Here is a 57,671-nt window from a genome sequence, read left to right as displayed (position 1 = left end):
TTGCAAGTCATAATAACAACGCCTGACAAGCATACAATTCACGAAAAAGCTGAAAAGATAGTACGCTTGCCGAATTTATTGCATTGCAGATGGTCAATGATTCGGTTCGCATAGAAATGACAAAAAAACAAGGAAACTGGATTTGACGACGGAACGCGAAATTGATCAACTGCTTGTCGAGCGCGTGCAGCGTGGCGACAAGAAGGCGTTCGAGCTATTAGTTGCCAAATATCAACGGAAACTGATGCGGCTCGTATCGCGTCTGGTCCGAGATCAGGCGGAAGCGGAGGATGTCGTGCAAGAGGCATTCATCAAGGCCTACCGCGCGCTACCGCAGTTTCGTGGCGATTCCGCGTTCTATACCTGGTTGTATCGGATCGGCATCAATACGGCGAAGAACTACCTCGTGACCATGGGGCGCCGGGCGCCGACGTCGACGGAAGCCGATGCGGAAGAGGCTGAAACTTTTGACGACGGAGAGCACCTAAGAGACATAAATACTCCTGAGTCTATGCTGGCGACCAAGCAAATTGCCCAGACGGTCAATATTGCCATGGAAGCCTTACCGGAAGAATTGCGGACCGCGATTACCCTGCGCGAGATAGAGGGATTGAGCTACGATGAAATCGCCGATGCCATGGGATGTCCGATAGGCACGGTGCGCAGCCGGATTTTTCGGGCCCGTGAAGCGATCGCGGAGAAGTTGCGGCCTTTGTTGGGTACTGCGCTCGACAAACGCTGGTAGGCTGTATGCAAAGTACAAGAGTTATGCGTTATATGACGTCATAGACGTCGATAAAAGACATAAAAACAAGAGCGGGTGATGGAACTGAAATTTTGTGGCCGGGTGACTACTTATGGATACCAAAGAAATTAGCAGAGAACAGATTTCGGCATTGGCCGACGGCGAGTTGGTTGATGAGCACGTCAACATGGCTCTGGTCGTGTTGCGTCAGCCTGAAGAGCAGGCGACATGGGATCTGTATCATCAGATTGGTGATGTCTTGCGCTCTGATGAAATGGCTTTTTCGCTCAGCGACGGTTTCGCCGCCAAAATGCGGGCACGTCTCGACGTAGAGCCTGCGATCATCGCCCCACAGTTGAAAACTGCTGCTGAGCAGATTATTGTGCCTGCCGTCGTCAATGGCAATGGTGCTTTGTTCCGCAAGCGCTTCGTCCGACGTTTTGTCATGCCTGGCGCGGCGGTTGCGGCAGCGGTCGTAGCGGTCGTGTTTGTGACGGCGCCGCAGCAATCGGTGACCATGGCCAATAACGGTTTGGCAGCACCGACGGTGATTGCACCCTCCGCCGTTGCTGCCGTGGCGGCCAAATCGGCTGCGTCGCAGGGACCGGTACAAGTCAGCAGTCTGGCGCAGCAGGGCGAGGTGGCCCGCGATCCGCGCATTGACGATTATCTGCTGGCGCACCAGCGTTTCTCGCCTTCCATGTACAGCTCGGTCCAATATGCCCGTTCGGCGGCCTTCGCAATTGACTCAGATAAATAATATGCGGCAGACACAGGGTTTGCTCCGGGCCGTTCTTTTTCTGTCGGCATTCATTGCATTCTCCACCCGGGCGGAGAATGCATTGCCGGCAAAAGTAAATAACAATCAGGACGCACAGGTTTTACTCAAAAAAATCCAGTCCGCAGCGCAGCGGCTCAATTATTCCGGTACTTTCGTTTATCAGCAGTCCAATCAGATGCGTACTTCGCGCATCACGCATATATTGTCCGGCAAGAACGAAATTGAAAAGTTGGAAGTCCTCGACGGCAAACCGCGCGAATATATTCGCAATAATGACGATGTTGCCTGTTATGTCCCCGAAGCGAAAACAGTCCTGATCGAAAAACGCGTTACACGTGATGTTTTTCCGGCCATTCTCGCTGCCAATCCCACCGATCTGGTTGATTATTACAGCGTCAAAATGGGTGAGGCCGGGCGTGTAGCCGGGCATGACTGTCAGGCAGTGATTCTGGAACCCAAGGACAAGCTGCGCTACGGCTACAAACTATGGGCTGACAAGGCAACCGGTTTGCTGCTGCGCGCTCAGACTTTTGATGCCAAGAATGAGGTGGTGGAGCAGATATCCTTCACTCAGATCGAGATTGGCAATATCGATCATAACCGCGTCAAGCCGAGTTTTACCAATACCAATGGCTGGCACATCGAGAATTCGGTGATGAGTCAGGTCAATCTTTCCGGTTGGTCGGTGACGCCACCGCCGGGATTCAAGAAGATTCAGGAAGTAAAACGCCTGATCTCCGATACTCAGAATACCGGTACTTCTGCAACCCAACACGGCGTGACTACTCAGCGTGAAGTGTCGCAGATTGTGTTTTCCGACGGACTGGCTGCGATTTCGGTCTTCATTGAGCCGGGCTCCCAAAGCCGTACCGAGGGGGCCATGCAGCAGGGGGCCATGAATATTGTTGGCCGTCGCCAGGGGGATTACTGGCTCACCGTGGTCGGCGAAGTGCCTGGTTCGGCGATTCGGCAAGTGTCGGATTCCATAGAATTTAAATCCAAATAATACAAAAAATGCACATGATGATCCCCGCAAAGAAGGTCTTGTCGTTGTCGTTACTGAGTGCTTCGCTCCTCGTCTTGTCACCTGTGCTGACCGGTTTGAATGCGGCGGTCGCGGCACCTGTTGTTGCCGGGTTGCCAGATTTTGCCGATATTGTCGAGCGTACGGGGCCGGGGGTGGTCAACATCCGCACGACAGAGCGCGTAAAAACCGGTCAGTCGCAGGCCGGTACCGATGACGAAGAGATGCAGGAGTTTTTCCGCCGCTTTTTCGGTGTGCCGATGCCGCGCCAGGAGCAGCCCAATACGCCGAATACGCCGCGCAACAATCGCAAGGGGGGCGGCTCTCAGCAGCAGGAAGAAGTGCCACGTGGCGTAGGCTCTGGTTTCATCATTTCGGCGGACGGTTACATCATGACGAACGCGCATGTCGTCGAAGGCGCCAGCGACGTGTATGTGACACTGACCGATAAGCGCGAATTCAAGGCCAAAATCATCGGATCCGACACGCGCACCGATGTGGCGTTGCTGAAGATTGACGGCGCCAATCTGCCACGCCTGGTCATTGGTGATTCGGACAAGATTCGTGCCGGCGAATGGGTACTGGCGATCGGTTCGCCGTTCGGCCTGGAAAATACTGTCACTGCCGGGATCATTTCGGCGAAGGCGCGCGACACCGGCGATTATTTGCCGCTGATCCAGACCGACGTTGCCGTCAATCCGGGCAACTCCGGCGGACCACTGATTAATCTGAAGGGTGAAGTGATTGGCATCAACTCGCAGATTTACAGCCGTTCGGGGGGATTCATGGGAATTTCCTTTGCGGTGCCCATTGATGAAGCGTTACGCGTGTCAGATCAATTGAAAGCCAGTGGTCGCGTGACGCGCGGGCGCATCGGCGTGCAAATCGGCGAAGTGACTAAAGATGTGGCCGAGTCGCTTGGCTTGTCCAAGGCGCAGGGAGCATTGGTGCAGCGCGTCGAACCGGGCGGTCCGGCAGAGAAGGGCGGATTGGAGGCCGGCGACATTATCCTCAAATTCAATGGTGCGGCCATCGAGAAACCAAGCGATTTACCGCGCATGGTCGGCAGCACCAAACCGGGTTCGCGCGCGACGGTCAATATCTGGCGCAAGGGCAGCGCTCGCGATGTCCCTTTGACTATCGTCGAGATCGAGCCTGACAAGCCTGCCAAGATAGAGGAAAAGAAGCCGAAGCCAGAAGCGACACCCAATTCGCTGGGTTTGGTCGTCAGCGATTTGACCGATGCCCAGAAGAAGGAGTTGAAAGTCGACAGTGGCGTGCTGGTCGAGTCGGCTGTAGGCGTCGCAGCAACTGCCGGTTTGCGCGCAGGTGATGTGGTCCAGCGTCTCAATGATGTCGACATCAAGGATGCCAAGCAATTCAATGGACTGGTCGCCAAGCTGGACCCGAAGAAGCGCGCGGCGGTCTTGGTGCGCCGTGGCGATTCTTCTCAGTTCGTGCCTTTGCGACCGAGTTCCAGCGGCAACTAGATTCAGCGTATTTTGTTTCAGGCAAGAGGCTGCATGCCCGTACGGGGTGCAGCCTTTTCATTGTGGCAAGCCTGGGGGGGCAGATGTCCGCCGTTCATTTCATCATTTATTCCCGCTCTTATTGCCATTTATGCGAGGACATGCTTCACGCATTAGAGAGGTTCCGGTCGCAGCATGATTTCACCGTCGAAATGATCGACGTCGACGCCGACGAAGTTCTTGTGCAACGCTATGACGAGCTGGTCCCGGTGTTGCTCGGACAAAGGCCTGGGCAGCCACCGGTGCAGCTTTGTCACTATTTCCTCGACGGCCCAGGTGTCGAAAAGTATTTGCTTGGCAATGATTAATTTGCGCCGGAATATGGAGGTCAAAAGGGAAACAGCCGAGTGGCCGTCGCAGTCAAGCAGCACCGTCCTGTCGACTGCAACGTAATCTGTATTGATGACAAGCTATCAATGGCTTATTCGGGTTTTAGCCTCTGAAATCCGGTAGAATGGCGAGTTGAACAAAAGCTGTTGTAAAGGCGCTCAATTGGGAGTCGCTCCCTCTTTGGAGCGCCTTTTTTCATCGTTTTTCGCAATTTAATGAACAATATCCGTAATTTTTCGATCATTGCCCATATTGACCACGGCAAATCCACGCTCGCTGATCGCATCATCCAGCTTTGCGGCGGCCTCTCCAATCGCGAGATGGAAGCCCAGGTGCTTGATTCCATGGACATCGAGCGCGAGCGCGGCATCACGATCAAGGCGCAAACCGCGGCATTGCAGTACAAAGCGCTCGACGGCAACATCTACAACCTCAATCTGATCGACACCCCCGGCCACGTCGACTTCAGCTATGAAGTCAGCCGCTCGCTGTCGGCGTGCGAAGGCGCGTTGCTAGTGGTGGATGCATCGCAGGGCGTGGAAGCGCAGACGGTCGCCAATTGCTACACCGCGCTGGAGCTTGGCGTGGAAGTGGTGCCGGTCCTTAACAAGATCGACTTGCCGTCGGCCGACCCTGACAATGCCAAGAGCGAGATCGAGGAAGTCATCGGCATTGACGCCAGCGACGCCGTACAATGCTCGGCCAAAACCGGCCTGGGCGTGCAGGATGTGCTCGAAGCGCTGATCGCCAAGGTGCCGGCGCCGAAGGGCGATCCGGATGCGCCGCTGCAGGCGCTGATTATTGACTCGTGGTTCGACAACTATGTCGGCGTGGTTATGCTGGTACGCATCGTCAACGGCACTTTGCGTCCGAAGGACAAGATTTTCCTGATGGCGACCGAATCTACCCACCTGACCGAAAGTATCGGCGTCTTCACGCCAAAGTCGCAGGCGCGCGAAGTGCTGACGGCAGGGCAAGTTGGCTTCATCATCGCCGGCATCAAGGAATTGAAGGCCGCCAAGGTTGGCGACACTGTTACGCTGGCTTCGAACAAGGCGGCCGAGCCGCTGCCGGGCTTCAAGGAAGTACAGCCGCAGGTGTTCGCTGGATTGTTCCCGGTCGAAGCGAACCAGTACGACGCCTTGCGTGATTCGCTGGAGAAACTCAAACTCAACGACGCCGCGCTCCAATACGAACCGGAAGTCTCGCAAGCGCTCGGCTTTGGTTTTCGTTGTGGTTTCCTCGGTTTGCTGCATATGGAAATCGTGCAGGAACGCCTCGAGCGCGAATTCGACATGGACCTGATCACCACGGCGCCGACCGTCGTGTATGAAGTCGTCCTGCGCGACGGCTCCATCCTCATGGTCGACAATCCGTCGAAAATGCCGGAGCCGTCCAAGATCGAAGAAGTGCGCGAGCCCATCGTGACAGTCAACTTGTACATGCCGCAAGAGTATGTCGGCTCGGTCATCACGCTGTGTACGCAAAAGCGCGGCGTGCAGATCAACATGAGCTATCACGGCAAGCAGGTGCAACTGACCTATGAAATGCCGATGGCCGAAATTGTGCTCGACTTTTTTGATCGCCTGAAATCGACCTCGCGCGGCTATGCCTCGATGGACTATGAGTTCAAGGAATACCGCGCCGCCGACGTAGTCAAGGTCGACATGCTGATCAACAGTGAAAAGGTGGATGCGCTGGCCATCATCGTGCACCGCGCCAACAGCCAGTTCCGCGGCCGCGCTGTCGCGGCCAAGATGCGTGAGCTGATTCCGCGCCAGATGTTCGACGTGGCGATCCAGGCCGCCATTGGCGCCACCATCATCTCCCGTGAGAATGTCAAGGCCCTGCGCAAGAACGTGCTGGCCAAGTGCTACGGCGGCGACATCAGCCGCAAGCGCAAGCTGCTCGAAAAACAAAAGGCCGGCAAGAAACGCATGAAGCAAGTCGGCTCGGTGGAGATTCCGCAGGAAGCATTCCTGGCAATTTTACAAGTGGAAGAAAAATGAACCTGCAGTCTCTCTTAGGCAATTTTGCGCTGATTCTGTTTGTCCTGATGGTGGTGACGGGCATCATCTGGTTTATGGATGTGTATTTCTGGTCCAAGCAGCGTCGTGCCAAGGCTGATGCCGCATTGGCCGAATTCGATGCGCGTGCCGCCAAGCTGAGCGGCGAAGGCATCAAGGGCGACACCAGCGGTCGCGCGGCACTGGAAGCGACCTTGCTCAAGCAGCCGACGTGGATTGAATATTCTGGCAGCTTCTTCCCGGTTATCGCGCTGGTGTTTTTCCTGCGTTCTTTCCTGTATGAACCGTTCAAGATTCCATCGAGTTCGATGGTGCCGACGTTGCTGGTCGGCGATCTGATCCTGGTGAACAAATACACCTATGGCATTCGTTTGCCGATCGTGAACAAGAAGATCGTCAACGTCAACGATCCGCAACGCGGCGATGTCATGGTGTTCAAATACCCCAAGGATACGTCGGTCGATTACATTAAACGCGTTGTTGGTGTGCCAGGTGATAAAATACTCTATAAAAACAAGCACCTAACAGTAAATGGTAAAGAAGTTTCTTATAAGCCATTGCCAGATTATCTGGATGATGAGAATCTGACGTACTATAAGCAGTGGCAGGAAGACCTGACCGGTGTTGACCACAAGATATTGACGGATGAGCGCGCTCCCAACTTTGTGCCGAACCCGGACGCGTTTCCTCAGCATGAACTGTGCAGCTACAACGCGGAAGGTTTTGCCTGTACCGTACCGGCGGGCCAGTACTTCATGATGGGAGACAACCGCGACAACAGCCTGGACAGCCGCTACTGGGGATTTGTGCCGGATGAGAATATTGTCGGTAAGGCATTTTTTGTCTGGATGAATCTGGGTAATTTGAAGCGTATCGGCAGCTTCCATTAAGTTTATTGCGGGCATCATTTTTGAGGCGGGAGAGAAGGCACTTTTTCTCGGTTTTTTCTCTATTCCAGGAAAATCCCACTGCCGGCCGGTCGTTGTATATTCGGTAACGATATGACGGAAGGTTGCAGGTAACGGGCCGGATGGCCTGAGAGGTAAGACAAGGCGGAGGATGCTGGCAATGCATGCCGGTGTTCATGAGTTGTCGTCAGGTCTGGATCTCTAAGCGACGGATGAATAAATGGATCCATTAGTATTGCAAAATCGGCTGGGGCACGTATTCAAGGACGCTACATTATTGCAGCAGGCCTTGACGCATCGTAGCCATAGCAGCTTGCATAACGAACGCCTGGAATTTCTCGGCGACTCTATCCTTAACTGTGTCGTCGCCTCTCTCCTGTTCGACCGCTACAACAAGATTGACGAAGGTGATTTGTCGCGCCTGCGTGCCAACCTCGTCAAGCAGCAATCCTTGTACGAAATCGCCCAGCGCCTCGATCTGTCGCAGTTTTTGCGGCTTGGGGAAGGCGAATTGAAATCTGGTGGTTTTCGCCGTCCATCGATTCTTGCCGATACGCTGGAGGCCTTGTTCGGCGCGATTTTCCTAGATGCCGGTTTCGATGCTGCGCGTGATGTGATTCGTTCGTTGTACATTCCGATCCTCGATACCGTCGATCCCAAGACGCTGGGCAAAGATGCCAAGACGTTGTTGCAGGAATACCTGCAAGGCAAGAAGATCCCGCTGCCGCAGTACAACGTCGTCGCCACGCATGGCGCCGCGCATAACCAGGAATTCGAAATCGAATGCCTGGTGCCGAAGCTGGAGATTCAGGTTTTCGGCACCGGCGGCAGCCGCCGCGCCGGCGAACAAGCCGCCGCGAAACTGGCGCTGGAGGCAGTGCAGGCGGCGCTGGTCAAAACGCCTGCATCAACGCGCAAACCGCGCGCGCGTACCACGCAACTCAAACTGGCCGGTATCGCAACGATCCAACCCGATGCGCCGAGCGAGGCATTGCCGCTGGTTGCGGATGCACCTGCTGTAAAAGCCGAGAAACCGGCCAGCCTCAAGGCGGGCAGGGCGGATGCTCCGAAGAGCGACGCAAAAACTGAATCAAAAGCCGACTCCAAAGCCGACGTCAAGGCCGAGCCGAAAGCGGACGCAAAAGTCGACGCGAAAGCTGAACATAAAGTCGACAATAAAGATAAAGCAGACCCCAAACCGACCGACGGCAAAAGCGAAAGCAAAGCTTCATTGGCAGCCGCCGACCGGAACGACATCCGCAGCGAGGCGCAAGTCTCGCCAGCCGTTACACAAAGCAAAACCGCATGACAGAAATCACAGCCCCTTCCGACGCATCGAACGATTATCGATGCGGATACATCGCCATTGTCGGTCGCCCGAACGTAGGCAAGTCGACATTGATGAATGTGCTGGTGGGCGCCAAAGTCAGTATCACCTCGCGCAAGGCGCAAACTACGCGCCATCGCATCACCGGCATCCAGACAATAGACAACACACAATACGTCTACATTGACACGCCGGGTTTCCAGACGCGCCACAGCAATGCCCTGAACAAGACGCTCAACCGTACCGTCACCAGCACGCTGACGGCGGCCGACGTGATCCTGTATGTGATCGAAGCGGGTACTTTCGGCCCTGCCGACAAACAGGTCATGGACCTGTTGCCGGCCAACGTGCCATGCATCCTGGTGATGAACAAGTCCGACCGCAACAAGGACAAGTCCGTGCTGATGCCGTTCGCGCAGGAAGTCGCATCCCAGCATAATTTTGCCGCCGTGGTGCCGGTCTCCGCCAAGCAGCGTTTCCAGCTCGACCATTTGCAGGACGAGATCCGCAAGCTGCTGCCGCTGAATCCGCCGATGTTCGATGAAGACGACATCACCGACCGCAGCGAGAAATTCCTGGCATCGGAAATCGTCCGCGAAAAAGTCTTTCGCTTTGTCGGCGAAGAACTGCCGTACACCAGCACCGTCCTGATTGAGAAGTTCGAACAGGAAGGCGATCTGCGCCGCGTCTTCGCCGCCATCCTGGTCGAGCGCGACGGCCACAAGGCCATGGTGATCGGCAACAAGGGCGCGCGCTTGAAAGAGATTTCGACGCAGGCGCGCCTGGACATGGAGCGCCTGTTCGGCGGTCCGGTTTATCTGGAAATCTGGGTCAAGGTCAAATCCGGCTGGGCTGATAACGAAGCCGGGTTGCGCGCCTACGGCTACGAATAGCGAAAATATATACCTATGGCCGCGATCATCGCCGATTCCGCTGTTGGTCAACCACTCGATGCCGAGGCGCTGAGCGCTGCGGCGACTCAGTCGGCGCTGGCCAATGCAAAGAATGCTGCCGCTCCCAAGCGGACAACGAAGCCCGGCGCCACGTCTCGCCGCGCCAAGGTTCCGGAAAAAGACACGCGTATCCAGGCCCAGCCTGGCTTTGTGCTGCACAGCTATCCTTATAAGGAAACCAGCCTGATCGTCGACGTGTTTTCGCGCGATCACGGTCGCGTTGCACTGGTCGCCAAAGGCGCCAAGCGTCCGCATTCAAAGCTGCGCGGCGTATTGCAGACTTTTCAGCCGCTGTCGGTCAGTTGGATCGGGAAGTCCGAAGTACGCACCCTGACCGCTGCCGAATGGGTCGGCGGCATGCTGCCGCTTGAGAAGTCGGCGCTGCTATGCGGTTTTTATCTCAATGAATTGCTGGTCAAACTGCTGGCGCGCGACGATCCGCATCCGGCCTTGTTCGACCACTATGTCTCGACGCTGAATCAGTTGGCGCACGGTGAATCCGCACCCATTGTGCTGCGCAAGTTCGAGCGCGCCTTGCTCAAGGAAACCGGCGTCGCCGGCGACTGGACCGTATGCATCGCCAACGGCAAAGCCGTCGAGCCGGATGAAACGTATGTCGTCGATCCGGAGCATGGTGTCCGTTTTCCGCGTCTTTCCGACGCCTGGCCCAAGGTGTCCGGCAAGACCTTGCTCGATATGGAAAAAGAAGATTACAGCGACGCCAACACGCAGACGCAGAGCAAGTTCCTGATGCGCTCGCTACTGTCGCACCATCTCGGCGGCGCGCAACTGAACACACGCCAGATTCTGATCGATCTGACGCAACTCTGAGTTCAGGAGTTCAAGGTGCTCAAAGACTTTTCCTTGTCTGGCGTAGCGGCGGGCTTCGTTGCCGTCCTGATCGGTTTTACCAGTTCCGCAGCCATCATTTTTCAGGCCGCCGCAGCAGCAGGCGCCACGCCAGGCCAAATTAGCTCCTGGATATTCTCGCTTGGCCTGGGCATGGGTGTGACCTGCATCGGTTTGTCCCTGTACTACCGTACGCCCGTCGTGACCGCCTGGTCGACGCCGGGCGCCGCCTTGCTGATCACCGGTCTCGCTGGCTTGAGTATGTCGCAGGCAATCGGCGTGTTCATGTTTTCCGCCGCGCTGGTGACGATCTGCGGCGTTACCGGATTGTTTGCGCGAATAATGAACCGCATTCCGATTTCGATTGCCGCCGCCATGCTCGCAGGCATTCTGGTGCGTTTCGGCATGGATGTGTTTGTCGCCATGAAGCTCGAGTTCGGTCTGGTGCTGCTGATGTTCGCTGTCTACCTGATCGGCAAGCGATTGTTACCGCGTTACGCCATCATTCTTGTTCTGGTCCTCGGAACCGCCTTCGCCGCTACGCAGGGTTTGTTGAAGTTCGACACTTTCCACGTTGCTTTGGCGGCGCCGGAATTCGTGATGCCCGAGTTCACGCTGACCAGCCTGCTGGGCATCGGCATTCCCTTATTCGTCGTCACGATGGCGTCGCAGAATGCACCGGGCGTGGCGATCATGCGCGCTTCCGGCTATCACACGCCGATCTCACCGCTGATGACCTGGACCGGCGTGACCACGTTGATACTGGCGCCGTTCGGTTGCTTTTCGATTTGCCTGGCTGCCATCACTGCTGCGATCTGCATGGGCAAGGAGGCCCATGAAGACCCGTCCAAACGTTACATGGCCAGCGTTGCAGCCGGCGTGTTCTATCTGATCGCCGGCGTGTTCGGCGCCACGGTGGTGGCTTTGTTTACGGCTTTCCCTAAAGCGTTGATCATGGCGATCGCCGGCCTGGCGTTGTTCGGCACCATCGCCAACGGCCTGACGGTTGCCATGTCGAACGAGAAGCAGCGCGAGGCAGCATTGATTACTTTCCTGGTGACGGCGTCAGGCGTGTCCTTGTTCGGTATCGGCACCGCCTTCTGGGGGCTGGTGGCGGGCGGTCTGACAATGCTGGTGTTCCACTGGCGGTGGAAGCCGGCGGCTGCGATAGCTGACATAAACGACTCCAAGGACGCGCCGGCACCGTCCACCCAATCAACCCATAGCGCATCGCGATAATTCCATGAGCTTCCTGAACCCAATCGGCCCCGCCATAGAGCTTGGCATCAATATCGATCACATCGCCACCCTGCGCAACGCGCGCGGCACCACCTATCCGGATCCGATCCAGGCTGCCTTGCAGGCGGAGGAGGCCGGTGCCGACGCCATCACGCTGCATTTGCGCGAGGACCGCCGGCATATCCGCGACGCCGACGTCGAAGCGATCCGTCCGCTGCTGCGTACGCGTATGAATCTGGAAGCTGCGGTGACCAGCGAGATGATCGATTTCTCTTGCCGCATCAAGCCGGATGATTCCTGCCTGGTGCCGGAAAAACGCACTGAGATCACCACCGAAGGCGGCCTCGATGTCGTCGCGCATTTTGCGCAGGTACAGGCGGCAGTGAGGCAATTGCAGGCAGAAGGCATCCGCGTCAGCCTGTTCATCGATCCCGATGACGAACAAATCAAAGCTGCCGCCGAAACCGGCGCGCCGGTGATCGAACTGCACACTGGCCGTTACGCCGAAGCGCACGACCAGGCCGAACAGGAAAAGGAACTGGAACGCGTCAAGGCCAGCGTACTCGAAGGCATGCGCCACGGCTTGAAAGTCAATGCCGGTCACGGCTTGCATTACACCAACGTCCAGGCCATTGCGGCAATTCCGGACATCGCGGAACTCAACATCGGCCATGCCGTTGTGGCGCAGGCTGTTTTCGTGGGCTGGCGCAAGGCCGTCAGCGACATGAAAGCGATCATGCTCAAGGCGCGCCTTGGCGCCGCCGGAAAAGCTTGATAATGATCTACGGCATCGGTACCGACATCCTGCAGATTTCACGCGTCAAAGCTGCTCTGGAGCGGCACGGCGACCGCTTTGCTGCAAAGATCCTCGGCCCGGAAGAGATGGCCAAATATCTTAGCCGCAAGGCCAAGGTTGAAGCGCGCGGCATTCGTTTCCTGGCGACGCGCTTTGCCGCCAAGGAAGCATTTTCCAAGGCGATCGGCATGGGCATGCACATGCCGATGACGTGGCGTGCCATGCAGACTTTGAACGCACCCAGCGGCAAGCCGATCGTGGTGTGCAGCGGTAAACTGAAAACCTGGATGGAAGCAAACGGACTGACCGCGCAAGTTTCGATTACCGATGAAGCGGAGTATGCGGTCGCATTTGTCATTGCGGAGAAAACATGAAGGCAGCAGGTCAGGTACGGCAATCACTGGGTCCCGTCATGCTCGACGTGGTCGGCACGACGTTGACGCCGGAAGATATCCGTCGCATCCGGCATCCGCTGACCGGCGGCGTGATCCTGTTCGCACGCAATTATGAAAACCGCAAGCAATTGGCGGCCTTGACGCAGGCGATCCATTCCGCGCGCCCAGGCGTGCTGATTGCCGTCGATCATGAGGGCGGGCGCGTGCAGCGTTTCAAGACTGACGGTTTCACGCATTTGCCGGCCATGCGCACGCTGGGCGAGTTGTGGGATCGCGACGTGTTGCAGGCAACCAAGCTGGCAACCGCGGTCGGCTATGTCCTGGCGTCGGAACTGCGCGCCTGTGGCGTCGATCTGTCATTCACGCCGGTGCTGGATCTGGATTTCGGCGGTTCGGCCGTGATCGGGAGCCGCTCCTTTCATCGTGATCCTCGCGTTGTCACATTGCTGGCGAAAAGCCTCAACCATGGACTGGCGCTGGCCGGCATGGCCAATTGCGGCAAGCATTTCCCCGGCCACGGTTACGTCACGGCGGATTCCCATGTCGATTTGCCCGTCGATGAACGTCCGCTGAAAGACATTCTCGGCGACGACGCCGCACCCTACGACTGGCTCGGCATGAGCTTGACCGCCGTAATGCCGGCGCATGTGATCTATCCTAAGGTGGACAAGCATCCAGCCGGTTTCTCGAAGAAATGGCTGGGTATTCTGCGCAAGGGCATTGGTTTTCAGGGCGTGATCTTCAGCGACGACCTCAGCATGCACGGCGCCAGCGTCGCCGGCGGCGCGCTTGATGGCGCACAAGCGGCGTTGCGGGCCGGTTGCGACATGGTGCTGATCTGCAATTCTCCGGACAAGGCCGACCAGTTGCTGAACGGCCTGAAGACTATCGTTTCGCCGGCATCGGCGGCACGTATCGCCGCCTTGGTGCCGCAAACCGAGGCCCCGGACTGGGACGCCTTGCAACGGGACGAGCGTTTCCTGGCGGCGAAAAAGCTGTTGCAGGTGCTGGTTTAATTTTTCATCGCATTCATCAGCATGTCCGATACCTTGCCATTCGATCCGCGCGAGATCGTCCTTGAGACGGTCGCCAAGCTGCCGCACTTGCCGGGCGTGTATCGCTATTTCGATGCCGAGGACAATGTGCTCTATGTCGGCAAGGCGCGCGACCTGAAGAAACGCGTGTCGAGCTATTTCCAGAAGACACTGACCAGCCCGCGCATCGCCATGATGGTCGAACGGATCGCGCGGCTGGAGACCACGGTCACGCGCAGCGAAGCCGAGGCGCTGCTGCTGGAAAACAATCTGATCAAGACGTTGCGGCCGCGCTTCAACATCCTGTTCCGCGACGACAAGTCCTATCCGTACCTGAAGATCACCGGTCACACCTATCCGCGCATGGCCTATTACCGCGGCGCGGTGGACAAGAAGAACCAGTACTTCGGTCCGTTCCCCAATGCCTGGGCGGTCAAGGAGTCGATCCAGATCCTGCAGAAAGTGTTCCTGCTGCGTACTTGCGAAGACACGGTTTTTTCCAACCGCACGCGGCCTTGTCTGCTGCACCAGATTCATCGTTGCAGCGGTCCATGCGTGAAACTGATCAGTACTGAAGACTACGCGCTCGACGTCGAGAATGCCTCGAAATTCCTGCGCGGCAGGCAGAGTGAAGTGCTCGATGCGCTGGAAAAGAAAATGCATGCCTACGCCGGCGAACTCAAGTTCGAGCAGGCCGCTGCCGTACGCAATCAGATCACCTCGCTGTCGAGCGTGCTGCACCAGCAGACCATGGAGACCGGCGGCGACGCCGACATCGACATCATCGCGGTGATCGTGCAGGGCGGCCGCGCCTGCGTGAATCTGGCGATGGTGCGCGGCGGACGCCATCTCGGCGACCGTGCATATTTTCCGACGCATGTCGATGGCGCCATCGCCGAAGGCGAGGAGTCGCTCGAATCAGTGGTGCTGAAAGCCTTCCTGGCACAGCACTATATCGACAAGTTCATTCCCGGCAACCTGATCGTCAACACCGAATTCGACGATCCCGCCCTGATGCTGGCGCTGATGGAGCAATGCGGCCATCGCATTACGTTGAGTTTCCAGCCGCAAGGCCAGCGCCGCCAGTGGTTGGAGATGGCGCACAAGGGCGGCGAGATCGCATTGGCGCGGCTGTTGTCGGAGCAGGGTTCGCAGCAGGCGCGCACGCGCGCGCTGGTCGATGCGCTTGGCACCGAGGTGGAAGACATCGAAACTCTGCGCGTGGAATGCTTCGACATCAGTCACACGCAAGGCGAGGCGACCCAGGCTTCGTGCGTGGTGTTTCACCATCACGCCATGCAGAACGGCGAATACCGCCGCTACAACATTAACGACATTACACCCGGCGACGACTACGCTGCAATGCGCCAGGTGCTGATGCGCCGTTACGAGAAAGTCGCCAACGGCGAAGGTGCGATGCCCGATATCGTACTCATTGACGGCGGCAAGGGCCAGGTGGAAATGGCGCGCCAGGTGTTCACCGAACTTGGCCTCGACATCAGCCTGATCGTCGGCGTCGCCAAAGGGGAGGGGCGCAGGGTCGGCCTTGAGACGCTGGTCTTCGTCGACGGTCGCGCGCCGCAGGAGCTGGGCAAGGAATCCGCCGCGCTGATGCTGATTGCGCAGATCCGCGACGAAGCGCATCGCTTCGCCATCACCGGCATGCGCGCCAAACGCGCCAAAGCGCGGCAGACGTCGCGCCTGGAAGAAATCGAGGGCATCGGCGCCAAACGCCGGCAAAAGCTGTTGGCGCGCTTTGGTGGATTGCGCGGCGTGGCCGATGCAAGCATCGATGAACTGGCTTCAGTTGAGGGTATTTCGCATACGCTGGCTGAAGAGATTTATCGCCAATTGCATTGACGCATTGATTTCTTCCTTATTGCCTGCATGTGCAGGTGAGCAATCCATTTCTTGCTGTAACAGGTTTTATCAAGCGGCTCTGATACTATCTCGGTAAATTTCAATCCGAGTAGCAGTCGAAGACAATATAAATAAACGTATGCCATTCAATTTCCCCATTTTGCTCACTTGGTTGCGTGTCGCCCTGATTCCGCTGGTGGTCGGCGTGTTTTACGTTCCGGAGCTGGGTTTTTCGCGCTTCGAGCAAGGAATCGCTTCGACGGCGGTGTTTATCGTCGCCGCCGCCACCGACTGGTTCGACGGTTTCCTCGCGCGGCGCTGGAACCAGACCTCGGCGTTCGGCGCCTTCCTCGATCCGGTCGCCGACAAACTTATGGTGACAGGCGCGCTGCTGGTGCTGGTGCACCTGGGCCGCGTACATCCGATCATAGCATTCATCATCATCGGTCGCGAAATCGCGATTTCCGCGCTGCGCGAATGGATGGCGCAGATCGGCGCGTCCAAATCGGTGGCGGTCAGCTCGCTAGGGAAAATCAAGACCACGGCACAGATGATCGCCATTCCAATGTTATTGTTTTACGCGGATCTGTTCGGGGTCATCGACACGCGCGCGTGGGGGCACTGGCTCTTGCTGATTGCTGCGGTGCTGACGGTGTGGTCGATGCTGTACTATCTGCGCAAGGCATGGCCACTCATAAAAAAAGTGCAAGAAAATAAAAGCAACGCTTGACTTCCTCTATGGAGACCCTATAATAGCGTTCTGTTGTTGATGCGGGAGTAGCTCAGTTGGTAGAGCGATACCTTGCCAAGGTATAGGTCGAGAGTTCGAGACTCTTCTCCCGCTCCAGAATACTAAAGGAAGCCTTAACAGCTTCCTTTTTTCATTGTGAGAGTTGGCGTCAGCCGAAAAAACTTCAAAGTTTTCTTTTGAAGCCGGTTGATAAAACGGTCGCAATTGACAGCAGTTACAAGTGTCCCCTGGCGGGGTAGCAAAGTGGTTATGCAGCGGCCTGCAAAGCCGTCTACGCCGGTTCGATCCCGACCCCCGCCTCCAAACACACTCCATGCGGGAGTAGCTCAGTTGGTAGAGCGATACCTTGCCAAGGTATAGGTCGAGAGTTCGAGACTCTTCTCCCGCTCCATATATGAAAAGGAAGCTCAGAAATGAGCTTCCTTTTTTCTTTTCGTCTCTGGATTTTTTCTTTTTACAGCATCGTCGTCGCTGCACCGCCGCTGTGCAACCAGCGTCGGATTTATGTCGCATTTTGTTGGATTCAATTGTTTTTTCAGCAATTACACTCTACATTGATATATCGGTCGGCCGGCATTGTTCATCATCAGGGGGGCGTGGCAATGGATGCATTTCAAAAAGAGATCGACGAGAGAACGAATCTCACCAGTTCCAACAAGTTCGAATTGCTGTTGTTTCGCCTGGGCGCGGATCCGCATGGCGTACGCTCCGAACTGTTCGGCATCAACGTCTTCAAGATTCGCGAAATCGTGCCGATGCAGGAGATCACCAAGGCTGCAGGCACGAGATCTCCTTTACTGGGCATGGTCAATATCCGCGGACAGATTATTTCTGTGATCGACCTGCCGGCGGTGGTCGGCTGCACGCCGAAAACCGGCCTGAATATCCTGCTCGTCACAGAATATGCCCGCAGCACACAAGCCTTCGCCGTGGAATCCGTCGATGAGATCGTGCGGCTGGAATGGAGTCAGGTGCTCTCGGCCGAATCCAAGGCCGGCGGTAACTTCGTCACCAGCATTGCGCGTCTCGACGATGATTTGAGCAGCAGCCGTCTGGCGCAGGTGCTGGACGTCGAGCAGATCCTTCATGAAATCATGCCGAGCGAACGCGACATGGAGGTGACCGGGATGGAGCACATTAAACTTAAGCCGGGCTCGGTCATCATTGCGGCGGACGATTCCAAGGTGGCGCGCTCGCTCGTCGAGAGCGGATTAAAAGCACTGGGCTTGCCTTTCCTGATGCACAAGACCGGCAAGGAAGCCTGGGAAAAAATTCAGGAAATCCATAAGGAAACCAAAGCGCAGGGCGTACCTATCACCGATCGCATCGCCATGGTACTGACTGATCTGGAGATGCCTGAAATGGATGGTTTCACATTGACGCGCAACATTAAGCGCGATGACGGGATGAAGATCATTCCGGTCGTGATCCATTCTTCCCTGTCCGGTTCCGCGAACGAAGACCACGTCAAGAATATCGGCGCTGACGGCTATGTCGCCAAGTTCGTGATTGAAGACCTGACGACAGCCATCAGCAAAGCCTTGGGGCGATAGTCGTCACCAGGCGATACCGCGTGGGAAGCGTCGTATATCGTTCCACTTGAATGATGTGCAGCATTTTTTCGGCGGCTGGCGACGATGATTCAGGAAATATCCGAACTCCATTGGCGTGACGGCTGATCCAGGGCGTTCGGGTTATCGTATTTTTCTTAAGGGCAAGACCATCCAGTACTGTATGGCACCGGAAGAAGAAATGGGGCGACGCCGGTATCGCCATCATTCGGATCGCATCCGTGACCAGCGACGGATTGCCGGCGCCAATGCACTTCGTAACTTGCGCGTTATCGTTTTTACCGGCACAGACTTTCGCGGAAACGGAATGTAAAGATTGCTCGGGATTTCCCACATTCGTTCGCAGGACGCCGCTATCTCTTATACTGACGTCCTTTCTACATTGCTCTTATTTCAGGTCACAGGACTGTGATCCCGCTATGCGCCTTCCACAATTATCTTCCACACAAGACGAAGCCCTGGCGTCGGCCTTGCAAGCCATGATCGACAACAAGACCAAGCCGCAGGGCAGCTTGGGAGTGCTGGAGTTTGTCGCGCATCGCATCGGGCTGATCCAGAAGTCGCGTGCGCCGCGCATCGACCGCGCCGCCGTCGTCGTTTTTGCCGCCGACCACGGCATCGTCGCCGAAAACATTTCCGCTTACCCGCAAAGCGTGACCTGGCAGATGGTGGAAAATTTCCTGCAGCAGGGCGCCGCCATCAACGTTTTCGCGCGCCAGAACGATTGCGCACTGCATATCGTCGATGCCGGTGTGAATCATGATTTCGGCGGACGTGCAGGCTTGATCGACCGGAAGCTCGGCCCCGGCACGCGCAATTTTGCGGAAGAACCAGCTATGAGCGTTGCGCAATGCGAGCAGGCGCTGCAATATGGCATGGATCTGGTGGAAGCGACGCATATCGACGTCATCGGTTTCGGCGAGATGGGCATCGGCAACACTACGGCGGCAGCGGCCATCATGCACAAGATCACCGGCATTGCTGTCGGCGAATGCGTCGGCGCCGGTACCGGTCTGGCGGCAGAGGGCATACGCCACAAGCAGCGCGTGATCGAACAAGCCGTTCAACGCCATGCGGGCGTCGACACGCCGTTGGACATTCTACGCACCTTCGGCGGTTTTGAAATCGCCATGATTGCCGGCGCCATGCTGAAGGCCGCCGAGCGCCGCATGGTGCTGCTGATCGACGGCTTTATCGTCACGTCGGCGCTGCTGGCGGCAGCGAAACTGCAACCGGCCATTCTCGACTATTGCCTGTTCTCGCATTGTTCCGACGAGCATGGCCATCGCCGCATGCTGCAATACCTGGACGCACGTCCGCTAATGCAGCTTGACCTGCGCCTGGGCGAAGGCACCGGCAGTGCGCTGGCGTTGCCTTTGTTGCATGCAGCCGTCAATTTTCTGGCGCAGATGGCGACGTTTTCATCCGCGCAAGTCAGCGAGAAGAGCGCCTGACATGTCCGTCGTGCCTATGTGCCGTTCTGGCCTGCGTTATCAATTGCGGTTGTTTTTCACGGCGCTGCAATTTTTTACGCGTTTGCCGGCACCGCGTTGGGTAGGTTTCGATCCGGCCTGGCTACAGCATGCGGCGCGTTATTTTCCGGCGATCGGGATCGTGGTGTCACTGGTATGCGCCGCCGTGTACTGGTTGGCGGCGCTGTGCTTTCCGCAGATCGTGGCGATATTGCTGTCGACGGCGGCGGGAATATATCTGACAGGCGCTTTCCATGAAGACGGTTTCGCCGATGTCTGCGACGGCTTCGGCGGTGGCATGCAGCCCTCGCAGGTGCTGGAGATCATGCGTGACTCACGCGTCGGCGTTTACGGTGTGATCGGCATCGTAGTATTGCTGTCCGTTAAAGTCGTCAGTCTGGCGTCGCTGCCGGCGGCGCAGATGATCCCGGCTTTGCTGGTGGCACATCCCTTGTCGCGTTGCCTTGCTGCTGTATTGATCTGGCGCATGGACTACGTGCGCGAAGAAGGCAAGGCCAAGCCGCTGGCGCGCCAGATGAGCGCATTGGAGTTTGTGATCGCCGCGGTCACGGCACTTTTGCCGATGATTGTCTGCCTGGCGATGGAGTGGCTGGCGCCGCAAGCGCTGCTGCTCGCCTTGCTGCTGGGTGCAGCAGCCACATTTTTTCTTGCGCGCAAATTCCGGCGTCGTATCGGCGGCTATACCGGGGACTGTCTCGGCGCCGTCCAACAATTCAGCGAAGTGGCGATTTACCTGGGCCTGTTAGCAGCGGTATCGCCGGTTTCGCATTCATAAATAGAAAGGTCGACCATGTTGCTGCATCTTATCCGCCATCCCCAACCCATCATTGATAAAGGCCTTTGTTATGGTAGTAGCGATCTGGCTGTCGCTGAGGAGGAGTGCCGTAAAGTCCTTGACCAACTGGGATCGCGTTTGCCGCCGCATGTGCCGGTGTATTCCAGCCCATTGCAGCGCTGCGTATTTCTTGCGGAACCGTTGGCGGCTTCGCTCAATGCCGGGCCGGTGCACTACGATCCGCGTCTGATGGAAATGCATTTCGGCACGTGGGAGCAGCGCCCTTGGGGGGATTTGCCGCGCGCCGAAATCGACGCATGGGCGAGCGATGTCGTTGGCTATCGTCCGGGCAACGGAGAAAATGTTCTGAATGTCGCGCAGCGGGTGGATGCGTTCAGCGCCGACCTTCTGCAACGAGGGCAAAGCCAGGCCATCGTGGTTTGCCATGCAGGCACCATCCGCCTGTTGCAGGCGCGCGCGCTGGGTCTTGCTGTGACGAAGATGGCCGAGCATGCTGCCGTCAACGCGCACGCCATCGCTTTTGGGGAATTGTTGACGCTGCAGTTGTGAACCGAACATCTCGTCTGCGACGTCTTGGGCGGCATGGATTGTGCAACTCGTCGATCGTTCGCTAAGCCAATTGAGCGATTGTCGTCATGGAATTGCACCAACTCTTTGTTTTAAAGCAAGATTTTGCAGGAAATGTCAGTTGATTTTGTACATTTTTCTGCGACACTTGAAAACGATCGAATTAAATATTCGAATTGAAAATAGTAAAATATAGAAAAAAAGATAACTTTTATAAACTGATCATGTCCCCCATGCCTGCAACTCCCTTTAAAAAAGTGCTGATCGTCGACGACAGCAAAGTTTCGCGCATGGTTATCAAGGCGCATATCCTGGCGGCGCATGCCGACTGGATCATTCAGGAAGCGTCCAACGGCGATGAGGCAATCGGCGCCGTCGAAAAGGATCGGCCCGACTACTGCACCATGGATATCAATATGCCCGGAATGCTCGGCACCGATGCTGCGGAGATTATCTTGGGGAAATATCCTGATATTCGCGTTGTGATTTTTTCCGCAAATATCCAAGAGGCAGCGCAATCGCGCGCGCAGCAGTTGGGCGCCTTGTTCGTCGCCAAGCCGGTGACGGAAAAATCCATCTCCCAGGCGATCAGCCATTTCACGGGGGCGGCGTGAAGGTTCTCTCCGAGATTGAGATCGATGCACTAACGGAAGTTTTCAATGTCGGCGCCGGGAGGGCGGCCCTCAGCCTGAGCGAGATCGTCGGCGAAGAAGTCATGTTGTCGGTACCGTCGATTGAAGTGCTCAGGACCGATGAAGTCAACAGCCGCGTGCTGGCGCTCACGGACGATACGTTCGCTACCGTCAGCCAGGTGTTTTCCGGTCCCTTCAACGCTGAAGCCTTGTTGCTGTTTACCGAGAATTACGCGCTGGAAATTGTGCGCGATATGATGGGCTCGCAGATGAGCATCGAGGATCTGGCAGAATTCGAGCAGGAGGCGATGTGCGAACTCGGCAACATCATCCTCAACGCCTGTCTGTCGGCCATGGCCGATATGCTTGGCATCAGCCTGAACAGTTCGCTGCCGTCCTACTCCATGTCGTCGCCCGATGAGATTACCCGACGGCTGTCGGAGAAGGGTGACGACGACAGCTATGTCCTGATTCTGCACATCGACCTGCTGCTGGAAAAGCACCATACGGAAGGCCACCTGATTTTTCTGCTCAGTTCCACTTCGCTAAGCAAGTTGATAACGCATCTCCAGCAATACTTGAACAATATTCTCTGAACGGCATGTAATGAGCGGTCCGGCTCCCTTGGGATTTTCTACAGATGAAGTGATCAATAGCGTCAGCCTTGGCTTGATCGTGGTTGACCATGAGCTGAACATTTTGCTGTGGAATGATTGGATGAGCAGGCATAGCCGTATTGCGCGCACGCAAGCCTTGGGCCAGAACATCATTGCGCTGTTCGGCGAGCAATTGACGCCGGGTTTCCTGCGCGCCCTGACCAACGCCATCGGCTACGGTCTGCCGACCATGCTGTCGAGCGCACTGCATCGTTCGCCGTTGCCGCTGTTTCTGGAGCAGGACCGTGGAGACTCTCCGGCGCGCATGCATCAATCCATCATCATGACGCCATTGCAGGCAACCGACGGAAAAGCAGCTACCTGCCTGATCCAGATAAGCGATTCCAGCACGTCGGTCAAGCGCGAAAAAATGCTTATGTCGCACTCGGATGCGTTGAAGCGCGAAGCGATTACCGATAGCCTGACCGGTATATACAACCGCCGCTTTTTCGATGAAAGCTATGCCTTGGCGTTGCGCGCGGCCAAGCGCAACCACAGCAGCCTGTCGCTGTTCATGATCGATATCGATTACTTCAAGCAATACAACGACCATTACGGTCACATTGAAGGCGACAAGGCCTTGCAATTGGTGGCCAATACCTTGCGTGCGCAGATGCGCCGTCCAACCGACATTTGCGCGCGCTATGGCGGGGAAGAATTCATCATGCTGATTCCCGGTTTTACCGAAGAGCAGGCTGAACGCTTTGCCGAGCATCTGCGCGGCAGCGTCAGCGATCTCGCCATTTTGCACGAAAAATCCGCCATTCATACCCACATGACCATCAGTGTGGGTGTCTGCACCATGACTCCCGGCCGGGACAGCGAAGGCAAGACCCTGCTCAATGGCGCCGACGACGCCTTGTATCGCGCCAAGAAACATGGTCGCAACCAGGTCGTGACCGACATACGCGAGCAGCCGCTGCACGACGCCTGAGCACCTGTAGCAAATGCCGAACGGATGCGACTTGCACGTGGTCATAAACAAGTTATCAACAGGGTTGGCCACATTTTCTGTGAATAACTTTTGCCGCTGCCTGTGCCTGCTTCTTCGCGCTTGCGTATAATGCGCCTCTTGATGTGTTCTGACGTTTACACTGCCTCGCTCATGCGCCGATTCTGCTTTTTGCTGCTGGCATTCTTGTTTCCCCTGCAATTGTTTGCCGGGACGCTGGAGCCTATGGCAAGCGAGGCGAGCGGGCATGCCGCCATCGTGTTCCATGATGGCGCCGGCATGCCAGCCTTGCAGGCGGTCGAGGAAGTGGTCAACGCTGCAGCGGACTCACAGCCTGAGTCCGAGCCGTTCAAGGTGCAGGCCGACCTGGAAGATCAGACCTTACCGGCGCCGTTTGCCACTTTGCCTTTGGATTGGCGTCCGTTTCCTCATTTGTATCCTTGCGTGAACGGCGGCACGTCCGCGTTCATCGATCTACTGCGCCCGCCTCCGGTCGTCTGACCGCCATTGCGTTTTGTTTTCGGCAGTCGCCGGCGAACAGGACGCCCCCATCCGTTTATCGATTTATCAATTTCGTTTTTTTCGCGACGGCTGTCGAAGCGCGGCCGTCTCTTCTTTGCATAGGAAGCATTATGAAACGCGTCATTCTTTTTCTCGTCACCAACCTTGCGGTGATGCTGGTGCTGAGTGTCACTGCCAGTATCCTCGGCATCAACCGTTACATGACCGCCAACGGTCTCAATTTCGGCATGCTGCTGGCGTTCTGTGCGCTGATCGGCTTCGGTGGTTCCTTCATCTCCTTGCTGATGTCCAAGACTATTGCCAAATGGTCGACTGGCGCGCACGTCATCGAACATCCGCAAAACTCCACCGAAATGTGGCTGGTCGACACGGTCAACCGGCTGACCACGCGCGCCGGACTGGCCATGCCGGAAGTCGCAGTCTATGACGGTCCGCCGAACGCTTTCGCCACCGGTGCCAGCAAGAGCAATTCGCTGGTGGCGGTATCGACAGGCCTGCTGCAAGGCATGAGCAGGGAAGAGGTCGAAGCCGTGCTGGCGCACGAAGTGGCGCACATCGCCAATGGCGACATGGTGACGCTGACGCTGATCCAGGGTGTCGTGAACACTTTCGTCATGTTCCTGGCGCGCATCGTCGGTTACTTTGTCGACTCGGCTTTACGCCGCAACAATGAAGCTTCCTCCGGTCCGGGCATTGGCTATATGGTGACGGTGGTGGTCTGTGAAATCGTCTTCGGCATCCTTGCCAGCATCATCGTCATGTACTTTTCGCGTCAGCGTGAATATAGAGCCGATGCCGGCGCTGTTACCTTGATGGGGTCGCCGACACCGATGATTGGTGCATTACGTCGCCTGGGTGGCATGGAGCCGGACGGCCTGCCGCAGAATCTGCAAGCTTCCGGCATCGCCGGGCGCGGATCGTGGATGGGTTTGTTTTCCAGTCATCCATCGATTGAATCGCGCATCGCGTCGTTGCAAGGTCAGGCGCGCGCATAGGCGGACGGATGACCTCGTCGATGCGCCGTGCAACGGCGAGGCCGCCAGCAAATTTTTTTCAGTCGTGATAAATTTCTGCGTGGCGAAAAACTTTGAGGTTTCTCGACCACGATGTTCTCGGGGCGGGGTGAAAATCCCCACCGGCGGTAATGTTGCGATGACGTTATTTTCGATGTCTTTACAATGAGCCCGCGAGCGCTTGGCGGACACCAGTCCCTCAAGGTCAGCAGACCCGGTGTGATTCCGGGGCCGACGGTCATAGTCCGGATGAAAGAGAACGAAAACCTGCCACGCGCATGTTCGACTGCATGCGCCTGCTCGTTTTCATGCGCCCTGTTTTTTTATTCGACAAACAGGAGTCCTGAACAAATGCAACATCCATCCAGCAATACCCATCCCGCAAAAAATCGTATCGCTTTCATTCAGGCATGCTGGCATAAAGAGATTGTCGACCAATGCCGCATCTCGTTCACCGCGGAAATCGCCAAACTCGGCTTTGCCGAATCCAATATCGATTTTTTTGAAGTCCCCGGCGCGTTTGAGATTCCACTGCACGCCAAGTTGTTGGCGAAGACAGGGAAATACGCCGGTATTGTCGCGTCCGGCTTGGTGGTCGACGGTGGCATCTATCGTCACGATTTCGTCGCGCAGGCGGTAATCATGTCGCTGATGAATGTACAACTGGAAACCGAAGTGCCGGTTTTCTCGGCCGTGCTGACGCCGCATCATTTTCATTCTCATGGCGAGCATCAGCAGTTTTTCCATGAACACTTCGTCGTCAAGGGCCAGGAGGCGGCGCGCGCATGTGCTGATACCGTCGCCAAGGTCGCGCGCATCGAAACGGGGAAAAATACCGCACCCGTATTGAACGCAGCCTGATCGATCGGACTGCCATGCAAAAAACGGACATGCATTGTTGTCATGTCCGTCTTGATGGGCTCTTTCACCGCCACTATCCTCGATTGTGAAGGTGAATCAGGAATTTGTAGCATTTCGTTACAAGGCTTACCGAGAACCGACTGGTCATCCGTCTCGAATTGGATTTTAATGTACCTAACAGTTTCGTGAAAAGTATTACGTACCTTCGGTACATCCAAGGAGCCATCGTGAAAAAATCTCTTCTTTCCGTAACAGCAGTATCGCTAGGCGTCATCGCCGCAAGTCTGTTTGCGGCTCCCGCGATGGCTGCTCATGTCGACGTCGGCGTCAACATCGGCGTGCCCATTTACGCACCGCCGCCGCCCGTCTATGTACAACCCGCCCCGGTCTACGTACCGGCTCCGGTATATCTTCGCCCAGCTCCCGTGTATGTCGGTCCGCCGCCGGTGTATGTTGAACGTGACGTCTACTACGGTCGCGGTTACGGTCCGGGCTATTATCGCCACGGCTATCGCCATTACGGGCATGGTTACCATCATGGCCGTTGGTAAGATAAGCGGGCAAGAAAACTACGCTCAAGTTGTTTGAAATATCAGGTTTCGTTGGCGAATCACAAAGGAGTCTCTATGGAGACTCCTTTTTTTGTGGCAACGTCACAGGACCATCCAGTTGCGTTTTGCCGGCTTTGGCGGCGTCGTCTTCGCCTGGGATCAGATAACGCTCCACGGCACCGAAGAAACGATCATAGAAATGCGGCGAGCGAATGGTTTCGCTGGCCACTCGCACCAGCGAATCGTCGCTGGAACCGAACGGCATGGAAACCGAACCGAGTACACCGACGCCAAGGCTGGCGGAATTGTTGGTCTTTTTCAGGGCATAGCGGTCCTGGGTCGCGCTGACAAATATCGACGTGTTCCGGTCGGCTTTGCCATTGGCTACGCAAACGATGTGAAAAGCGATCTCCACGTGCTGGTCGGCCTCAGGCTGAAAGCTCTTGGTGCCGTCGATGATGTTGGCTTGGGCTTTACTGATGATGTAACCCTGGCCGAGCAGGGCGCGGCGGGCAGCTTCGCAGACGTTGGCGTCGCTGTCAGCGAAGCTGCGCGAATAGGTATCGGTTTCGCTGAAATCTTCCTGGTGGTAGAACGAGGGTTTGGAGGTCGAGCAACCGCCAAGCGCGGCGGCTAGCACGAGGGGTAGAACAACGGAAGCGGACGGCAAAGGAAGCAAGCGGCGCATGCCTGGAATCTCCTGATGGTAAGACAATGTCGTGATTGTAAGTTATCGGCAGGGCCATCAGTCGAAGCACAAGGTAAGGAGTGGTAACAGCCGACGCCAAATTCCAGACCCCGATATACTGTCAAAATAAATACAACCGAAATATCAGGGAGCATACCTTGCGGCAAGGATTCCCTTTGGGCCGTCGTCATGGATGCTAACGCCTGTCAAGACCAAGGAACAGATATGGAAACGTTGCAAAAATTGTTGGGCATTGATTTGCCATTGATCCAGGCGCCCATGGCCGGCGTGCAAGGCCATGCGCTGGCGACAGCGGTATCGAATGCCGGCGGTTTGGGTTCCTTGCCTTGCGCTACGCTGAGTCTGGATTTGCTGCGCAAAGAGATTGAGCAAATTCGCGCAGGGACCGACAAACCGTACAACATCAATTTTTTTGCGCATGTGCCTCCGGTGCCCGATGCTTTGCGCGATGCGTCTTGGCATGCCGCGCTTGCGCCTTATTATCGCGAGTTCGGTATCAATGCCGACGAGATTCCGGCGGGACCGGGACGTGCGCCATTTTCTGCGGAGGTTGCAGAGTTGTTGAGCGAGTTCAGGCCTCCGGTCGTCAGCTTTCACTTCGGCTTGCCCGACAAGGCATTGTTGGCGCGCGTGCGCAGTTGGGGGTCTCGGATATTGTCGTCCGCGACTACGGTTGCAGAAGCACGCTGGCTGGAAGAGCAGGGCGTGGATGCGATCATCGCTCAAGGACTGGAAGCAGGCGGGCATCGTGGTTTTTTTCTGTCGCATGACCTGACTACGCAATTGGGAACCTTTGCGTTGCTGCCGCAAATCGTCCGCGCTGTGAAAGTGCCGGTGATCGCTGCCGGCGGCATTGCCGACGCTACGGGTGTGGCCGCAGCAAAACTCCTGGGTGCTGCCGGCGTGCAGATCGGTACGGCATATCTGTTGACCCCGGAAGCCACCACCAGCGCACCGCATCGTGCAGCATTAAAAAGCGATGCCATTGAACATACAGCCTTGACCAACTTGTTTACGGGCGGCCCCGCACGCGGCATCGTCAATCGAGTCATGCGGGAACTGGGGCCACTTAGCAACGTTGCGCCGGCTTTTCCGCTGGCAACTGCAGCCATCGCTCCGCTGCGCAGCAAGGCCGAGGCGCAGGGAAGCGGTGATTTTTCACCGTTATGGTCGGGGCAGAATGCTCGTGGCTGCAAGGAAATTCCAGCCGCGGATTTGACGCAGGAATTGGCTGCTGGTTGGTGAAGAGAAAAAAATCGATTACCGCAAAATTTGCAAAATGTTGAATAAAAGACAAATTGATCGGAATCATGACAACGTAAAAAATCTTGTTGAATCCTAATAATTTATTGTTTCAATATAGAAATTCAGTGTAATGTCTATTGGGGAATGTCGAGATACCCAAGTGAATGCGAGTCACAAGCTTGAAAGAATTGATGCATAGTATAGCGTCAAGAGTTCATGTTGCGTTTCCGGTGGGAAATTTTCATGAGGGTCCGGGCAGCGGTCAGATTCTGATAACCGACGAGCTAAAAGATATCGATGGACAAAACTAAGAAAGCGGAACTGGAGCGGATCCGCAGGGAATTGATCAACGCACATAATCGCGCGGCTTGGCATATGGCGGCGACGATTATCAAAGCTTCTTTGGTCAAAGGCGGTCTGGATGAGCCGCCGACGGCAAGGGAACTTGCAGATCTCAATGCGACGATCACCAATTTACGTAGCGTTGCAGAAGACGCCATCGAATTGCTGAAGAAGTAGCGACTCCCATTTTCCAAGTCATATTTTCCTTTCCCGGATGGAAAATGGTTTCGTATTTTCTGTCGATTTTCTCTGAAAATTCGTTTGCCGACGTACGTTCATATCGGCTTCTCAAGAATATGGAATGCTGGTATCAGTCAGAATATTTTCACAATAGACCATGATAAAAAATAATGTTTATTTCCAAACATTAATCTTTAATTCATGGTTATTAACGCAATAACAGAGCCATATAGTGTTGAAATTTCTCGAAATGTTTTAAACTGGCAATAATCGAAAAAATTCTATAATTTTATCGTTCTCGCACCCACTAACCCCAAGAATTAAGTACCCCAAAATGGCAGATGATCAATATTTCCTGGTAGTAGACGATTTCTCCACCATGAGACGCATTGTTACCGGCTTGCTCAAAGAACTGGAGTTCACCAAGATGGCGGAGGCCGAAGATGGTTCTGCCGCATTGAAAATTTTGGAGGCTGGCGCCGCACCGATTACTTTCGTGCTGACCGATTGGAACATGCCTGTAATCGATGGCTTGGCATTGCTGAAGAAAATTCGCGCAACACCATCGCTGAGTCATCTGCCTGTGCTGATGATCACTGCCGAAGCAAAGAAAGAAAATATTGTCGAAGCTGCGCAGGCGGGGGCAGACGGTTACATCGTCAAGCCGTTCAATGCGGCGACCCTGAAGGATAAAATCGAAAAAATCCTGGCGAGAAGAGCAAACATGGCCGCATGATGACCATATTGTGATGGACGTTTGTTTGTTACTCTGGGACGGAGAAGTAGGAGCGAATGTTGCCCGGCGTCCAGGATTTGATCACGGAACCCTTGAGCAGCACACGATATTCAGAGTGCTGTTTCCCATCCGCTGACGCAATTGTGCGGCTCTGCAAAACATATTCCACATTGTTGATGATGGTCGGCAGTTCAACGCAATCGTGACCGTCAGGCATTCTTTGCTTCCTCCCATGAATGGCAAAATCGTAGCATGAACTTCGCTAGTATCGAAGACGAACCTATGCAAAATACGTGAATTTTTTTGTTCATTTGTCTGCTCATCAAGGCTTTGGGCAGCAAATGTGCAATTCTGCAAACGAGACTGCACAATCATTGTATTTCCCTTCGCGTTCAACAGGCTTCAGCCTCATGGTGGTGTGTTGACTTGCGTGTCGCTTGAGAATACTGCTGGCGAGAGCCTTGCGCTTGATTGGCATTTTGCGTGGAAGTGCCATTGATAAAGAAGGTGAAGGGGATTTTAGCTGGAGGGCAGCTTCATTCTGTGAATGCAAGACATAAGGATTGCGACCTTAAACCAAATTATTCTTTTTCTCCATTTGTCGCGGCACCGTTTTCTTTGGCATCCTCCCCGGCTTTTGAGCGCTGGTATTTCGCGCTCTCTTCAGCATTGATTCGATACTGTTCTTCCGCATGCTGAAAAGCTAATTTTTCTGCCTGCGATCGTTCACAGCCTGCTAGGGCAAGCTGGCTGACGAGGAGAAGGACAGTAGGGCGAAGAAGCATGGTTCATTTTGGTTTGTATTTCTGTGTGGCAATTATATTGCCCAGGCGAACTATGGCAAGCAGATTTACCAATTTCAGCCCGCAAAGGCTGTCTGGGCGGCTGGAATTGCCTTTTCGGTAATGGGGATTTACCTTCCGCAGCTTCGTGGTGCCAACGGATCGTGTTTGAGTTTAATGTGGAGCCGTTCCTTATTTTGTGTCTTTGCACGCAGAATTGCAGGTCTATGTTCACTTTCCAGATAGTCTTGAAGACTGCGAATCTTCTTACATGTCGATAGTTATCGTAAGCCTCGTACCATAGTTGAACTGACCTCAAAGAGTTGGACATTGAATCCAACCTTTGAGGTCTTACGGTTCAGATGAGATGCCTACGACAAGGCCGACGCGACCAACTCTCGTTGCCCCGCCAGATGCTGAGTCACCGATGCTCGTGCGCCGGAGGCGGTCGCCGCACGGCAGACATGGCGTAGCGATACGCCGGTCGGAAGGACATTCTCCAGATGCTCCCGCACGAAGTGCCAGGCGCCCTGATTCTTATCTTCTTCCTGCGCCCAGACCACTTCCGTCAGCCGGTCAAAGCGAGCTAGTTCCGCCGCCAGCTCCTCTTCAGGAAACGGATACAGGCGTTCAACCCGCAACAACGCCGTTGTAACCTGTGGCGCGGCATCTCGTTCCGCCTGCAAATCATAGAACAGCTTGCCGCTGGACAGCACCACGCGCGTGACGGTGGCCGCAGACGGCGCAGCAGGGTCTGCCAACAAGGCCTGGAAGCGTCCGTCAATGAGCTCGCCAAGCGGCGCAAACGAACTCGGATTTGCATAGAGCTTGGCCTTGGGAGCCATCACCACCAGCGGTTTTCGTTGCGCGGCGGTCGCCTGTTCGCGCAATAGATGAAACCATTGCGCCGAATCGGACGGATAAACGACCCGGATATTCTGGTCCGCGCACAATTGCAGGAAGCGACTGAGGTAGGCCGTGGAATGCTCCGGTCCGACGCCTTCGTAACCATGCGGCAACATCATCGTCAACGCCGATTGATAGCCCCACTTCTGCTCACCCGAACTGATGTATTGGTCGACCATGATTTGCGCGCCGTTCACAAAATCGCCGAACTGCGCCTCCCATATCGGCAGCTTGTAGGCCTTGGTCGCTACGCTGAAGCCGTATTCGAAACCCAGGATGGCCTCCTCGGTCAGCGGCGAATTGAAGATGTCGAACGTAGCCCGATCACCGGCAATCCGCTGGAGCGGAACAAAGGCAATACCGCCGGCGGGGCCCTCTTCTTGCGAGTGCCACACCGCGTGGCGGTGCATGAACGTCCCGCGCCCCACATCCATGCCGGAGACGCGAATGCGGTTGCCGTCGCTGAGCAGCGAGGCATAGGCCATATTCTCCGCAAAACACCAGTCAACCGGCCTGGCGTCATCCGCCACATAGTCGCGCCATTTTTTGATGAGTTGGACAATCACGTCATGCGGCCGGAACTGTGCCGGCAGGGTAGTCATGCTTGCCATCAGCGCCTGAAAATCCGAACGCGCAAGCGGCTTGGCCGGTATGGCTGGAGGCGCCGCAGTCTGGCTATCGACCAGCGTCGCCGTGCGCTGAAACAGACTCAGCGCCTCGGCGCGCCAGTGTGCGCTGTCCTGATCGGAGCAGGCAGTCGGCACCGCCTTCCGGTATAGTGCCGTGACGCGCGGATGTTGATCAATCAATGCGTGCAACTGCGGTTGCGTCACCTCCGCGGTGTCTTGTTCGGCATGACCCCAGCGACGATAACCGATCAGATCGATGATGATGTCCACGCCGAACCGCATGCGATAGTCAAATGCAATGCGCGCCGCACGGATCACGGCTTCAGGCTGGTCTGCGTTGACATGCAGGACCGGTGCATCGATGATGCGCGAAATATCTGTGCAATACACATGCGCGCTTGCATCGAGGGGATTGGGGGTAGTAAATCCGATCTGGTTGTTGACGATGATGTGCACGGTGCCTTGCACCGAATAACCGCGATGCTGTCCCAGCTTGAGCGCTTCCATTACCACGCCCTGTCCGGCAAAAGCCGCATCGCCATGAATGATGATGGGCGCACAACGCGATTCGGGGAAATCCTGCTCATCCTGGCAGGCACGCGCCATGCCAAGCACCACCGGATAGACGCTTTGCAAATGCGAAGGATTGTGCGCCAGCGTCAGGGCCAGCTTGCCGCCCGCCGCCTCTTTCACGGTCGAGCATCCCAGGTGATAAGGTAAGTCGTATTCCGGCGTTGTGGATGCGACATCAGGTTCGAAATGCGCCAGGATATTTCCCGCCGGGACATCCATCAAGTTGACCAGCAGATTCAATCTGCCGCGATGCGGCATTCCCAGAAACAGTTTTCCCAAGCCATGTTTACCGGCCATCTCGACCAGCGTGTCCATCAACGGCAGCAGGCTTTCGCAACCTTCCAGCGAAAACCGCTTGGCTTTCGGATAGAACTTCTGGACATTGAGCTCCCATTCTTCGGCATGGGTCAGGCGGCGCAAGAGTGCCGCCGATTGCGCTGCCGAAAACGGCATAAGCTGCGCGCTCTCCATCTGCTCAATCAGCCATTGCCGGCGAGACTCGTCGCGCATGGCGCTGCTGTCCAGGCCAATCGGGCCGCAATAGGTGTTTTTCAATTGCGCGTCGAGCGCCTCGATGGACAATACATCCTGATGCATTTCCGCCGCCCACAAGGCGACATCGGCATCGTCAATCGCATGAAACTGTGCAGTCAGTTCCGGAATCTGCGGTGCAGGCTGGAGGCCGAGCGGGTCGAGGTTGGCGATCCGATATCCATATCGGCGATGCGCCTCGATGAATGCGCCGACTTTGCGCAAGGACAACGCCAGACGAAGCGCGTTGTATTGGAGAGATGAGTGAACAGAACTAGTGTCAATCGCAATGCTGGCATTCGAATTGTTAGTCATGATGGAGTGAGATTTGAAAGGAGCAGTTAATGATCAGCCCGCAGCGAAATCGGAACGCCTGCCATCCATTCCTCGGTCAAGAAAACCCGATGATCCGATTTTGCTGCGAGACTACTGTTATCTTTCTTATCGAGCCGTGTAACTCCCTGGCTCGTGTCTCCTCTCGTGATACGACTTACGAAGCGATACTGCGGTACTCCCTGTTGCCCAGGCCAGGCGGCACCGGCGCGATGTCGACAATGCGACGGTCTTGGTCTGGATCGTGACGGCGCGTGCCTTTTACGACTTGATGAGCATCGTCGTCGAGTTTGAAAGTCCCCATCAATTCGGAAAGTTGCCCCGCCTGATTCTGCATCGCCTGGGCTGCGGCAGCGCTCTGTTCCACCAAGGCCGCATTTTCCTGCGTGACCTGATCCATCTGGGTAATCGCCAGATTGACCTGCTCGATGCCGTCGCTTTGCTCCCTGCTGGAGGTGCTGATTTCGGAAACGATGTCGGTGACGTGCTTGATGCTGGTGACGACATCATTGATCGTCTGTCCCGCCTGCACGACCATCTTGCTGCCGACCCCCACCTGGGTGACGGAATCGTCGATCAGTACTTTGATTTCTTTGGCCGCAACGGCGCTGCGTTGGGCCAGGCTGCGCACTTCGCTGGCCACCACCGCAAACCCGCGGCCATGCTCGCCTGCCCGGGCCGCTTCCACGGCCGCATTGAGCGCCAGAATATTGGTCTGGAAAGCAATGCCGTCGATGACGCTGATGATTTCCACGATCTTCTTGGAAGACGTGTCGATCAAGGACATGGTATCGACCACTTTTTCGACGGCTGCTCCGCCTTGCACTGCGATGTCCGATGCCGACTTGGCCAACTGATTGGCTTCATGTGCGTTCTCGGCATTCTGTTTGACTGCAGAGGTCAGTTGCTCCATTGCCGATGCCGTCTCCTCCAGCGAACTGGCTTGCTGTTCGGTACGGCTGGACAAATCCATGTTGCCTTGCGCCACCTCTCTGGAAGCCATATCGATAGTGGTGGTGCCGGCGCGGACGCGGCCGACGATGCCGTTCAGATTTTCCATCATGCTTTGCAGCGCCTGCAACAGCCGGCCAATTTCATCCTTGCTGTCAATTTCGAGGCGATGCGTCAGATTGCCGTCGGCGACGGCTTCAGCCAATACGACGGCGCGATTGATCGGCCGCGTGATCGTTCTGGTAATGAAAATGCCGGTAACAACGGCCAGCAACGCGGCCACGGTCGACAACACAATCATCTGGATTTTGGCGTTCCAGGCATCCTGGGCGGCCGTCTTCACATCACTGGACATGCGGTGCGCCAGATAGTCGACCATTTTGTCGACCCAGACGTAGTACTCCACCTGCAAGCGCACCATGTCGCCCTGATAGATGTCGCGCGCATCTTGCTGCTTGCCGGCGCTCATGAGGTCGAAGAATTTTCTGACGGAAACGCCATAGGCACTGCGTGCCTGCAACTGCGTCTTGTACAGTTCTTTGCTTTCGGGGCTGTTTAACAGCTTCTCCAATTGCGCATAGGCATCAGCATTGGTTTTTCTGATGACCACATATTCATCCATGTACTTCTTGGCATTCTCGGGGGTCGACGCCAGGAGAATATTGCTAAGGGTGGCGTTCCCTTTATAACCGTTGTTCTTGATCTGATTGATCAACGCAATCTGCGCGTAACGATCAGTGACGATCTGATCCATTTTGGCGTTGGCCGAATCGAGATTCCTGATGGCGACACTTGCGGTACCGATCATCAACACAACGACCAGCGCAAACGCCAATCCCAGACGCATCCCAATATTGAGATTGGTAATTTTCATTTTTTTGACCCCTTTCTATGGTGATTCATCACCTTGAGCAATTCGACTTGATATTTCTCATATGTCTCCTTTATTTTTTTAAACTCATGTCACGAATAGATACTGGCGATGTCCTTTCCCTTGGTATTAAGCGTATTGAAAATCAAAATAATCAGCGAACAGGCAATAGCGACTGCACCTGCGTGACAGGTGCTCAGCAGCGAATGGTGCCGCGTGGATCTTGCGTTCGGACACCGGTTGAATAGGCTGGGAGCTACATTGTCCGCATCGGTACCGGGACATGTCAGACGATGCGGGTTCGGGGCGGCGACATGGCTTGCTCCGGCGCCTGTCGTCGGGCATGGATACAGAGCACGATCAGCGTCGGCACAACCAACCGAAATCTGCAACGATAAAAAGCCAAGCGCAGCCTCACTCCTTGAGAAGGCTGTCATGATGGTTCCCTCGTTTGCACTTCTCGTCGGTTCTTCCAATCTGTCGGGGACGATTTCATAAAGGCTTCGAGAAACGGTTAACTTTCGCTAGATGCCGTCAAGCTTTAGAGTCCATTTCAAAATGCAACTGGCAAGACGGCACAATAACGTCACGGCTGGCCTTGATCCGCTGGAGAAAACTTCAGCAGAACTCACAGTCTTTGTGAAGCTATCTCTGAGAATGTGGTCGCGAAACAAGTCTGAATTAATTTCCATAGCGTAACACGACTGAGGATTTACGTAATTAAGACTTACGTAAAACATATCAAAATTGATGGATTTTTGAGCGGTTGACGCAAGTATGTTGATTCGCGTCGAAAACTGACCCACTTAGCCGCGTAATTTGCACCGAGAATTGCCCACGTTTAGAACACAATTCTGCTTATGACTATGAGCAGGAGACCGGAGTGATCAACTTGGCATTACTAGGCATTATTCGACGCTGGCTCCTTCCTGACCGGGGCCCGTTGCGAGAGAGCGCCAGGCGTTTAGGCATCTCACGAAACACCGTCAGACGATACATTCGCGCGGAAACCATTGAGCCAGCCTATGCAGACAGACGTCCCCGGAGCTCTCTGGACAAGTACACACTCAAACTCCCTGCCTGGTTAAAGACCGAGGCGGCTAAATCACGCAAGCAACGTCGTACGTTGAAGCAGCTCCATTTGGAGCTGCGTGCGTTGGGTTATGAGGGGTCGTACAATCGAGTCGCAGCCTTCGCCAGACGCTGGAAGGTGGATCAATTGGAGGGGGCAATTCGGCGAGCAAATCAGCATCCGTAATATTTGGGCGCTGCTGTTATGGATCCAAGCTTGCAGCAAAAACGACCGGATTGCAATAGATCTCGTTGGACGTTAAAAAACAAAAAGCCGCTGAAACGTGGCGTTTTAGCGGCTTTGGTTGATTTCTTTGGACAACTTTGAACTGCTTCTTGGTGCCTGAGACCGGAATCGAACCGGTACGCCCCCTCTCGGGTAAGCGGCGGATTTTAAGTCCGCTGTGTCTACCAATTTCACCACTCAGGCTGAGGGTGGCCTCACGGCAAGATCGCCGAAAAAGGAACGCATTATAGCAGCGACTTTGCCCTGAATCAGCCGATTGTTTTTCGCTGTCTCGTTTATTCCCCCTCTTTTTCTCTTCGCTGAGGCATGTTCAGCCTGTGGGTTCGATTGCCGTCGTCGGCCATTTGCGAGCTGTAACACCGGCGTCAGGGAGTAAAATATCGGCTATTCCAATCCGAATCGATCGAGACCATGACACAAGCTGTATTGAAGACAGTTCAATGTATTTCGCCTTCCGGTTTGCATTCCATGGCATACAAGGAGTGGGGTGATCCGCGCAATCCGAATGTGTTGGTGTGCGTGCATGGCGTGACGCGTGTGGGCGACGACTTCGACGTCATGGCGCGTGCGTTGTGCGACACCTATCGGGTAGTCTGTCCTGACGTGGTAGGGCGCGGCCGTTCAGGGCGTTTGCGCGATCCTCAGCATTACGTGATTCCGCAATACGTTAGCGATATGGTGACGCTGTTGGCGCGCCTGGATGCGGAGAGCGTCGATTGGTTCGGCACTTCCATGGGCGGGCTGATCGGTATGGGGCTGGCGTCCTTGCCGGAGAATCCAGTGCGTCGCCTGGTTCTCAACGATATCGGCCCGTCGCTTAACGCGTCGGCGCTGGCGCGGATCGGCGATTATATCGGCCAGGATGTGCGTTTCACCACATTCGAGGAAGCGGCCCAGTACATTCGCACTATCTCGGCGAGCTTTGGCCCGCACACAGACGAAGAGTGGCACAAACTGGCCGCAGATGTGTTGCGCCAGGACGCTGAAGGAAAATGGATGCGTCACTACGACCTGCGGCTGGCGGAGGCGTTCAAGACCATGACGCCGGAAGCAGCCAGTATGGGAGAAGCCATGCTGTGGGCGGCTTACGATGCGATTCGCTGTCCGACGCTGCTGGTGCGCGGCAGCCAATCCGACCTGCTGTTGCCGGAAGTGGCGCAGGCCATGACGCAGCGCGGTCCGAAAGCGAAGCTGGTGGAATTTGATGGCGTCGGCCACGCGCCGACATTCATGCATGCCGAGCAAATCCAGGTCGCGAAAGACTTCCTGCTCGGTTGAGTCGACAACCAATACATAGTGATAGAGGAAACCAAAATGACAGTTCAACGTTTGCATGTGGGAAAGCGTCTTTCCGAAGTGGCGATCCACAACGGTACGATTTACCTTGCCGGTCAGATCGCCGAAGACGTTACCCAGAACATCGAAGGCCAGACGCGCGAAGTCCTGGGCCATATCGACCGCCTGCTGGCCGAGGCCGGCAGCAGCAAGGAGCATATCCTTTCGTGCCAGATCTATATTGCCGACGTCAAGGATTTTGAAGGCATGAATGCAGTCTGGGATGCCTGGGTCCCCGCCGGCAATTCGCCGCCGCGCGCGACCGTCGAGGCCAAGCTGGCGCGTCCGGAATTGCTGGTCGAAATCATCATCGTCGCCGCACAAAAGTGATATTTCAACGATCTAACGAGTCTAAATAAGGTTTCATGGTTTCTGTCGTCGCAGTTCAGCAAGAGGGCAATGCCTCTATCGTCTCCGGCTTGAGTCCGGAAGACAGCGCGCGTGTATTGGATGCGCTGGCCTTCGTCGAACCGATCTACAGCGGCAAGCCGATCCCGTCCGGGCAGGATGCGCTGCAATTCGTGCAGGGCGTGGTCGGTGTGCTGACTGCGCTCAACGCCGATGCCGAAACACGGATTGCCGGCCTGTTGTTCGAGCTGCACGTCATCAACCTCGACGTGGCGGCAATGATCGAAGAACGTTTCGGCAAGGAGATTTCCGATCTTGTCGCGGGCGTGCGTCAGTTGATGCGTTTCCACGGCCTGACGTTCCAGCAGCCGCAGGAAGTCCTGCGCGGCAAGAACGCGGCGCAGCAGGCTGCGGCGCAGGTGGAAACCTTGCGCAAGATGTTGCTGGCGATGGCTTCCGACATGCGCGTGGTGCTGGTGCGCCTGGCTTCACGTGTGACGACCTTGCGCTACTTCGCCGACAACAAGATAGAGAACGACGCCACCGCGCAATATGCGCGCGAGACTTTCGACCTGTATGCGCCGCTGGCCAATCGCCTGGGCATCTGGCAAGTCAAATGGGAGCTGGAAGATCTGTCGTTCCGCTTCCTCGAACCGGCAACCTACAAGCGTATCGCCAAGATGCTCGAGGAAAAACGCATCGAGCGCGCCGAATTCGTCGCCAGCGCCATCGAACGTTTGCATACCGAACTGACCGCCGCCGGCATCAAGGCTGAAGTGTCGGGCCGGCCCAAGCACATCTATAGCATCTGGAACAAGATGCGCGGCAAGTCGCTCGATTTCTCCGAGCTGTACGATGTGCGGGCCTTCCGCGTCATCGTCGACGACGTCAAGGCGTGCTATGCCGTGCTCGGCATCATCCACAACATCTGGGTGCCGATTCCCAAGGAGTTCGACGACTACATCTCGCGGCCCAAGCAAAACGGTTATCAATCGCTGCACACCGTGGTGGTCGCCGAAGACGGTCGTCCGCTCGAAGTGCAGATCCGCACGCGCGAGATGCACCATTTCGCCGAATATGGCGTGGCGGCACACTGGCGCTACAAGGAAAGCGGCGGCTCCAATTTTTCCGCGCAGAAGTACGACGAGAAGATCGCCTGGCTGCGCCAGTTGCTGGCGTGGAAAAGCGAAGTCGCCGACGCCGTGGTGGAACAGGAAGAAGTGCGCCGCGATTGGGTCGAAAAACTCAAGTCCACCACGCTGGACGAACGCATCTATGTGCTGACGCCGCAAGCGCGTGTGATCGAATTGCCCAACGGCGCCACGCCGATCGACTTTGCCTATCACTTGCACAGCGATGTCGGCCATCGTTGCCGCGGCGCGCGCGTCGACGGCGTCATGGTGCCGCTGAACACGCCGCTTAAGAACGGTCAGACCGTCGAGATCATCACCGTCAAAAGCGGACCTGGCGTTGGTCCGTCGCGCGACTGGCTCAGCCCCGGCTATGCCGTCAGTGCACGCACGCGTTCCAAGGTGCGGGCCTGGTTCAACGCCATCGAGCAGGAAGAAACGCTGGCGCATGGTCGCGCGGTGCTGGAAAAAACCTTGCAGCGCGAAGGCAAGACCGCCGTCAATCTCGAAGAGTTGGCGCACAAGCTCGGTTTCGCCAAGGTCGATGACTTGTGCCTGTCGCTGGGCAAGGATGAATTCAGTCCGCGCCAGATAGAGCAAGCCCTGCATGAAGGCCAGGAAGAAAAACAGACGGAACCGGACGAAGCCGCCATCACGCGCAAGAGCCGCGCATCGAGTGTGGTGCAGGGCGCCAAGTCGGGCGTGCTGGTGGTCGGCACCGAGGGGTTGATGACGCAACTGGCGCGTTGCTGCAAACCGGCGCCGCCGGACAGCATTGTGGGTTTTGTCACGCGCGGCAAAGGCGTGTCGATCCATCGGCTGACCTGCAAGAATTTTGCCGAGATGAGCAGCAAGGCGCCGGAACGTGTGATCCAGACCGAATGGGGGGCGCCGGCCAAGGACACGGTGTATCCGGTCGATATTTTTGTGCTGGCCGGCGACCGTCAGGGTTTGTTGCGCGATATTTCGGAAATCTTCCTGCGCGAAAAGATCAACGTCATCGGCGTCAGCACGCAAAGCGTGAAAGGACTTGCGCGCATGGGCTTCACTGCCGAAATCGGATCGACGGAGCAATTGCAGAAAGCGCTGGCGGTGATCCGCGAAGTGAAGGGCGTGCTGGAGGCCCGGCGGCAGTAGCGCTTGTAGCCGCGGGCGGGGCGCCCGGAAAGATTTTTAGAGAAATCTTTCCGGCGGGGCTAGCCAAAAATAAAAAATGCCCATATAATCTCGCTTCTTCACTAGGCGCGTAGCTCAGCTGGTTAGAGCACTACCTTGACATGGTAGGGGTCGTTGGTTCGAGTCCAATCGTGCCTACCAATATTCCTGATGTTGTTGGATATTGGTATCGAAGCAGGCAGCAACAGCTTCGGCAAACAGCATCAAGCAAATAAAACGGAAGCGCGGTTCGGCTTCCGTTTTTGCTTTTGCGCTTCTCTTTTTATCTTCCTTGTTCAATTCCTCGCCGGTGGCGTCGGCAGGCGGCTTGTCCTTTTCAGTTCATTCCTTGCGCTTTGCCGTGTGCAAAAAAAAGCCACCGCGAACGGTGGCTTCCAGCGACTGCGTCACAACTGTTTTTATTGATTATCCGGTTTCTCCGCCAATGCTCTCGCACTCGCCGGCGGCATGTTCAGCACGGCGTCGCGCTTGTCCAGCAAGTGCTGGCGCAGGATCGCCGCCAGGCGTTTGCCGTCGCGCGCTTCCAGCGCCTTGACCATCTCGTCGTGGTCATGCGCGGCGCGGTCCCATTTTTCCGGGCGGAAGTTGGACTTGAAGCGCAGCGCCTGAAGGCGGCGGTTCAGGCCTAGGTAGGTCTGATGCAGCACCGAGTTGCGTGCGGCTTCGTTGATCTTGTTGTGAATCGCCTGGTTGCGGCTGTAATAGCCGGGCAGGTCGTTTTGCGCCTTGCAGGCCAGCATGGCGTAATGCAACGCCTTGATCTCGGCTACTTCCACCGGCGTGATGCGTTCACAGGCGAGTTCGCCGGAGAGCGCTTCGAGGCCGCTCATCAATTCAAACGTTTCCCGGGTTTCGGTTTCCGACATCTTTGATACCGATGCGCCGCGGTTGGGAGCAATGTCGATCAGGCCTTCGGCGGCCAATACTTTCAAGGCTTCGCGCAGCGGCGTGCGCGAAATCCCCAGTGTTTCGCAGAGTTCGCGCTCGTTGAGCTTGGTGCCGGGCGGCAGCACCGCTTCCACGATCAGATTGCGCAAATGTTCGACAACGGTGTCGTGCAGGCGCTGACGCTCCAGCTTGGGCAGCGCGACGGGGATGCCGGGAGTGCTGATGCTATCGAGTTCAAGTGCTGAATTTTGCATTCAAAATCCTTAATGTCCTACTTGGGCGTATTTTACCATTGATATTTTCATGGCAAAAATATCAGATTTTCTCCGGGAAATAGATGAAAAATATCTCGCCCTGTCGCTATTTGATCACGATGGATTCGCTTTAAGTCGGCTTGTTTAAAGGATTCTCCGAGAAGCGAGCCATTGAGTCGATATCTGGAGTACGGGCAGTCGGAATCAAAAAAGCCTTTACGTCTCCATTTTGCACTGATAGAGTATTTTGAATTCAAAATTCAAAATACAAAATTCAAATTTCGAGATTTTCAAGGAGGAGTAAATGTTAACACTGGACTTTCATCCCGCCGGTCGCCATTTCCTGCAAATTCCTGGTCCCAGCCCAGTGCCCGATCGCATCTTGCGCGCCATGAGTTATCCCACCATCGACCATCGCGGCCCTGAGTTCGGCGCGCTGGGCTTGCAGGTGCTGGCCGGCATCAAGAAGATCTTCAAGACCGAGCAGCCGGTGGTGATTTATCCGGCCTCCGGTACCGGTGCCTGGGAAGCGGCGCTGACCAATACCCTGAGCGCGGGTGACCACGTGCTGATGTATGAAACCGGTCATTTCGCCACCTTGTGGAAGAAGATGGCCGAGGCCCTGGGGCTGAAGCCGGAATTCCTCGGCTTGCCGGGCATTGAAGGATGGCGTCGCGGCGTACAGCCCGACCGGATCGAGGATCGTCTGCGCAAGGACGTCGGGCATCAGATCAAGGCGGTCTGCGTCGTGCATAACGAAACCTCGACCGGCGTGACTTCCGATATCGCCTCGGTACGCAAGGCGATCGATGCCGCGGGCCATCCGGCGCTGCTGCTGGTCGACACGATTTCCGGCCTGGCGTCGGCGGACTATCGCCATGACGAGTGGGGTGTTGACGTCACGGTTTCGGGTTCGCAAAAGGGCTTGATGCTGCCGCCGGGCATCAGCTTCAACGCCGTGTCGAAAAAGGCGATCGAGGCGAGCAAGCGGTCGACGCTGCCGAAAGCTTTCTGGGGCTGGACCGAGATCATCGAGATGAACGCCACCGGTTACTGGCCGTACACGCCCAATACCAATCTCCTCTATGGCTTGTCCGAATCGCTCGAGATGATCCTTGGCGAAGGCCTTGATAATGTCTTCGCACGCCATGAGCGGCTGGCTGAGGCGTGCCGCAAGGCGGTCACCGCCTGGGGACTGGAAATCCAGTGCGCCGATCCCGCCGTGTATTCGCCGGTGCTGACTGGTGTGATGACGCCAGCCGGTTTCGATGCCGATGCGATCCGCAAAATCATTTACGAAAATTTCGACATGTCGCTCGGCACGGGCCTGGGCAAAATGAAGGGCGGCATGTTCCGCATCGGCCATCTGGGCGAAGCCAACGATCTGACGTTGATGGCGACCCTGGCCGGCTGCGAGATGGGACTGAAGCTCGCCGGCGTGAAACTGGCCGGCAGCGGCGTGCAGGCAGCGATGGACAGTCTGGTCGCAAAGAAGAATAAGCCGGGCTTGAAAGTCGCCTGAAAAGCGCAGTCGCAAGAAGGCGGAGCGCGCCGTCGGCAACAAGCAATAACGGAGGAAAGAACGCCGGTGCGGCACACACGTCCTGCGCCGGCAACATGGCTCGATAACGAAAGTCCGGTGCAGGCAACATCCCGCAGAGGAATCGAAGCGCAATCGCTTCACGGCGCGCCGGCGCACCAATACTGGAGACAAGCAATGAGACACTTGCGTTTGCGCGCGACGACCGTCGTGCTATTGATGTTGTGCCTGATGTACTTCATCACCTATCTCGATCGCGTCAACGTCAGTACCGCCGCGGCCGGATTTGCCAAGGAATTCAATCTTTCGAAGACGGAAATCGGCCTGGTCTTTTCTGCCTTCGCCTATCCCTATCTCATTTTCCAGATTATCGGCGGTTGGGTCAGCGATAAATTCGGCGCACGCCGCACGCTGATTTATTGCGGTTTGCTGTGGGCGCTGGCGACGGTGTTGACCGGTTTTGCGGGCGGACTGACTTCACTGCTGCTGGCGCGTCTGCTGCTTGGTCTGGGCGAGGGGGCGACCTTCCCGGCGGCGACGACGGCAATGTCGCGCTGGGTGTCGAAAGAGAAACGCGGCTTTGCGCAAGGCATCACCCATGCCTTTGCCCGCATCGGCAATGCGGTTGCGCCGGCAGCGGTGGTGTACGTCATGGCGGTGCACGGCTGGCGCGAATCGTTCTACATCTTTGGCGCGTTCAGCCTGGTGTGGGTCATCGTCTGGGCCTTCGTGTTTACCGAAGATCCTGCCAGGCATCCGCGTATCACGGCCGAAGAGCTGGCGATTCTGCCTGCGGGCAAGAAGAAGAGTCCGCCAATCCCATGGGGCCCGCTGTTCAAGCGCATGATGCCGGTCACCATCGTCTACTTTTGTTACGGCTGGACGCTGTGGCTGTTCCTCAGTTGGATTCCGCAATACTTCCTGCACAGCTACGACCTCGACATCAAAAAATCGGCGCTGTTTGCTTCCAGCGTATTTTTTGCCGGCGTGATCGGCGACACCCTGGGCGGCATCGTCAGCGACAGGATACTGAAAAACACCGGCAACCTCAAACGGGCCCGCAGCTACATGGTGTCGGTCTGCATGCTGCTGACCTTGCTGTCGCTGTTGCCGCTGATGTTCACACATAGCCTTTACATTTCCATCTTCAGCCTGAGTGCGGGTTTCTTTTTTGCCGAGATGACGATCGGTCCGATGTGGGCGATTCCGATGGACATTGCGCCGGAATATTCGGGCACCGCCAGCGGCATGATGAACACCGGCTCGGCATTGGCGGCCATCATCTCGCCGGTGCTATCCGGTTACCTGATCGACAAGACCGGCAACTGGGAACTGCCTTTCCTCGGCAGCATGGTGCTGATGGGCTTTGGCGTGCTGTTGGCGTTCCGCATGCAGCCGGAGAGCAAATTCGAGGTAGCCGCGCCGGATGACGGCGGCAATGCGGTCAAGGCGCGCGCCTGATTTGTTCGGATCGGGAACGCCGGCGGCGCGTTCCCGTTATTTCCGTTATTTCTGCAGGAGTCGGCATGCCGCCGACACATTGTGAGTTGAGCTGAATTTCGCTTCTTCGTTTCCGACAGGACTTCATCATGCTGGTCAAGCCTATTCATCTCGTTCCGCCCGGCGGCCGGAATACCGTTCACGCTACGCCTTTCGCCATGCAATTGCAGCGCGAGATGCGCGGCGAAGTCATGTTTGGCCAGGCTGATCGCGGCCGCTACGCCACCGATGCGTCGATCTATCAGATCATGCCGCTGGGCGTGGCGGTGCCGCGCGACCAGACCGACCTCAAGCTCGCGCTCGACATCGCGCGCCAGCATCGCATGCCGGTACTGGCGCGCGGCGCCGGCACCAGCCAGTGCGGCCAGACCGTCGGCGAGGCGCTGGTGATCGATAACAGCAAATACCTGAACCAGGTGGTCGACTTCGATCCGGTTGCGCGCACGATCACGGTCGAGCCGGGCATGGTGCTCGATCATCTCAACGCCTGGCTCAAGCCGCACGGATTGTGGTTTCCGGTCGACGTGTCGACGGCGGCGCAATGCACCATCGGCGGCATGTCCGGCAACAATTCCTGCGGTTCGCGCTCGATCGAGTACGGCAACATGGTGCATAACGTCATGGCGATCGATGCGATCCTGGCGGATGGCACGGAAGGGCGCTTCGGTCGTCTGCCGGAGATGCCGGGAGGCGGCCGCATCGGCGACATCGTGCGCGGCCTGCAAGCCATCGCGCAGCGCGAACGCGGGGAAATCGTCGAGCGCATTCCCAAAGTGTTGCGCCGCGTGGCGGGCTACAACATCGACATTTTCGATTGCCAGAATCCGCGCGCCTACACCGACGATGGCGTCGCCAACCTGGCGCATATCCTGATCGGTTCGGAAGGAACGCTGGCCTACAGCCGCCAGATCACGCTGGCGCTCATGCCACTGCCGGCGCACAAGGTGCTGGGCGTGGTCAATTTCCCGACCTTCTATCAGTCGATGGACATGACCCGGCATATCGTCAAGCTGGGTCCGACTGCCGTTGAACTCGTCGACCGCACCATGATTGATCTCGCGATGAGCAATCCGGCCTTCAGGCTGGTGATCGAAAAAGCGCTGGTTGGACAGCCGGAAGCGATCCTGCTGGTGGAATTCGCGGGTGAAAATCTCAACCGGCAACTGGAAAAACTGAAGCATCTCGGCGAACTGATGAGCGACCTCGGCCTGCCCGGCGCGGTCGTCGACATGCCGGACGCCAACGAGCAGAAAGCCCTGTGGGACGTGCGCAAGGCAGGCCTGAACATCATGATGAGCATGAAAGGCGACGGCAAGCCGGTCTCCTTCATCGAAGACTGCGCGGTGCCGCTTGAACACCTGGCCGATTACACCAGCCAGCTCACCGAGGTGTTCCACAAGTACGGCACCGAAGGCACCTGGTACGCGCATGCCAGCGTCGGCACCTTGCACGTGCGGCCGATCCTCGACATGCGGCGCGGCGGTGCGAAAGACATGCGCGAGATTGCCGAAGCCGCCGCCGTGCTGGTGCGCAAATACAAGGGCGCTTATTCGGGCGAACACGGCGATGGGTTGTGCCGCGGTGAATGGGTGGCGTGGCAATACGGACCGAAACTCAATGCCGCCTTCAGCGAGATCAAGGACTTGTTCGATCCCGACAACCGCTTCAACCCGGACAAGATCGTGCGTCCGCCGAAGATGGACGACGCCGTCAACTTCCGCTTCGCGCCGGGGTATCGTGAACTGCCGTATCGCCCCGCGCTGGACTGGTCGTCATGGAACGTCACACGCGATCCGCTGAGCGGCAAGGAAAGCGCGCCGGGCAGCGGCGGCGACCGCAGCGAAGGCCTCGCGAAGCTGGTCGAGATGTGCAACAACAATGGCCATTGCCGCAAGTTCGATGCCGGCACCATGTGCCCGAGTTACCGCGTCACCCGCGACGAGAAACATGTCACGCGCGGCCGCGCCAACACCTTGCGGCTGGCCTTGTCGGGCCAGCTCGGCAGCGAGGGGCTGGCAAGCAGGGAAGTCAAGGAAGTACTCGACTTGTGCGTCTCGTGCAAGGGCTGCAAGCGCGATTGCCCGACCGGCGTCGACATGGCCAAGATTAAGATCGAGGCGCGTGCGGCGTGGGCGGCGACGAACGGCGTCCGGCTGCGCGACAAATTGATCGCCCGGATGCCGGTATACGCATCGTATGCCGGCCGTGTCGGCGGCGCGCTGGCGCTGGCGGAAAGAATTCCGCTCCTCTCGGGATGGGTGAAGGGTTTGCTCGGGTTGGCGCCGCAACGGTCGTTGCCGCATTTCAGGAAATCCTTCCTGAGCGATGCAGGTAGTTCATCGGCGAGCGATGCGGGCAAAGAAGTCCTGTTGTTCGTCGATACCTTCAACAATCACTTCGAGCCCGAAAATGCGCGCGCCGCGCAGCGGGTACTGGAGGCGGCCGGGTATAAAGTGCATTTCAACGCCTTGCCCGGGCAGCGGCCTTTATGCTGCGGTCGCACCTATCTGGCAGCCGGCCTGGTTGATCAGGCCAAGGCCGAGGCGCGACGCACGCTTGATGCCTTGATGCCGTATGTGCGCAAGGGCGTTGCCGTGGTCGGATTGGAGCCGTCATGCCTTTTGTCCTTGCGCGACGAGTTCCTCAGCTACGGTTACGGCGAAGAGGCGCAGCAACTGGCGAAGTCGGCGTTCCTGTTTGAAGAGTTCCTGGTGAGGGAGCAGAAGGCAGGGCGCGTGAAGCTCGACCTGAAACCGCTGCCGTCCGGCAAGATCGTATTGCACGGACATTGCCACCAAAAGGCATTCGATGCTTTTCGTCCTGTGTCGGCCGTGCTGCAATGGATTCCGCAGGCCGACGTGTCGGTGGTGGAGTCGTCTTGCTGCGGCATGGCGGGGAGTTTCGGTTATGAGAAGGAGCACTACGCAACTTCGATGGCGATGGCGGAGCTGTCCCTGTTGCCGGCGGTGCGCAAAGCGGCGGCGGACGCCATCGTCGTGGCTGACGGCACCAGTTGCCGTCATCAGATCCACGACGGCGCAGGACGCGACGCCGTCCATGTCGCCCGCGTGCTGGCGGCAGCGCTGGAGGGAAAGAGTATCGGTTGATAGTGCGGCAAGCAGAATCCGGCCCTGTCAGTCCGGTGTTGTTATCCGGATTGGCAGGGGTTGGTCATGCGCAGATTATGTGTTATAGTAGTTGCTGTTGTCCGGTCTCGTACCGGGGAGCTGGTCGAAAAGCAATAAAAAGTGTTCGATCAGCTTGTGAAGGTTACTCCCGCATTTCTTCTTCATTTTTGGCCGCTTCGGTCATGTCTGTAGCAAGTAATCCATTTGTAAGTCTTCCCGCGTAGGCATGTTTGCCTGCTTGTCTTGCGTCTTGGCATTCGCGTGCCGATACCAGAGCAGATTCACCTTTCGTCGTCGCCACTTTCCAGATAGGACTGGGCGGCGGGAATCTCCTCTTGTATCCGCAATGCGGCCAGGGCATCGACCTCGCGCCATGTTCAACTGTGCCGATACCAGAGTAGATTCAAATTCTTCGGGGCCACTTTCCAGATAGGACTGGGCCTCGGGAATCTGCTCTCGTATCGGCATTTTGCAATTAATTTGCTATAATCTATTCCTGCTTCATGGTTGTCGTCGGCTGGCGCGATCATGTGTCTGTGCAGCACCAACATCCAATATCTGTAAGAGCGAGAAAGGCAAACCGGTTATGACACCGCGAACTACCACCAGGGTGACCACGCGACGCTAGTCGGGTTCTTTTTCGTCTTCTGAAAAAGCGCGGCTGGTCCGCGTTTTTTTTCGTCCGTATTTTCCGTATTCAATCGCTGTTCATTCAATTACGCGTCGGCACATTGCTTGCCGAGATGGAGTGCAAAATGGTTTCAGTTCGTCTTCCCGATGGTTCGCAACGTCAATTCGATGCTCCCGTCACTGTGGCGCAAGTCGCCGCCAACATCGGCGCAGGTCTGGCCAAGGCCGCGCTGGCCGGCAAGGTCGACGGCAAGCTGGTCGACACCTCGTTCCTGATCGAAAAGGATGCCGATTTGGCCATCGTGACGGACAAGGATGCGGATGGCCTTGAAGTGATTCGCCACTCCACCGCCCATTTGCTGGCGTATGCGGTGAAAGAGCTGTTCCCGGATGCGCAGGTGACCATCGGACCGGTGATCGACAACGGCTTCTATTACGACTTCTCGTACAAGCGCCCCTTTACGCCGGAAGACCTGGTCGCCATCGAAAAGAAAATGGCCGAGCTGGCCAAGAAGGACGAGCTGGTCACCCGCAAGGTGTTGCCGCGCGATGAAGCGGTGGCTTATTTCAAGTCCATCGGTGAAGCCTACAAGGCGGAAATCATCGAGTCCATTCCGCAGGATCAGGATGTCTCGCTCTATACCGAAGGCAACTTCACCGACCTGTGCCGCGGTCCGCATGTGCCGTCCACAGGCAAGCTGAAGGTCTTCAAACTGATGAAGCTGGCCGGCGCCTACTGGCGCGGCGATTCCAACAACGAGATGCTGCAGCGTGTCTATGGCACTGCCTGGGCCAAGAAGGAAGATCAGGAAAATTACCTGCACATGTTGGAGGAGGCCGAAAAGCGCGACCACCGCAAGCTGGGCCGCGCGCTCGACTTCTTCCATTTCCAGGACGAAGCGCCGGGCCTGATTTTCTGGCATCCGAAAGGCTGGTCGATCTGGCAGCAGGTCGAGCAATACATGCGCCGCGTTTACCAGGACAATGGTTATCAGGAAGTCAAGGCGCCGCAGATACTTGATCGCTCGCTGTGGGAAAAGACCGGCCACTGGGAAAACTACCGTGAAAACATGTTCACGACCGAGTCGGAAAATCGCGCCTATGCCCTCAAGCCGATGAACTGCCCGGGTCACATCCAGATTTTCAATTCCGGCCTGCACAGCTACCGCGACTTGCCGCTGCGCTACGGCGAATTCGGCCAGTGCCACCGCAACGAGCCGTCCGGCGCGCTGCACGGCATGATGCGGGTGCGCGGCTTCACCCAGGACGACGGCCACATTTTCTGTACGGAAGACCAAGTACAGGAAGAAGTCGCCGCCTTCAACAAGGTGGTGCGCGAGGTCTATACCAATTTCGGCTTTGCCGACGTCGCCGTGAAGCTGGCCTTGCGTCCGGAAAAGCGCATCGGCGAAGAAGCCGTCTGGGACAAGGCTGAAAACGCCTTGCGCGAAGCGATCCGCGCGTCCGGCACGGAGTGGGAAGAGTTGCCTGGCGAGGGCGCCTTCTACGGTCCGAAGATCGAATACCATCTGAAGGACTCGATCGGCCGTTCCTGGCAATGCGGCACCATGCAGGTCGATTTCTCGATGCCGGCGCGCCTGGGCGCGGAATATGTCACGGAAGACAACGATCGCAAGGTGCCGGTCATGCTGCACCGTGCGATCGTCGGTTCGCTGGAGCGTTTTATCGCGATCCTGATCGAAAACCACGCCGGCGCGATGCCTTCCTGGCTTGCTCCGGTGCAAGTTGTCATCCTGAATATTTCCGATGCGCAATCGGAATACGTGAAAAACGTTGCGCAAACGCTGAAAAAACAAGGGTTTAGAGTAGAGACTGATTTGCGTAACGAGAAGATTACCTATAAAATACGGCAGCATTCTTTACAGAAGCCGCCCTATATTCTGGTGGTCGGCGATAAAGAGCGCGATACAAACACAGTGGCCGTGCGTGCGCGGGGCAATGTCGATCTGGGTGTCATGCCCATCGACGTTTTGGCGGAACGTCTCAAAATTGAGGTGGAAGCCAAAGCCTAAGGGAGCGAAGCTCCTTCCAGCGCAAGAGCACGGCTTAATTTATTGGATTTTAAAAGGAAACTGCAATAGCTACTGACAAGTCGCATCGCATCAACGGTGAAATTACCGCACCGGAATTGCGTTTATCCGGGGTCAATAACGAACCGCTTGGTATCGTAAATTTGGCAGAGGCTTTCCGTCTGGCGGAAGAGGCGAACGTGGACTTGGTGGAAATCGCGCCAACTGCACAACCGCCTGTTGCACGCTTGATGGATTATGGCAAATTCAAGTATCAGGAGCAGAAGAAAGCTCATGAAGCCAAGCTGAAGCAGAAAGTCATTCAGGTCAAGGAAGTCAAGTTCCGCCCTGGCACGGATGACGGCGATTACAACATCAAGCTGCGCAATCTGACCAAATTCCTGGAAGAGGGTGACAAGACCAAGATCACGCTGCGTTTCCGCGGTCGTGAAATGGCTCACCAGGAGATCGGCATGCGCATGTTGGAGCGCTTGAAGACTGACTTGGAGCCGTTCGGTCAGGTCGAGCAGTTTCCGAAGATGGAAGGCCGCCAGATGATCATGGTCCTGGCGCCGAAGAAGAAAAAGTAAGCCATGCTTTTTCGCGCATCGCAAGGTAATTGATCCATTGCGATGCGTATTCCGGTCTCGCAAGCGATAGCTGTGGCGAAACCGAAGATTTTGCCGGGAAACAGTCGTTTTGTTTTCCGCAAAAGCAGCAGTGAAAACTGCTGCCAATAAGTGAGAGCAGGCATCCAAGAGCAGCGCATTGCTGCCACCTGCAATCATCAAAAAATGGAGCTGTCCCCAAAAGGGCAGATAGTGTTATGCCAAAAATGAAGACGAAAAGCAGCGCCAAAAAGCGCTTCCGCGTCCGTCCAGGCGGTACCGTTAAACGCGGCCAAGCGTTCAAACGTCACATCCTGACCAAGAAGACCACCAAGAACAAACGTCAATTGCGCGGTGCAGTGGGAGTCCATGAGACTAACCTGACATCGGTTCGTGCAATGCTGCCGTTCGCTTAACCTCACACTAAGGAGCTACTATGCCTAGAGTTAAACGTGGGGTAACAGCACGTGCCCGTCATAAAAAAGTCCTGGCGCAAGCCAAGGGCTACCGTGGTCGCCGCAGCACCGTCTACCGTATTGCCAAGCAAGCAGTCATGCGCGCGGGTCAATACGCTTACCGTGACCGCCGCAACAAGAAGCGCGTATTCCGTGCATTGTGGATCGCTCGTATCAACGCTGCCGCTCGTGAGCATGGCGTTACCTACAGCGTGTTCATGAATGGCCTGAAGCGTGCCTCGATTGAACTGGACCGCAAGGTTCTGGCCGATATGGCTGTGACTGACAAGCCGGCGTTTGCTGCGATTGTCAATCAGGTGAAAGCCAACATCGCTAAGTAATTAGCTTTGTTGCGGTCGTCGTCCGGTTTCGGATGACGCTGCAAATCCTGCGGGGCAGAGGTGAAATACCTGTGCCCCGTATTCGTTTTGAATCTCAGTATTTCATTTTCGATTTCATTTTTTCGACTTCGTCGTCAGAGCCGGACCGGTTCTTAGATTTCTCAGATTGCCATCTGAATGGAGCGAGACTTACCGCATGAATCCCCTAGAACAACTCGTTGCACAGGCCCAGGCCGACTTCGCTGGCGCACCTGACGCCGCAGCCCTGGAAAACGCCAAAGCCAAATATCTCGGCAAGACCGGCCAGATCACCGAGCAAATGAAGGGCCTGGGCAAGCTGGCGCCGGAAGAGCGCAAAGTACAAGGCTCCGTCATCAACGCCGCCAAGGAGCAGATCGAGAACGCGCTGTCTGCGCGCCGCGATGCGCTCGCCAACGCGCAGATGCAGGAGCGTCTGAATGCGGAAGCGATCGATGTGACCTTGCCGGGCCGCGGTCGCGGCAAGGGCGGTATCCATCCGGTGATGCGCTCGTGGCAACGCGTTGAAGAGATTTTCCGTTCGATCGGCTTCGACGTCGCCGACGGCCCGGAAATCGAAACCGACTGGACTAATTTCTCCGCACTGAACAGCCCGGAAAACCACCCCGCGCGTTCGATGCAGGACACCTTCTACATCGAAGGCAACGATACGCAAGGCAAGCCCCTGCTGCTGCGCACCCACACCAGCCCGATGCAGGTGCGCTACGCGCGCATGAACAAGCCGCCGATCAAGGTCATCGCGCCGGGCCGCACCTACCGCGTCGACAGCGATGCCACGCATTCGCCGATGTTCCACCAGGTGGAAGGCCTGTGGATCGCCGAAGACATCAGCTTCGCCGACCTCAAGGGCGTCTACCTCAATTTCGTCAAGGCGTTCTTTGAGACTGACGACCTGCAGGTGCGCTTCCGTCCTTCGTATTTCCCATTCACCGAACCGTCGGCGGAAATCGACATCGCCTTCGGCAGCGGCCCCTTGAAAGGCCGCTGGCTGGAAGTATCCGGCGCTGGACAGGTGCATCCGACCGTGGTGCGCAACATGGGTCTTGATCCCGAGCAATACATCGGTTTCGCGTTCGGTTCAGGCCTTGAGCGCCTGACCATGCTGCGCTATGGCATCAACGACCTGCGCCTGTTCTACGAAGGCGACTTGCGCTTCCTGAAACAATTCAACTGAACAATGCCGAGGCAGGGCTGGCGCAACCCTATTGCGCGGCCCCGCGAACTGTCTGGAATGTCCGCATCATGTCTTTGATACGGACGATAGCTGAAAGTATTCATCATGCAATTCTCTGAAAACTGGTTGCGCACCATGGTCGATCCGAAGATGACTTCGGATGAGTTGTCGCACTTGCTGACGATGTCCGGCCTGGAAGTGGAAGAGGTCGAGGCGGTCGCGCCGCCATTCTCCAACGTCGTTGTGGGCGAAGTGCTGGAAGTCGCCAAGCACCCCAACGCCGATCGCCTCAACGTCTGCCAGGTCGACGTCAAGACCGGCACCATCCTCAACATCGTCTGCGGCGCGCCCAATGTGCGCGTCGGCATGAAGGTGCCTTGTGCGATGGCCGGCGCGGTGCTGCCGCCGGGCGCGGACGGCAAGCCGTTCGAGATCAAGGTCGGCCAGTTGCGCGGCGTCGAGTCGCAAGGCATGCTGTGTTCCGCGCGCGAACTGAAGCTGTCGGAAGACCACGGCGGCCTGCTGGAATTGCCGGACGATGCGCCGGTCGGCCAGAATTTCCGCGATTATTTCCTGCTCAACGACCTCAAGTTCACCATCAAGCTGACGCCCAACAAGGCCGACTGCCTGTCGGTGCTGGGCGTGGCGCGCGAAGTGTCGGCATTGACCGACACGCCGCTCAAGCAGCCGACGTTCCAGCTTGTCGCCGCCAACATCGATGAAAAATTGCCGGTCAGGATTTCCGCCCCCGATCTTTGCGGCCGTTTTGCCGGTCGCGTGATCCGCGGCCTCAACGCCAAGGCTGTGACGCCGCAATGGATGAAGCAACGCCTTGAGCGCAGCGGCCAGCGTCCGATCTCCGCGCTGGTCGACATCTCCAATTACGTCATGCTGGAACTCGGCCGTCCGTCGCACGTGTTCGATCTCGACAAGATCCACGGCGGCCTTGACGTGCGCTGGGGCAAGAAGGGCGAACAGATCAAGCTCCTCAATGGCAATACCGTCGATGTTGACGAATGGGTCGGCGTGATCGCCGACGACAAGGAGCTCGAATCGCTGGCCGGCATCATGGGCGGCGACGCCACCGCCGTGTCGCTCGAGACCACCAACATTTATCTGGAAGCCGCATTCTGGTTCCCGCAAGCGATCCAGGGCCGCGCGCGCCGCTACAACTTTTCGACCGATGCGGCGCATCGCTTCGAGCGCGGCGTCGATTTCGCCACCGTGGTCGAGCACATCGAACGCATCACCGCCCTGCTGATCGAAATTTGCGGCACGCCCGACACAAGGATTGGTCCGGTCGACGATCAGACCGTCAATCTGCCCAAGCGCGAACCGGTCAAGGTGCGCACCGCGCGCGCGGCCAAGGTCATCGGTGTGGACATCACGGATGAACTGATCGCCAACGTGTTCACACGCCTTGGCCTGCAATTCACTCAGGAGCCGGGTCTGTTCGCGGTAACGCCGCCATCCTATCGCTTCGACATCGAAATCGAGGAAGACCTGATCGAAGAAATCGCGCGCGTCTACGGTTTTGAAAACATTCCGGCCTTGCCGCCGGTGGCCGCCAATGCGATGAAAATCGCACCGGAAAATATCCGTTCACTGTTCGCCATCCGACACCAACTGGCTGACCTCGACTATCAGGAAGTGGTCAACTTCAGCTTCGTCGATGCGGGATGGGAAGTCGACTTCGCCGGCAACCGTGAACCGATCAAGCTGCTCAATCCGATCGCCAGCCAGATGAACGTCATGCGTTCCTCGCTGATCGCCAGTCTGGTCGCCAATGTGCGCTACAACATCAACCGCAAGGCCAACCGCGTGCGCGTGTTCGAAGTCGGCGCCGTGTTCCAGCGCGACAGCAAGGTGCAGGACGGTCCGCTGGAAGTCGCCGGCTATCGTCAGCCCAAGCGCGTCGCCGGCCTGGCCTATGGTCCCGTGGCGGAAGAGCAATGGGGCCTGACTACGCGCAATGTCGATTTCTTCGATGTCAAAGCCGATCTGGAAGCCTTGTTCGCGCCGCGCGCCCTGCGCCTTGTGCGCACGGAACATCCGGCGCTGCATCCGGGACGTTCGGCGCAAGTCGAACTGGACGGCAACAGCATCGGCCTGATCGGCGAACTGCATCCGCGCCTGCAACAGAAATACGACTTGCCGCTGGCGCCGGTCGTGTTCGAGGTGGATGCAGTCGCGTTGCAGGAGCGTAACGTGCCTGCCTACGTCGAGATTTCCAAGTTTCCGGCAGTCACGCGCGACCTCGCGCTGGTGGTCAAACAGTCCGTGCAAGTGCAGGCGCTGCTTGATATTTTTGCCGCCGAAAAGCAGGGCAACGCGGCATGTGCAATCATCCAAGCCATTGTTTTATTTGATGAATATCAAGGAAAGGGTTTGGAAAATGACGAAAAAAGTCTTGCTTTCCGATTCACCTTGCAAGATACTCAAAACACACTCCAGGACGACACGGTTGATGTTGCGATGAGCGCCATAGTGGCCGCCGCGACGGGAAAACTTGCCGCCAAAATGCGTGCTTAACAATTTATAAAGAATCGGTAGAGAACAGGCAAATCACTCGTCATGAACAACGTGAATTCAAGCGAATTTCAATCTGTGCTGGATGCCGACTTGCAACGTGCCGTACTGGAAGCCCAGGTGCGTTCGCAAGCGGAAAAAAATCTCCCGACGCTGACCAAGGCCGAGCTTGCCGAACTTTTGTTCGAGCAGGTCGGTCTTAACAAGCGTGAAGCAAAAGACATGGTTGAAACTTTCTTCGACGAAATTCGCAATGCGCTGGAACGCGGCGAGGCTGTCAAACTGTCCGGGTTCGGCAACTTTCAGTTGCGCGACAAGCCGCAGCGTCCCGGCCGCAATCCCAAGACCGGTGAAGAGATTCCCATCACCGCGCGCCGTGTCGTTACCTTCCACGCCAGCCAGAAACTCAAGGAAATGGTTGAGGTCTCCAGCAGCCAGCCCCTCGCCCTCGCGGTGTAATGTAATCCAACTCCATGAACGAACGCGTCAATAAACCTGCGGTCATCGTATTGCCGCCGATTCCCGCCAAGCGCTATTTCACCATCGGTGAGGTCAGCGAGTTGTGCGGCGTCAAGCCGCATGTGTTGCGCTACTGGGAGCAGGAATTCACCCAGTTGAAGCCGGTCAAGCGGCGCGGCAATCGCCGCTATTACCAGCATCATGAAGTGCTGCTGATCCGCCGCATCCGCGAACTGCTCTACGAGCAAGGCTTCACCATCAGCGGCGCCCGCAACAAGCTCGACGGTCACATGCACGAAGACCAGTCGGAAATCGTCGAAGAAATTGACATCTCGATGGGCGCGCAAGAAATCGAAGCGATGCGCGTCGAGTTGACCAGCATCCTGCAATTGCTCAGGCCGCGCGCTTGATCCGTCCGGACGGTACCGGAAGAGCGGACGAAGAATAAAAAGCTGCCAAGGCAGTAATACCATTCAGTAATACCGTTCAGTTAAGTTCAAAAAACTCTTTATCGCATCGTCAGTCCATCACAACCGTCGTCCTGACGAAAGTCAGGACCCAGCGTCGCGGCGGATGTCGTCACGTCACTGGCTCCCGGCGCGCTGGGACGACGGCCGGGAAAACAGGCTTCACTGAATGGCATTTGCCCGTCATCGGCTAATGCTGTTCAGTTAAGTTCAAAAAACTCTTTATCGCATCGTCAGTCCATCACAACCGTCGTCCTGATGAAAGTCAGGACCCAGCGTCGTATCGGACGTCGTCATGTCACTGGGGCCCAGCGTGCTGGGACGACGGCTGGGAAAATGGGCTTAACCGAACGGTATTACCTATTACCGCCTTGGCAGCTTTTTTTGCATCCGCTCCCCGTATTCGGACACCGAGAGTTGCGCGGCATCAGGCAGCTTGTCTTTCCATTCCCTTGCCGGGGGAGGAAGTCCGTGCAAGATTGGACAATGTGGACGGCGGCAGATTATCTTGCCGGTGCGGCAGCGCAAAGCGAGGCGTCCCGTGAGCAGCGGCCGGCAGGAGGGCGGAGCCGGTTTCTTCTCCGGCATGCTCCAGTTTGAACACGCTGACCGCACGCGCCAGCGAGTCGGCCTGTTCCTGCAAGCTTTCGGCGGCGGCCGCCGCTTGTTCCACCAGCGCGGCATTTTGCTGCGTGATCGAATCGATTTCCGAGACGGCATTGTTGACTTCGGCAATGCCGGCGCTTTGCTTGTGGCTGGCGGCGGTGATGCCGCCGACGATCTCGGCCACTTGCCGGATCGCGCGGACGATCTGTTTCATGGTGTCGCCTGCTTCCTGTACTTGCTTACCGCCGGTTTCGACCTTGCCGACCGAGTCGCCGATCAGTTGCTTGATCTCTTTGGCCGCGCTGGCCGAGCGTTGCGCCAGCGCGCGCACTTCGGTCGCCACCACGGCAAAGCCGCGGCCCTGTTCGCCGGCGCGTGCCGCTTCGACTGCGGCATTGAGCGCCAGGATATTGGTCTGGAAGGCGATGCTGTCGATCACGCCGATAATGTCGACGATCTTGTCGGAACTTTGCCTGATCGATTCCATGGTCTGGACCACATTGCCGACGACTTCACCGCCTTTGACCGCGAAGCGGGATGCCGACGCTGCCAGCTCATTGGCCTGTTCGGCGCTCAGGGCGTTCTTTCTCACGGTGACGGTCAGATCTTCCATCGATGAAGCAGTCTCTTGCAGGCGGGAGGCTTGCGACTCCGTGCGGTTGGACAGGTCGCCGTTGCCGTGCGCAATTTCGCGCGAAGCCACCGCGATGATCTTGGCGCTGCTGCGCACATCGGCGATCAATTGCGCCAGGCTGGCGTTCATGCC

General features: G+C 56.7%; 54 protein-coding genes, 5 tRNA genes, 1 pseudogene and 1 riboswitch (2 of these 61 running past the window's edge). Of the genes and pseudogenes, 51 read left to right on the top strand and 9 right to left on the bottom strand.

Annotation, left to right across the window (positions count from 1 at the left end; all coding sequences use genetic code 11):
* The 31 genes from RV1423_RS00805 to RV1423_RS28850 form a co-directional block, all read left to right on the top strand.
* Positions 1-26 carry the end of a protein YgfX gene (locus RV1423_RS00805; RefSeq protein WP_034292070.1) on the top strand. It extends 457 nt beyond the left edge of the window, so only the last 26 of its 483 coding nucleotides appear in the window; the start codon falls outside the window, past its left edge; it ends in the stop codon at positions 24-26.
* A gap of 116 nt (positions 27-142) precedes the next feature.
* Positions 143-745: an RNA polymerase sigma factor RpoE gene (gene rpoE, locus RV1423_RS00800; RefSeq protein WP_034292069.1), complete on the top strand. Its 603-nt coding sequence runs from the start codon at positions 143-145 to the stop codon at positions 743-745.
* Between the two features lie 112 nt (positions 746-857).
* Entirely contained in the window at positions 858-1,505 is a 648-nt protein-coding gene (locus tag RV1423_RS00795) for a sigma-E factor negative regulatory protein (protein ID WP_034292068.1), read from the top strand.
* Between the two features lies 1 nt (position 1,506).
* Positions 1,507-2,532, top strand: a complete 1,026-nt coding sequence (locus tag RV1423_RS00790) for a MucB/RseB C-terminal domain-containing protein (protein ID WP_034292067.1) — start codon at positions 1,507-1,509, stop codon at positions 2,530-2,532.
* Positions 2,533-2,546: 14 nt separating this feature from the next.
* A complete protein-coding gene (locus tag RV1423_RS00785) occupies positions 2,547-4,040 on the top strand; it encodes a DegQ family serine endoprotease (protein WP_373419939.1) in 1,494 nt (497 codons plus the stop codon).
* 83 nt (positions 4,041-4,123) lie between these two features.
* Complete coding sequence (locus tag RV1423_RS28855; protein WP_081768628.1) at positions 4,124-4,387, top strand: glutaredoxin family protein; 264 nt, start codon at positions 4,124-4,126, stop codon at positions 4,385-4,387.
* A gap of 237 nt (positions 4,388-4,624) precedes the next feature.
* Entirely contained in the window at positions 4,625-6,418 is a 1,794-nt protein-coding gene (gene lepA, locus RV1423_RS00775) for a translation elongation factor 4 (RefSeq protein ID WP_034292062.1), read from the top strand.
* Positions 6,415-7,326 (top strand): signal peptidase I, encoded by a 912-nt coding sequence (lepB, locus tag RV1423_RS00770; protein WP_034292060.1) that lies wholly within the window; start codon positions 6,415-6,417, stop codon positions 7,324-7,326. Before lepA ends, lepB begins: the two co-directional genes overlap by 4 nt.
* 238 nt (positions 7,327-7,564) lie before the next feature.
* A complete protein-coding gene (gene rnc / locus RV1423_RS00765) occupies positions 7,565-8,653 on the top strand; it encodes a ribonuclease III (RefSeq protein ID WP_034292058.1) in 1,089 nt (362 codons plus the stop codon).
* The gene (gene era / locus RV1423_RS00760) at positions 8,650-9,564 is read left to right on the top strand and encodes a GTPase Era (protein ID WP_034292055.1); all 915 of its coding nucleotides are present in this window, start codon (positions 8,650-8,652) and stop codon (positions 9,562-9,564) included. The genes rnc and era overlap by 4 nt, the downstream gene beginning before the upstream one ends.
* Before the next feature lie 15 nt (positions 9,565-9,579).
* A complete protein-coding gene (recO, locus tag RV1423_RS00755; protein WP_034292053.1) occupies positions 9,580-10,455 on the top strand; it encodes a DNA repair protein RecO in 876 nt (291 codons plus the stop codon).
* 15 nt (positions 10,456-10,470) lie between these two features.
* Positions 10,471-11,712, top strand: coding sequence for a benzoate/H(+) symporter BenE family transporter (locus RV1423_RS00750; RefSeq protein ID WP_034292051.1), 1,242 nt, complete (start codon positions 10,471-10,473; stop codon positions 11,710-11,712).
* Positions 11,713-11,716: 4 nt separating this feature from the next.
* A complete protein-coding gene (pdxJ, locus tag RV1423_RS00745) occupies positions 11,717-12,487 on the top strand; it encodes a pyridoxine 5'-phosphate synthase (RefSeq protein ID WP_034292049.1) in 771 nt (256 codons plus the stop codon).
* Between the two features lie 2 nt (positions 12,488-12,489).
* Positions 12,490-12,882: a holo-ACP synthase gene (acpS, locus tag RV1423_RS00740; protein WP_034292047.1), complete on the top strand. Its 393-nt coding sequence runs from the start codon at positions 12,490-12,492 to the stop codon at positions 12,880-12,882.
* On the top strand, positions 12,879-13,919 hold the full coding sequence (nagZ, locus tag RV1423_RS00735) for a beta-N-acetylhexosaminidase (protein WP_034292044.1): 1,041 nt from the start codon (positions 12,879-12,881) through the stop codon (positions 13,917-13,919). Before acpS ends, nagZ begins: the two co-directional genes overlap by 4 nt.
* A 21-nt stretch (positions 13,920-13,940) precedes the next feature.
* Positions 13,941-15,797, top strand: coding sequence for an excinuclease ABC subunit UvrC (uvrC, locus tag RV1423_RS00730; protein WP_034292041.1), 1,857 nt, complete (start codon positions 13,941-13,943; stop codon positions 15,795-15,797).
* A 139-nt stretch (positions 15,798-15,936) separates the two neighbouring features.
* On the top strand, positions 15,937-16,527 hold the full coding sequence (gene pgsA, locus RV1423_RS00725) for a CDP-diacylglycerol--glycerol-3-phosphate 3-phosphatidyltransferase (RefSeq protein WP_034292038.1): 591 nt from the start codon (positions 15,937-15,939) through the stop codon (positions 16,525-16,527).
* Positions 16,528-16,568: 41 nt separating this feature from the next.
* Positions 16,569-16,644 (top strand) — tRNA-Gly (locus tag RV1423_RS00720).
* Between the two features lie 133 nt (positions 16,645-16,777).
* Positions 16,778-16,851 (top strand) — tRNA-Cys (locus tag RV1423_RS00715).
* A gap of 12 nt (positions 16,852-16,863) precedes the next feature.
* Positions 16,864-16,939: transfer RNA gene (locus tag RV1423_RS00710), tRNA-Gly, on the top strand.
* Between the two features lie 211 nt (positions 16,940-17,150).
* A complete protein-coding gene (locus RV1423_RS00705; protein ID WP_034292036.1) occupies positions 17,151-18,101 on the top strand; it encodes a chemotaxis protein in 951 nt (316 codons plus the stop codon).
* A 437-nt stretch (positions 18,102-18,538) separates the two neighbouring features.
* Positions 18,539-19,573, top strand: coding sequence for a nicotinate-nucleotide--dimethylbenzimidazole phosphoribosyltransferase (gene cobT, locus RV1423_RS00700; RefSeq protein WP_034292033.1), 1,035 nt, complete (start codon positions 18,539-18,541; stop codon positions 19,571-19,573).
* A gap of 1 nt (position 19,574) precedes the next feature.
* Positions 19,575-20,387: an adenosylcobinamide-GDP ribazoletransferase gene (locus RV1423_RS00695; RefSeq protein ID WP_051516398.1), complete on the top strand. Its 813-nt coding sequence runs from the start codon at positions 19,575-19,577 to the stop codon at positions 20,385-20,387.
* A gap of 15 nt (positions 20,388-20,402) precedes the next feature.
* On the top strand, positions 20,403-20,957 hold the full coding sequence (locus RV1423_RS00690; RefSeq protein WP_034292031.1) for a histidine phosphatase family protein: 555 nt from the start codon (positions 20,403-20,405) through the stop codon (positions 20,955-20,957).
* A 194-nt stretch (positions 20,958-21,151) separates the two neighbouring features.
* On the top strand, positions 21,152-21,589 hold the full coding sequence (locus RV1423_RS00685) for a response regulator transcription factor (RefSeq protein WP_231502006.1): 438 nt from the start codon (positions 21,152-21,154) through the stop codon (positions 21,587-21,589).
* Positions 21,586-22,203, top strand: coding sequence for a chemotaxis protein CheX (locus RV1423_RS00680; RefSeq protein WP_034292027.1), 618 nt, complete (start codon positions 21,586-21,588; stop codon positions 22,201-22,203). Before RV1423_RS00685 ends, RV1423_RS00680 begins: the two co-directional genes overlap by 4 nt.
* A gap of 121 nt (positions 22,204-22,324) precedes the next feature.
* Entirely contained in the window at positions 22,325-23,197 is an 873-nt protein-coding gene (locus RV1423_RS00675; RefSeq protein WP_231502005.1) for a GGDEF domain-containing protein, read from the top strand.
* Between the two features lie 189 nt (positions 23,198-23,386).
* Positions 23,387-23,716, top strand: a complete 330-nt coding sequence (locus RV1423_RS00670; RefSeq protein ID WP_231502004.1) for a hypothetical protein — start codon at positions 23,387-23,389, stop codon at positions 23,714-23,716.
* 131 nt (positions 23,717-23,847) lie between these two features.
* Positions 23,848-24,732 carry a protease HtpX gene (htpX, locus tag RV1423_RS00665; RefSeq protein WP_034292022.1) on the top strand — a complete coding sequence of 295 codons (885 nt, stop codon included), beginning with the start codon at positions 23,848-23,850 and terminating at the stop codon, positions 24,730-24,732.
* A gap of 109 nt (positions 24,733-24,841) precedes the next feature.
* A riboswitch (FMN riboswitch) is annotated at positions 24,842-25,015 on the top strand.
* Between the two features lie 86 nt (positions 25,016-25,101).
* Positions 25,102-25,611: a 6,7-dimethyl-8-ribityllumazine synthase gene (locus tag RV1423_RS00660; protein ID WP_034292020.1), complete on the top strand. Its 510-nt coding sequence runs from the start codon at positions 25,102-25,104 to the stop codon at positions 25,609-25,611.
* Positions 25,612-25,838: 227 nt separating this feature from the next.
* Positions 25,839-26,162 (top strand): hypothetical protein, encoded by a 324-nt coding sequence (locus RV1423_RS28850; RefSeq protein WP_231502003.1) that lies wholly within the window; start codon positions 25,839-25,841, stop codon positions 26,160-26,162.
* 73 nt (positions 26,163-26,235) lie between these two features.
* On the opposite strand, the gene RV1423_RS00650 is transcribed toward RV1423_RS28850, so the two are convergent.
* On the bottom strand, positions 26,236-26,850 hold the full coding sequence (locus tag RV1423_RS00650; protein ID WP_034292016.1) for a DUF2242 domain-containing protein: 615 nt from the start codon (positions 26,848-26,850) through the stop codon (positions 26,236-26,238).
* A 225-nt stretch (positions 26,851-27,075) separates the two neighbouring features.
* Between RV1423_RS00650 and RV1423_RS00645 the strand changes: the two genes are divergently transcribed.
* From RV1423_RS00645 to RV1423_RS00635, 3 genes are all read left to right on the top strand, one after another.
* A complete protein-coding gene (locus tag RV1423_RS00645; RefSeq protein WP_034292014.1) occupies positions 27,076-28,116 on the top strand; it encodes a nitronate monooxygenase family protein in 1,041 nt (346 codons plus the stop codon).
* 297 nt (positions 28,117-28,413) lie between these two features.
* Positions 28,414-28,635, top strand: a complete 222-nt coding sequence (locus RV1423_RS00640; RefSeq protein ID WP_034292012.1) for a hypothetical protein — start codon at positions 28,414-28,416, stop codon at positions 28,633-28,635.
* Between the two features lie 337 nt (positions 28,636-28,972).
* Positions 28,973-29,374, top strand: a complete 402-nt coding sequence (locus RV1423_RS00635; protein WP_034292010.1) for a response regulator — start codon at positions 28,973-28,975, stop codon at positions 29,372-29,374.
* Positions 29,375-29,402: 28 nt separating this feature from the next.
* Here the strand turns inward: RV1423_RS00635 and RV1423_RS00630 are convergent, their stop codons facing one another.
* The 5 genes from RV1423_RS00630 to RV1423_RS29620 all read right to left on the bottom strand — a co-directional run bounded on the left by RV1423_RS00630 (position 29,403) and on the right by RV1423_RS29620 (position 35,387).
* Positions 29,403-29,591 carry a hypothetical protein gene (locus tag RV1423_RS00630; RefSeq protein ID WP_034292008.1) on the bottom strand — a complete coding sequence of 63 codons (189 nt, stop codon included), beginning with the start codon at positions 29,589-29,591 and terminating at the stop codon, positions 29,403-29,405.
* A 364-nt stretch (positions 29,592-29,955) separates the two neighbouring features.
* On the bottom strand, positions 29,956-30,159 hold the full coding sequence (locus tag RV1423_RS00625; RefSeq protein ID WP_034292006.1) for a hypothetical protein: 204 nt from the start codon (positions 30,157-30,159) through the stop codon (positions 29,956-29,958).
* Between the two features lie 368 nt (positions 30,160-30,527).
* Positions 30,528-33,110, bottom strand: a complete 2,583-nt coding sequence (locus RV1423_RS00620; protein ID WP_034292004.1) for a 2-oxoglutarate dehydrogenase E1 component — start codon at positions 33,108-33,110, stop codon at positions 30,528-30,530.
* 175 nt (positions 33,111-33,285) lie between these two features.
* Positions 33,286-34,953: a methyl-accepting chemotaxis protein gene (locus RV1423_RS00615; RefSeq protein ID WP_081768627.1), complete on the bottom strand. Its 1,668-nt coding sequence runs from the start codon at positions 34,951-34,953 to the stop codon at positions 33,286-33,288.
* 89 nt (positions 34,954-35,042) lie between these two features.
* Positions 35,043-35,387: a hypothetical protein gene (locus RV1423_RS29620; protein ID WP_155834993.1), complete on the bottom strand. Its 345-nt coding sequence runs from the start codon at positions 35,385-35,387 to the stop codon at positions 35,043-35,045.
* 446 nt (positions 35,388-35,833) lie between these two features.
* Here RV1423_RS29620 and RV1423_RS30530 point away from each other — a divergent pair.
* A pseudogene (locus tag RV1423_RS30530) lies at positions 35,834-36,160 on the top strand (IS21 family transposase); the annotation flags it as partial.
* Between the two features lie 198 nt (positions 36,161-36,358).
* On the opposite strand, the gene RV1423_RS00610 reads toward RV1423_RS30530, so the two are convergent.
* Positions 36,359-36,451 (bottom strand) — tRNA-Leu (locus RV1423_RS00610).
* Positions 36,452-36,679: 228 nt separating this feature from the next.
* On the opposite strand from RV1423_RS00610, the gene RV1423_RS00605 reads away from it, so the two are divergent.
* The 5 genes from RV1423_RS00605 to RV1423_RS29615 all read left to right on the top strand — a co-directional run bounded on the left by RV1423_RS00605 (position 36,680) and on the right by RV1423_RS29615 (position 40,662).
* Positions 36,680-37,546, top strand: coding sequence for an alpha/beta fold hydrolase (locus tag RV1423_RS00605; RefSeq protein ID WP_034292001.1), 867 nt, complete (start codon positions 36,680-36,682; stop codon positions 37,544-37,546).
* Between the two features lie 36 nt (positions 37,547-37,582).
* The gene (locus RV1423_RS00600; RefSeq protein WP_034291999.1) at positions 37,583-37,933 is read left to right on the top strand and encodes a RidA family protein; all 351 of its coding nucleotides are present in this window, start codon (positions 37,583-37,585) and stop codon (positions 37,931-37,933) included.
* 35 nt (positions 37,934-37,968) lie between these two features.
* Positions 37,969-40,218, top strand: a complete 2,250-nt coding sequence (locus tag RV1423_RS00595) for a bifunctional (p)ppGpp synthetase/guanosine-3',5'-bis(diphosphate) 3'-pyrophosphohydrolase (protein ID WP_034291997.1) — start codon at positions 37,969-37,971, stop codon at positions 40,216-40,218.
* Between the two features lie 103 nt (positions 40,219-40,321).
* A tRNA-Val gene (locus RV1423_RS00590) sits at positions 40,322-40,398 on the top strand.
* A 9-nt stretch (positions 40,399-40,407) separates the two neighbouring features.
* On the top strand, positions 40,408-40,662 hold the full coding sequence (locus RV1423_RS29615) for a hypothetical protein (RefSeq protein WP_155834992.1): 255 nt from the start codon (positions 40,408-40,410) through the stop codon (positions 40,660-40,662).
* Here the strand turns inward: RV1423_RS29615 and RV1423_RS00585 are convergent.
* The gene (locus RV1423_RS00585) at positions 40,656-41,399 is read right to left on the bottom strand and encodes a GntR family transcriptional regulator (protein ID WP_034291995.1); all 744 of its coding nucleotides are present in this window, start codon (positions 41,397-41,399) and stop codon (positions 40,656-40,658) included. The two genes, RV1423_RS29615 and RV1423_RS00585, sit on opposite strands and share 7 nt — an antisense overlap.
* A 304-nt stretch (positions 41,400-41,703) precedes the next feature.
* Here RV1423_RS00585 and RV1423_RS00580 point away from each other — a divergent pair, with 304 nt between their 5' ends.
* From RV1423_RS00580 to RV1423_RS00530, 11 genes are all read left to right on the top strand, one after another.
* Positions 41,704-42,921, top strand: coding sequence for an alanine--glyoxylate aminotransferase family protein (locus RV1423_RS00580; RefSeq protein WP_034291993.1), 1,218 nt, complete (start codon positions 41,704-41,706; stop codon positions 42,919-42,921).
* A gap of 195 nt (positions 42,922-43,116) precedes the next feature.
* Positions 43,117-44,400 carry an MFS transporter gene (locus RV1423_RS00575; protein ID WP_034291991.1) on the top strand — a complete coding sequence of 428 codons (1,284 nt, stop codon included), beginning with the start codon at positions 43,117-43,119 and terminating at the stop codon, positions 44,398-44,400.
* 128 nt (positions 44,401-44,528) lie between these two features.
* Positions 44,529-47,546 carry an FAD-binding and (Fe-S)-binding domain-containing protein gene (locus tag RV1423_RS00570; protein WP_034291989.1) on the top strand — a complete coding sequence of 1,006 codons (3,018 nt, stop codon included), beginning with the start codon at positions 44,529-44,531 and terminating at the stop codon, positions 47,544-47,546.
* A gap of 776 nt (positions 47,547-48,322) precedes the next feature.
* Entirely contained in the window at positions 48,323-50,230 is a 1,908-nt protein-coding gene (gene thrS, locus RV1423_RS00565) for a threonine--tRNA ligase (RefSeq protein WP_034291987.1), read from the top strand.
* Positions 50,231-50,295: 65 nt separating this feature from the next.
* Positions 50,296-50,817, top strand: coding sequence for a translation initiation factor IF-3 (infC, locus tag RV1423_RS00560; RefSeq protein WP_081768626.1), 522 nt, complete (start codon positions 50,296-50,298; stop codon positions 50,815-50,817).
* Positions 50,818-51,053: 236 nt separating this feature from the next.
* Complete coding sequence (gene rpmI, locus RV1423_RS00555; RefSeq protein ID WP_034291984.1) at positions 51,054-51,251, top strand: 50S ribosomal protein L35; 198 nt, start codon at positions 51,054-51,056, stop codon at positions 51,249-51,251.
* A 20-nt stretch (positions 51,252-51,271) separates the two neighbouring features.
* Positions 51,272-51,631, top strand: coding sequence for a 50S ribosomal protein L20 (gene rplT, locus RV1423_RS00550; protein ID WP_007882754.1), 360 nt, complete (start codon positions 51,272-51,274; stop codon positions 51,629-51,631).
* A 196-nt stretch (positions 51,632-51,827) separates the two neighbouring features.
* Positions 51,828-52,844 carry a phenylalanine--tRNA ligase subunit alpha gene (gene pheS / locus RV1423_RS00545; protein ID WP_034291982.1) on the top strand — a complete coding sequence of 339 codons (1,017 nt, stop codon included), beginning with the start codon at positions 51,828-51,830 and terminating at the stop codon, positions 52,842-52,844.
* 105 nt (positions 52,845-52,949) lie between these two features.
* The gene (gene pheT, locus RV1423_RS00540; RefSeq protein ID WP_034291979.1) at positions 52,950-55,376 is read left to right on the top strand and encodes a phenylalanine--tRNA ligase subunit beta; all 2,427 of its coding nucleotides are present in this window, start codon (positions 52,950-52,952) and stop codon (positions 55,374-55,376) included.
* Between the two features lie 42 nt (positions 55,377-55,418).
* Positions 55,419-55,832 (top strand): integration host factor subunit alpha, encoded by a 414-nt coding sequence (locus RV1423_RS00535; RefSeq protein WP_051516396.1) that lies wholly within the window; start codon positions 55,419-55,421, stop codon positions 55,830-55,832.
* Positions 55,833-55,846: 14 nt separating this feature from the next.
* On the top strand, positions 55,847-56,242 hold the full coding sequence (locus tag RV1423_RS00530; RefSeq protein ID WP_034291978.1) for a MerR family transcriptional regulator: 396 nt from the start codon (positions 55,847-55,849) through the stop codon (positions 56,240-56,242).
* Positions 56,243-56,726: 484 nt separating this feature from the next.
* Here the strand turns inward: RV1423_RS00530 and RV1423_RS30865 are convergent, their stop codons facing one another.
* On the bottom strand, positions 56,727-57,671 hold the 3' portion of the coding sequence (locus RV1423_RS30865; RefSeq protein WP_051516395.1) for a methyl-accepting chemotaxis protein. Its footprint extends 1,146 nt past the window's final position; 945 of the gene's 2,091 nt are visible here — the last part of the coding sequence; its start codon lies beyond the right edge, outside the window; the stop codon is at positions 56,727-56,729.

Origin of the sequence: Herbaspirillum sp. RV1423 (assembly GCF_000577615.1) — a bacterium.
Classification (GTDB): domain Bacteria; phylum Pseudomonadota; class Gammaproteobacteria; order Burkholderiales; family Burkholderiaceae_D; genus Herbaspirillum.
Note: the sequence above shows the minus strand (reverse complement) of the source record. Positions and strands in the feature narration are given on the sequence as shown.

Bases quoted from the DNA above. Each gene is read 5' to 3' on its own strand.
- RV1423_RS00795 (WP_034292068.1), top strand. From the start codon at position 858: ATGGATACCAAAGAAATTAGCAGAGAACAGATTTCGGCATTGGCCGAC.
- RV1423_RS00790 (WP_034292067.1), top strand. From the start codon at position 1,507: ATGCGGCAGACACAGGGTTTGCTCCGGGCCGTTCTTTTTCTGTCGGCA.
- RV1423_RS00785 (WP_373419939.1), top strand. From the start codon at position 2,547: ATGATGATCCCCGCAAAGAAGGTCTTGTCGTTGTCGTTACTGAGTGCT.
- RV1423_RS28855 (WP_081768628.1), top strand. From the start codon at position 4,124: ATGTCCGCCGTTCATTTCATCATTTATTCCCGCTCTTATTGCCATTTA.
- lepA (WP_034292062.1), top strand. From the start codon at position 4,625: ATGAACAATATCCGTAATTTTTCGATCATTGCCCATATTGACCACGGC.
- lepB (WP_034292060.1), top strand. From the start codon at position 6,415: ATGAACCTGCAGTCTCTCTTAGGCAATTTTGCGCTGATTCTGTTTGTC.
- rnc (WP_034292058.1), top strand. From the start codon at position 7,565: ATGGATCCATTAGTATTGCAAAATCGGCTGGGGCACGTATTCAAGGAC.
- era (WP_034292055.1), top strand. From the start codon at position 8,650: ATGACAGAAATCACAGCCCCTTCCGACGCATCGAACGATTATCGATGC.
- recO (WP_034292053.1), top strand. From the start codon at position 9,580: ATGGCCGCGATCATCGCCGATTCCGCTGTTGGTCAACCACTCGATGCC.
- pdxJ (WP_034292049.1), top strand. From the start codon at position 11,717: ATGAGCTTCCTGAACCCAATCGGCCCCGCCATAGAGCTTGGCATCAAT.
- acpS (WP_034292047.1), top strand. From the start codon at position 12,490: ATGATCTACGGCATCGGTACCGACATCCTGCAGATTTCACGCGTCAAA.
- nagZ (WP_034292044.1), top strand. From the start codon at position 12,879: ATGAAGGCAGCAGGTCAGGTACGGCAATCACTGGGTCCCGTCATGCTC.
- uvrC (WP_034292041.1), top strand. From the start codon at position 13,941: ATGTCCGATACCTTGCCATTCGATCCGCGCGAGATCGTCCTTGAGACG.
- pgsA (WP_034292038.1), top strand. From the start codon at position 15,937: ATGCCATTCAATTTCCCCATTTTGCTCACTTGGTTGCGTGTCGCCCTG.
- RV1423_RS00705 (WP_034292036.1), top strand. From the start codon at position 17,151: ATGGATGCATTTCAAAAAGAGATCGACGAGAGAACGAATCTCACCAGT.
- cobT (WP_034292033.1), top strand. From the start codon at position 18,539: ATGCGCCTTCCACAATTATCTTCCACACAAGACGAAGCCCTGGCGTCG.
- RV1423_RS00695 (WP_051516398.1), top strand. From the start codon at position 19,575: ATGTCCGTCGTGCCTATGTGCCGTTCTGGCCTGCGTTATCAATTGCGG.
- RV1423_RS00690 (WP_034292031.1), top strand. From the start codon at position 20,403: ATGTTGCTGCATCTTATCCGCCATCCCCAACCCATCATTGATAAAGGC.
- RV1423_RS00675 (WP_231502005.1), top strand. From the start codon at position 22,325: ATGAGCAGGCATAGCCGTATTGCGCGCACGCAAGCCTTGGGCCAGAAC.
- htpX (WP_034292022.1), top strand. From the start codon at position 23,848: ATGAAACGCGTCATTCTTTTTCTCGTCACCAACCTTGCGGTGATGCTG.
- RV1423_RS00660 (WP_034292020.1), top strand. From the start codon at position 25,102: ATGCAACATCCATCCAGCAATACCCATCCCGCAAAAAATCGTATCGCT.
- RV1423_RS00650 (WP_034292016.1), bottom strand. From the start codon at position 26,850: ATGCGCCGCTTGCTTCCTTTGCCGTCCGCTTCCGTTGTTCTACCCCTC.
- RV1423_RS00645 (WP_034292014.1), top strand. From the start codon at position 27,076: ATGGAAACGTTGCAAAAATTGTTGGGCATTGATTTGCCATTGATCCAG.
- RV1423_RS00640 (WP_034292012.1), top strand. From the start codon at position 28,414: ATGGACAAAACTAAGAAAGCGGAACTGGAGCGGATCCGCAGGGAATTG.
- RV1423_RS00635 (WP_034292010.1), top strand. From the start codon at position 28,973: ATGGCAGATGATCAATATTTCCTGGTAGTAGACGATTTCTCCACCATG.
- RV1423_RS00630 (WP_034292008.1), bottom strand. From the start codon at position 29,591: ATGCCTGACGGTCACGATTGCGTTGAACTGCCGACCATCATCAACAAT.
- RV1423_RS00625 (WP_034292006.1), bottom strand. From the start codon at position 30,159: ATGCTTCTTCGCCCTACTGTCCTTCTCCTCGTCAGCCAGCTTGCCCTA.
- RV1423_RS00620 (WP_034292004.1), bottom strand. From the start codon at position 33,110: ATGACTAACAATTCGAATGCCAGCATTGCGATTGACACTAGTTCTGTT.
- RV1423_RS00615 (WP_081768627.1), bottom strand. From the start codon at position 34,953: ATGAAAATTACCAATCTCAATATTGGGATGCGTCTGGGATTGGCGTTT.
- RV1423_RS29620 (WP_155834993.1), bottom strand. From the start codon at position 35,387: ATGACAGCCTTCTCAAGGAGTGAGGCTGCGCTTGGCTTTTTATCGTTG.
- RV1423_RS00605 (WP_034292001.1), top strand. From the start codon at position 36,680: ATGACACAAGCTGTATTGAAGACAGTTCAATGTATTTCGCCTTCCGGT.
- RV1423_RS00600 (WP_034291999.1), top strand. From the start codon at position 37,583: ATGACAGTTCAACGTTTGCATGTGGGAAAGCGTCTTTCCGAAGTGGCG.
- RV1423_RS00595 (WP_034291997.1), top strand. From the start codon at position 37,969: ATGGTTTCTGTCGTCGCAGTTCAGCAAGAGGGCAATGCCTCTATCGTC.
- RV1423_RS29615 (WP_155834992.1), top strand. From the start codon at position 40,408: ATGTTGTTGGATATTGGTATCGAAGCAGGCAGCAACAGCTTCGGCAAA.
- RV1423_RS00585 (WP_034291995.1), bottom strand. From the start codon at position 41,399: ATGCAAAATTCAGCACTTGAACTCGATAGCATCAGCACTCCCGGCATC.
- RV1423_RS00580 (WP_034291993.1), top strand. From the start codon at position 41,704: ATGTTAACACTGGACTTTCATCCCGCCGGTCGCCATTTCCTGCAAATT.
- RV1423_RS00575 (WP_034291991.1), top strand. From the start codon at position 43,117: ATGAGACACTTGCGTTTGCGCGCGACGACCGTCGTGCTATTGATGTTG.
- RV1423_RS00570 (WP_034291989.1), top strand. From the start codon at position 44,529: ATGCTGGTCAAGCCTATTCATCTCGTTCCGCCCGGCGGCCGGAATACC.
- thrS (WP_034291987.1), top strand. From the start codon at position 48,323: ATGGTTTCAGTTCGTCTTCCCGATGGTTCGCAACGTCAATTCGATGCT.
- rpmI (WP_034291984.1), top strand. From the start codon at position 51,054: ATGCCAAAAATGAAGACGAAAAGCAGCGCCAAAAAGCGCTTCCGCGTC.
- rplT (WP_007882754.1), top strand. From the start codon at position 51,272: ATGCCTAGAGTTAAACGTGGGGTAACAGCACGTGCCCGTCATAAAAAA.
- pheS (WP_034291982.1), top strand. From the start codon at position 51,828: ATGAATCCCCTAGAACAACTCGTTGCACAGGCCCAGGCCGACTTCGCT.
- pheT (WP_034291979.1), top strand. From the start codon at position 52,950: ATGCAATTCTCTGAAAACTGGTTGCGCACCATGGTCGATCCGAAGATG.
- RV1423_RS00535 (WP_051516396.1), top strand. From the start codon at position 55,419: ATGAACAACGTGAATTCAAGCGAATTTCAATCTGTGCTGGATGCCGAC.
- RV1423_RS00530 (WP_034291978.1), top strand. From the start codon at position 55,847: ATGAACGAACGCGTCAATAAACCTGCGGTCATCGTATTGCCGCCGATT.